61 protein-coding genes (1 of these 61 only partly in view) are annotated in these 54061 nt (G+C 61.1%); 18 read left to right on the top strand and 43 right to left on the bottom strand.

Annotated elements, in window-relative coordinates; all coding sequences use genetic code 11:
* From AGR2A_RS06350 to AGR2A_RS06325, 6 genes are all read right to left on the bottom strand, one after another.
* Nucleotides 1–501: the 5' portion of a DUF2163 domain-containing protein gene (locus AGR2A_RS06350; RefSeq protein ID WP_072494182.1), read on the bottom strand. It extends 384 nt beyond the left edge of the window; the window shows 501 of its 885 coding nt (coding positions 1–501); its start codon is at nt 499–501; the stop codon falls past the left edge of the window.
* The gene (locus tag AGR2A_RS06345) at nt 498–1136 is read right to left on the bottom strand and encodes a TIGR02217 family protein (protein ID WP_072494181.1); all 639 of its coding nucleotides are present in this window, start codon (nt 1134–1136) and stop codon (nt 498–500) included. The genes AGR2A_RS06350 and AGR2A_RS06345 overlap by 4 nt, the downstream gene beginning before the upstream one ends.
* A gap of 98 nt (nt 1137–1234) precedes the next feature.
* On the bottom strand, nt 1235–1816 hold the full coding sequence (locus AGR2A_RS06340) for a phage tail tape measure protein (protein ID WP_004440761.1): 582 nt from the start codon (nt 1814–1816) through the stop codon (nt 1235–1237).
* A gap of 44 nt (nt 1817–1860) precedes the next feature.
* A complete protein-coding gene (locus tag AGR2A_RS06335; RefSeq protein ID WP_072494180.1) occupies nt 1861–2106 on the bottom strand; it encodes a rcc01693 family protein in 246 nt (81 codons plus the stop codon).
* A complete protein-coding gene (locus tag AGR2A_RS06330; RefSeq protein WP_004440758.1) occupies nt 2103–2462 on the bottom strand; it encodes a gene transfer agent family protein in 360 nt (119 codons plus the stop codon). Before AGR2A_RS06330 ends, AGR2A_RS06335 begins: the two co-directional genes overlap by 4 nt.
* Entirely contained in the window at nt 2462–2869 is a 408-nt protein-coding gene (locus tag AGR2A_RS06325; protein WP_004440755.1) for a phage major tail protein, TP901-1 family, read from the bottom strand. Before AGR2A_RS06325 ends, AGR2A_RS06330 begins: the two co-directional genes overlap by 1 nt.
* 89 nt (nt 2870–2958) lie before the next feature.
* On the opposite strand from AGR2A_RS06325, the gene AGR2A_RS06320 reads away from it, so the two are divergent.
* Complete coding sequence (locus tag AGR2A_RS06320; RefSeq protein WP_037091718.1) at nt 2959–4158, top strand: MFS transporter; 1200 nt, start codon at nt 2959–2961, stop codon at nt 4156–4158.
* A gap of 6 nt (nt 4159–4164) precedes the next feature.
* On the opposite strand, the gene AGR2A_RS06315 is transcribed toward AGR2A_RS06320, so the two are convergent.
* The 11 genes from AGR2A_RS06315 to AGR2A_RS06265 form a co-directional block, all read right to left on the bottom strand.
* A complete protein-coding gene (locus AGR2A_RS06315) occupies nt 4165–4560 on the bottom strand; it encodes a DUF3168 domain-containing protein (RefSeq protein WP_004440751.1) in 396 nt (131 codons plus the stop codon).
* On the bottom strand, nt 4557–4898 hold the full coding sequence (locus AGR2A_RS06310; protein ID WP_072494179.1) for a phage head closure protein: 342 nt from the start codon (nt 4896–4898) through the stop codon (nt 4557–4559). Before AGR2A_RS06310 ends, AGR2A_RS06315 begins: the two co-directional genes overlap by 4 nt.
* Before the next feature lie 3 nt (nt 4899–4901).
* Nucleotides 4902–5471: a head-tail connector protein gene (locus AGR2A_RS06305; RefSeq protein WP_004440746.1), complete on the bottom strand. Its 570-nt coding sequence runs from the start codon at nt 5469–5471 to the stop codon at nt 4902–4904.
* 170 nt (nt 5472–5641) lie between these two features.
* The gene (locus tag AGR2A_RS06300) at nt 5642–6910 is read right to left on the bottom strand and encodes a phage major capsid protein (RefSeq protein WP_072494178.1); all 1269 of its coding nucleotides are present in this window, start codon (nt 6908–6910) and stop codon (nt 5642–5644) included.
* Nucleotides 6911–6941: 31 nt separating this feature from the next.
* Nucleotides 6942–7532 carry an HK97 family phage prohead protease gene (locus AGR2A_RS06295; RefSeq protein ID WP_072494177.1) on the bottom strand — a complete coding sequence of 197 codons (591 nt, stop codon included), beginning with the start codon at nt 7530–7532 and terminating at the stop codon, nt 6942–6944.
* Nucleotides 7533–7560: 28 nt separating this feature from the next.
* Complete coding sequence (locus AGR2A_RS06290; protein WP_003509186.1) at nt 7561–7881, bottom strand: DUF6107 family protein; 321 nt, start codon at nt 7879–7881, stop codon at nt 7561–7563.
* A 187-nt stretch (nt 7882–8068) separates the two neighbouring features.
* On the bottom strand, nt 8069–9235 hold the full coding sequence (locus AGR2A_RS06285) for a phage portal protein (protein ID WP_004440739.1): 1167 nt from the start codon (nt 9233–9235) through the stop codon (nt 8069–8071).
* Between the two features lie 239 nt (nt 9236–9474).
* Complete coding sequence (locus tag AGR2A_RS06280; RefSeq protein ID WP_006700091.1) at nt 9475–9783, bottom strand: Dabb family protein; 309 nt, start codon at nt 9781–9783, stop codon at nt 9475–9477.
* Between the two features lie 58 nt (nt 9784–9841).
* Nucleotides 9842–10480 carry a hypothetical protein gene (locus AGR2A_RS06275; RefSeq protein ID WP_072494176.1) on the bottom strand — a complete coding sequence of 213 codons (639 nt, stop codon included), beginning with the start codon at nt 10478–10480 and terminating at the stop codon, nt 9842–9844.
* 556 nt (nt 10481–11036) lie between these two features.
* Entirely contained in the window at nt 11037–12296 is a 1260-nt protein-coding gene (locus AGR2A_RS06270) for a DNA-packaging protein (protein ID WP_072494175.1), read from the bottom strand.
* Nucleotides 12293–12820: a hypothetical protein gene (locus AGR2A_RS06265; protein ID WP_006700089.1), complete on the bottom strand. Its 528-nt coding sequence runs from the start codon at nt 12818–12820 to the stop codon at nt 12293–12295. Before AGR2A_RS06265 ends, AGR2A_RS06270 begins: the two co-directional genes overlap by 4 nt.
* Nucleotides 12821–13160: 340 nt before the next feature.
* Here AGR2A_RS06265 and AGR2A_RS06260 point away from each other — a divergent pair, with 340 nt between their 5' ends.
* Nucleotides 13161–14801, top strand: coding sequence for an alpha/beta hydrolase (locus AGR2A_RS06260; RefSeq protein WP_072494174.1), 1641 nt, complete (start codon nt 13161–13163; stop codon nt 14799–14801).
* A gap of 23 nt (nt 14802–14824) precedes the next feature.
* On the opposite strand, the gene AGR2A_RS06255 is transcribed toward AGR2A_RS06260, so the two are convergent.
* Complete coding sequence (locus tag AGR2A_RS06255; protein ID WP_072494173.1) at nt 14825–15664, bottom strand: SDR family oxidoreductase; 840 nt, start codon at nt 15662–15664, stop codon at nt 14825–14827.
* A 143-nt stretch (nt 15665–15807) separates the two neighbouring features.
* Here AGR2A_RS06255 and AGR2A_RS06250 point away from each other — a divergent pair, with 143 nt between their 5' ends.
* The gene (locus AGR2A_RS06250; RefSeq protein WP_004440721.1) at nt 15808–16176 is read left to right on the top strand and encodes a winged helix-turn-helix transcriptional regulator; all 369 of its coding nucleotides are present in this window, start codon (nt 15808–15810) and stop codon (nt 16174–16176) included.
* 230 nt (nt 16177–16406) lie between these two features.
* Here AGR2A_RS06250 and AGR2A_RS06245 read toward each other — a convergent pair whose 3' ends face one another.
* On the bottom strand, nt 16407–16838 hold the full coding sequence (locus AGR2A_RS06245) for an Lrp/AsnC family transcriptional regulator (RefSeq protein ID WP_004440719.1): 432 nt from the start codon (nt 16836–16838) through the stop codon (nt 16407–16409).
* Nucleotides 16839–16961: 123 nt separating this feature from the next.
* On the opposite strand from AGR2A_RS06245, the gene AGR2A_RS06240 reads away from it, so the two are divergent.
* Nucleotides 16962–18062: a saccharopine dehydrogenase family protein gene (locus AGR2A_RS06240; protein ID WP_004440717.1), complete on the top strand. Its 1101-nt coding sequence runs from the start codon at nt 16962–16964 to the stop codon at nt 18060–18062.
* A 142-nt stretch (nt 18063–18204) separates the two neighbouring features.
* Here AGR2A_RS06240 and AGR2A_RS06235 read toward each other — a convergent pair whose 3' ends face one another.
* The gene (locus AGR2A_RS06235; protein ID WP_072494172.1) at nt 18205–19665 is read right to left on the bottom strand and encodes a protein adenylyltransferase SelO; all 1461 of its coding nucleotides are present in this window, start codon (nt 19663–19665) and stop codon (nt 18205–18207) included.
* A 171-nt stretch (nt 19666–19836) separates the two neighbouring features.
* Here AGR2A_RS06235 and AGR2A_RS06230 point away from each other — a divergent pair, with 171 nt between their 5' ends.
* Entirely contained in the window at nt 19837–21555 is a 1719-nt protein-coding gene (locus tag AGR2A_RS06230) for a glycoside hydrolase family 32 protein (protein WP_004440712.1), read from the top strand.
* A 72-nt stretch (nt 21556–21627) separates the two neighbouring features.
* The gene (locus tag AGR2A_RS06225) at nt 21628–21801 is read left to right on the top strand and encodes a hypothetical protein (RefSeq protein WP_004440709.1); all 174 of its coding nucleotides are present in this window, start codon (nt 21628–21630) and stop codon (nt 21799–21801) included.
* 19 nt (nt 21802–21820) lie between these two features.
* Here the strand turns inward: AGR2A_RS06225 and AGR2A_RS06220 are convergent, their stop codons facing one another.
* Nucleotides 21821–23209 (bottom strand): MFS transporter, encoded by a 1389-nt coding sequence (locus AGR2A_RS06220; RefSeq protein WP_185933322.1) that lies wholly within the window; start codon nt 23207–23209, stop codon nt 21821–21823.
* A 176-nt stretch (nt 23210–23385) separates the two neighbouring features.
* Here AGR2A_RS06220 and AGR2A_RS06215 point away from each other — a divergent pair, with 176 nt between their 5' ends.
* Both AGR2A_RS06215 and AGR2A_RS29485 read left to right on the top strand, forming a co-directional pair.
* Entirely contained in the window at nt 23386–23634 is a 249-nt protein-coding gene (locus tag AGR2A_RS06215) for a hypothetical protein (RefSeq protein ID WP_072494171.1), read from the top strand.
* A gap of 35 nt (nt 23635–23669) precedes the next feature.
* Entirely contained in the window at nt 23670–23972 is a 303-nt protein-coding gene (locus tag AGR2A_RS29485; protein ID WP_167378178.1) for a hypothetical protein, read from the top strand.
* 48 nt (nt 23973–24020) lie between these two features.
* Here AGR2A_RS29485 and AGR2A_RS06205 read toward each other — a convergent pair whose 3' ends face one another.
* The 7 genes from AGR2A_RS06205 to AGR2A_RS06175 all read right to left on the bottom strand — a co-directional run bounded on the left by AGR2A_RS06205 (nt 24021) and on the right by AGR2A_RS06175 (nt 29887).
* Nucleotides 24021–24221 (bottom strand): heavy-metal-associated domain-containing protein, encoded by a 201-nt coding sequence (locus tag AGR2A_RS06205; protein WP_006700082.1) that lies wholly within the window; start codon nt 24219–24221, stop codon nt 24021–24023.
* Nucleotides 24222–24267: 46 nt separating this feature from the next.
* A complete protein-coding gene (cueR, locus tag AGR2A_RS06200) occupies nt 24268–24690 on the bottom strand; it encodes a Cu(I)-responsive transcriptional regulator (RefSeq protein WP_004440702.1) in 423 nt (140 codons plus the stop codon).
* The gene (locus tag AGR2A_RS06195; protein ID WP_167378177.1) at nt 24687–27272 is read right to left on the bottom strand and encodes a heavy metal translocating P-type ATPase; all 2586 of its coding nucleotides are present in this window, start codon (nt 27270–27272) and stop codon (nt 24687–24689) included. Before AGR2A_RS06195 ends, cueR begins: the two co-directional genes overlap by 4 nt.
* A 49-nt stretch (nt 27273–27321) precedes the next feature.
* On the bottom strand, nt 27322–27702 hold the full coding sequence (locus tag AGR2A_RS06190) for a YkvA family protein (RefSeq protein WP_004440697.1): 381 nt from the start codon (nt 27700–27702) through the stop codon (nt 27322–27324).
* A 67-nt stretch (nt 27703–27769) separates the two neighbouring features.
* Nucleotides 27770–28378, bottom strand: coding sequence for a class I SAM-dependent DNA methyltransferase (locus tag AGR2A_RS06185; protein WP_006700079.1), 609 nt, complete (start codon nt 28376–28378; stop codon nt 27770–27772).
* Nucleotides 28379–28412: 34 nt separating this feature from the next.
* Nucleotides 28413–29237: a class D beta-lactamase gene (gene blaOXA, locus AGR2A_RS06180; RefSeq protein WP_037091572.1), complete on the bottom strand. Its 825-nt coding sequence runs from the start codon at nt 29235–29237 to the stop codon at nt 28413–28415.
* 170 nt (nt 29238–29407) lie between these two features.
* A complete protein-coding gene (locus AGR2A_RS06175) occupies nt 29408–29887 on the bottom strand; it encodes a YcgN family cysteine cluster protein (RefSeq protein WP_003497144.1) in 480 nt (159 codons plus the stop codon).
* Nucleotides 29888–30140: 253 nt separating this feature from the next.
* On the opposite strand from AGR2A_RS06175, the gene AGR2A_RS06170 reads away from it, so the two are divergent.
* The 3 genes from AGR2A_RS06170 to AGR2A_RS06160 all read left to right on the top strand — a co-directional run bounded on the left by AGR2A_RS06170 (nt 30141) and on the right by AGR2A_RS06160 (nt 35427).
* Nucleotides 30141–32333: a transglycosylase domain-containing protein gene (locus tag AGR2A_RS06170; RefSeq protein ID WP_035210867.1), complete on the top strand. Its 2193-nt coding sequence runs from the start codon at nt 30141–30143 to the stop codon at nt 32331–32333.
* A gap of 330 nt (nt 32334–32663) precedes the next feature.
* A complete protein-coding gene (locus AGR2A_RS06165) occupies nt 32664–34106 on the top strand; it encodes an alginate export family protein (protein ID WP_072494168.1) in 1443 nt (480 codons plus the stop codon).
* A 25-nt stretch (nt 34107–34131) separates the two neighbouring features.
* Nucleotides 34132–35427: a serine hydrolase domain-containing protein gene (locus tag AGR2A_RS06160; RefSeq protein ID WP_072494888.1), complete on the top strand. Its 1296-nt coding sequence runs from the start codon at nt 34132–34134 to the stop codon at nt 35425–35427.
* A 240-nt stretch (nt 35428–35667) separates the two neighbouring features.
* On the opposite strand, the gene AGR2A_RS06155 is transcribed toward AGR2A_RS06160, so the two are convergent.
* Nucleotides 35668–36567 carry a LysR family transcriptional regulator ArgP gene (locus tag AGR2A_RS06155; RefSeq protein ID WP_006700074.1) on the bottom strand — a complete coding sequence of 300 codons (900 nt, stop codon included), beginning with the start codon at nt 36565–36567 and terminating at the stop codon, nt 35668–35670.
* A 103-nt stretch (nt 36568–36670) separates the two neighbouring features.
* Here AGR2A_RS06155 and AGR2A_RS06150 point away from each other — a divergent pair, with 103 nt between their 5' ends.
* The 3 genes from AGR2A_RS06150 to AGR2A_RS06140 all read left to right on the top strand — a co-directional run bounded on the left by AGR2A_RS06150 (nt 36671) and on the right by AGR2A_RS06140 (nt 38518).
* Entirely contained in the window at nt 36671–37279 is a 609-nt protein-coding gene (locus AGR2A_RS06150; RefSeq protein WP_072494167.1) for a LysE/ArgO family amino acid transporter, read from the top strand.
* A gap of 110 nt (nt 37280–37389) precedes the next feature.
* Complete coding sequence (locus AGR2A_RS06145; protein ID WP_004440683.1) at nt 37390–37977, top strand: DUF1214 domain-containing protein; 588 nt, start codon at nt 37390–37392, stop codon at nt 37975–37977.
* Nucleotides 37970–38518, top strand: coding sequence for a DUF1254 domain-containing protein (locus AGR2A_RS06140; RefSeq protein ID WP_072494166.1), 549 nt, complete (start codon nt 37970–37972; stop codon nt 38516–38518). The genes AGR2A_RS06145 and AGR2A_RS06140 overlap by 8 nt, the downstream gene beginning before the upstream one ends.
* A 20-nt stretch (nt 38519–38538) precedes the next feature.
* Here AGR2A_RS06140 and AGR2A_RS06135 read toward each other — a convergent pair whose 3' ends face one another.
* Entirely contained in the window at nt 38539–38727 is a 189-nt protein-coding gene (locus AGR2A_RS06135) for a hypothetical protein (RefSeq protein WP_004440680.1), read from the bottom strand.
* Nucleotides 38728–39279: 552 nt separating this feature from the next.
* Here AGR2A_RS06135 and AGR2A_RS06130 point away from each other — a divergent pair.
* Entirely contained in the window at nt 39280–40215 is a 936-nt protein-coding gene (locus AGR2A_RS06130) for a DUF2336 domain-containing protein (RefSeq protein ID WP_234800385.1), read from the top strand.
* Between the two features lie 73 nt (nt 40216–40288).
* Here AGR2A_RS06130 and AGR2A_RS06125 read toward each other — a convergent pair whose 3' ends face one another.
* The 3 genes from AGR2A_RS06125 to AGR2A_RS06115 form a co-directional block, all read right to left on the bottom strand.
* A complete protein-coding gene (locus AGR2A_RS06125) occupies nt 40289–40645 on the bottom strand; it encodes a DUF1491 family protein (RefSeq protein WP_045532458.1) in 357 nt (118 codons plus the stop codon).
* 274 nt (nt 40646–40919) lie between these two features.
* Entirely contained in the window at nt 40920–41822 is a 903-nt protein-coding gene (locus AGR2A_RS06120) for a peptidoglycan-binding domain-containing protein (RefSeq protein ID WP_022555835.1), read from the bottom strand.
* Nucleotides 41794–43326 carry a sensor histidine kinase gene (locus AGR2A_RS06115; protein ID WP_006700070.1) on the bottom strand — a complete coding sequence of 511 codons (1533 nt, stop codon included), beginning with the start codon at nt 43324–43326 and terminating at the stop codon, nt 41794–41796. The genes AGR2A_RS06120 and AGR2A_RS06115 overlap by 29 nt, the downstream gene beginning before the upstream one ends.
* A gap of 487 nt (nt 43327–43813) precedes the next feature.
* On the opposite strand from AGR2A_RS06115, the gene AGR2A_RS06110 reads away from it, so the two are divergent.
* Nucleotides 43814–44239 (top strand): DUF5330 domain-containing protein, encoded by a 426-nt coding sequence (locus AGR2A_RS06110; RefSeq protein WP_004440675.1) that lies wholly within the window; start codon nt 43814–43816, stop codon nt 44237–44239.
* A gap of 179 nt (nt 44240–44418) precedes the next feature.
* A complete protein-coding gene (locus AGR2A_RS06105; protein WP_072494165.1) occupies nt 44419–44835 on the top strand; it encodes a SufE family protein in 417 nt (138 codons plus the stop codon).
* A 3-nt stretch (nt 44836–44838) separates the two neighbouring features.
* Here the strand turns inward: AGR2A_RS06105 and AGR2A_RS06100 are convergent, their stop codons facing one another.
* The 10 genes from AGR2A_RS06100 to AGR2A_RS06055 form a co-directional block, all read right to left on the bottom strand.
* Nucleotides 44839–45666 carry a DUF6456 domain-containing protein gene (locus AGR2A_RS06100; protein WP_072494164.1) on the bottom strand — a complete coding sequence of 276 codons (828 nt, stop codon included), beginning with the start codon at nt 45664–45666 and terminating at the stop codon, nt 44839–44841.
* Nucleotides 45659–46081 carry a helix-turn-helix domain-containing protein gene (locus AGR2A_RS06095; protein WP_006700068.1) on the bottom strand — a complete coding sequence of 141 codons (423 nt, stop codon included), beginning with the start codon at nt 46079–46081 and terminating at the stop codon, nt 45659–45661. Before AGR2A_RS06095 ends, AGR2A_RS06100 begins: the two co-directional genes overlap by 8 nt.
* 480 nt (nt 46082–46561) lie before the next feature.
* Complete coding sequence (gene ros, locus AGR2A_RS06090) at nt 46562–46990, bottom strand: MucR family transcriptional regulator Ros (RefSeq protein ID WP_004440665.1); 429 nt, start codon at nt 46988–46990, stop codon at nt 46562–46564.
* A gap of 432 nt (nt 46991–47422) precedes the next feature.
* Complete coding sequence (gene mnhG / locus AGR2A_RS06085) at nt 47423–47752, bottom strand: monovalent cation/H(+) antiporter subunit G (RefSeq protein WP_004440653.1); 330 nt, start codon at nt 47750–47752, stop codon at nt 47423–47425.
* Entirely contained in the window at nt 47752–48138 is a 387-nt protein-coding gene (locus AGR2A_RS06080) for a cation:proton antiporter (protein WP_006700067.1), read from the bottom strand. The genes mnhG and AGR2A_RS06080 overlap by 1 nt, the downstream gene beginning before the upstream one ends.
* Nucleotides 48135–48614, bottom strand: a complete 480-nt coding sequence (locus tag AGR2A_RS06075; RefSeq protein ID WP_035210819.1) for a Na+/H+ antiporter subunit E — start codon at nt 48612–48614, stop codon at nt 48135–48137. The genes AGR2A_RS06080 and AGR2A_RS06075 overlap by 4 nt, the downstream gene beginning before the upstream one ends.
* A complete protein-coding gene (locus AGR2A_RS06070; RefSeq protein WP_072494163.1) occupies nt 48611–50176 on the bottom strand; it encodes a Na+/H+ antiporter subunit D in 1566 nt (521 codons plus the stop codon). Before AGR2A_RS06070 ends, AGR2A_RS06075 begins: the two co-directional genes overlap by 4 nt.
* A gap of 19 nt (nt 50177–50195) precedes the next feature.
* On the bottom strand, nt 50196–50573 hold the full coding sequence (locus tag AGR2A_RS06065; RefSeq protein WP_022555831.1) for a Na+/H+ antiporter subunit C: 378 nt from the start codon (nt 50571–50573) through the stop codon (nt 50196–50198).
* The gene (locus AGR2A_RS06060) at nt 50573–50992 is read right to left on the bottom strand and encodes a Na(+)/H(+) antiporter subunit B (RefSeq protein ID WP_004440637.1); all 420 of its coding nucleotides are present in this window, start codon (nt 50990–50992) and stop codon (nt 50573–50575) included. The genes AGR2A_RS06065 and AGR2A_RS06060 overlap by 1 nt, the downstream gene beginning before the upstream one ends.
* A complete protein-coding gene (locus AGR2A_RS06055) occupies nt 50989–53355 on the bottom strand; it encodes a putative monovalent cation/H+ antiporter subunit A (RefSeq protein WP_004440634.1) in 2367 nt (788 codons plus the stop codon). Before AGR2A_RS06055 ends, AGR2A_RS06060 begins: the two co-directional genes overlap by 4 nt.
* A 207-nt stretch (nt 53356–53562) precedes the next feature.
* Between AGR2A_RS06055 and msrB the strand changes: the two genes are divergently transcribed.
* On the top strand, nt 53563–53970 hold the full coding sequence (msrB, locus tag AGR2A_RS06050; RefSeq protein ID WP_004440632.1) for a peptide-methionine (R)-S-oxide reductase MsrB: 408 nt from the start codon (nt 53563–53565) through the stop codon (nt 53968–53970).
* Nucleotides 53971–54061 lie beyond the last annotated feature (91 nt).

Below are 54061 nucleotides of genomic sequence, written 5' to 3'. Positions count from 1 at the left end.
GAACCGCGCCAGAGCCACGCCGCAGCGTGCGTCTCCCAGCGCGGCATCGCAGCGCCGTCCATAAACCCGCCCCTGCGGCTGGCTGAGGCGATGGGCGAAACTGCGCAGCTCGGCGCGAAAGGACCCGCCCGCCCGGGCTACGTCGCCGATCTCGCGCAGGGAGAGAAGCACATGCTCTTCCGGAGCCTGCCAGTTGACGAGGTAAAGCTCCACTCTCGCTCCGTCGAAACGGCCGGCGGCAAGATCCTCTTCCGAAATCGCCTCGCTGGAAAAACCGCCTGCCACTTCACCTGCGCCGGCGCCGAGCCCGGTTTCGCTGTCATTATCGCTGGCCGAAAAACCGCTGGCGGCCAGAAAGGCCGTGCCGGCGAAGAAAAGCGCCTCGTCATGATCGGTGAAGCCGATTTCGGCGCCATCCTTCAACGTCACTTTCCAGCAATGGCAAGTGGTCGTGGCATCGCTTTCAAGATGCCCGGCAAGGGCGGGAGCGATCGTTTTCATGGCAGGATTTCCATCAGCGGAATGGCGGGAATTCGCCCGGCTTCGAAGGCGGTGAGGTTGATGTCGATGCGGTCGGTCGCGAACCGTACCGGTACATCGAATTCATAGCCCGCACGGACCACCGCACCGGCGGGCGGAACCTTTCCGGAACCGAATGTCACCATACCGGTCGCGTAATCGCAGGACACATCCGAAGCGGATACGGGGACACCCTCGACCGATACGCGGACGGAGCCCTCGGCAGGCTTTTCCACCCGGCGGGTGAAGAAGCCACCCGCATCGGCATAGGTCTTGACCAGTTGAAACCGCACCGTGACGCCATCACCCACGCCGATCCTCTGATCGGTCGATGCCGGCGTGTCTCCCGGCGGGCAGGATTTGAAGTCCACGGGATCGCGAAAACGAAAGCCGTAAAGCTCGCCGCGCCGCGCTTCGAAAAAGGCCAGCACCTCATAGAGATCGGTGAGCGAGCGGATGCCCGAGCCGGCGTCATAGGCACGCCTGGCATTTCGCCAGCGCTGATTGCGGCTTTCCCGCCCATTGGAAAGATTGACGATGTCGGTCCGTCTCACCGGGCCGCCGCTCACACCGAGCGCCAGCCGCAGCGGAAACCGCACTTCATGAAATGCCACCATGTCGTTGTTCCTAGATTCATTTCGCTGTTCGGGGTGTGCCGGCCGCAGGCCCTCATCCTTCGCGGTTGTCCATGCGGGACAGGGACAAGGTCTGCATATTACAACCCACGCTGGCCGCGCCCGACGCTGCGCGCCAGCATTGCGGCAATCTGGCCTTCGCTTTTGCGGAAGCTTGCCGCATCCGTCGCCGTGACGTTGAAAATGATCTGGGACCCGCCGCCGGCGGAAGGCGCCGCGACACCGAGTGCACCATCCGGGCCGCGCTTCAGAGGCAATATGGCTTCCGCCCCTGCTTCTCCCATCAGGCCAAGCCCGCCGCCCATGGGAAAAAACGCCGGGCTGGAGACGACACCACCCTCGGCGAAAGGCGTAACGCTGCGCCCCGGCATCCCGCCATCGGCGAAAGCGAAGAGCGAGCCGCCGCCGTTCAACAACCCGCCGACGGCATTGCCAATCATGGCCTCAAAGGGTTTGAGCCCGGCGGAGAGCGCGATGCCCGACAGCCGCTGCCCAAGGCCGCGCAGCACATCGTCCAGCCCTTTGCCGCCTGTCGTTGCCGCCTGCAGTGCAGACGTCAGCGCCGCTCCGAACCGTTCGGAGCGGCGTTCGAGATCGCCCATCACTTCGGACAGGGCTTCCGCCTCCTCCCGATTTTCCGCGATCGATCCTTCACCCGCCATCGTACCTGCCTTTCCGATTCAAACTGGAGCTTCAAGTGTTTGAATTAAAAGATTTTCACGAAGCGATGATCGGATGCGTCCCTGTCGGGAAAACGCCGCATCATCGCCTCCATCTCCTGTCGATCCGGGCCGTGTGAACCGGAGCGCACGCCGCCCGTCATGGCGAAAAACTCTCTGGGCGTCAGCCGCCAGAAAACTTCGGAAGAAAGCCGCAGCAGGCAGAAACCCGCATGGAGAACCGCATCCCAGGGAAAGGGGCGCGGCGTCGCATCGCCTGCTGCGGCATTCAGGGGTCCCGCGGCGTCTCCCCTTTCAAACCGCCGAAGGTGGCGGTCAGAAGTTCGGCGACGATGGCGGCATGGCCGGCAATGCCACCCTCCACCGTGGCGCTGGCAACATCCTCATCCGAAAAAACATTGCCGGCGCCGCGCAACCCCGCGCCGATCACCCGGATCATGTCGGTGGCCTTCATGCGTCCGCTCGCAAAACGTTCGGCGAGCGCTGTCAGGTCGTCGACTTCGAAGGCGGTTTCGAGCTCGGCAAGCGCGCCGAGCGTCAGGCACAATATGCGCCTCTCGCCGTCGAACAGCGCTTCGATCTCGCCGCGATGACGGTTTGCCCGCCCGTAACGCAACCCTTGCGGCATCACAGCGCTCCAAAGGTCAAAAGACCGGCCGATTCCAGCGCGATCTCAAATTGCACTTCGCCATCGTGACGGCCGGAATACTCCAGCGCCACGATCTGGAACGGCCCGATAATCGTGCCGAAATCGGGTATGACGATCTGCCAGCCGGGAATGGTGCCCGCGAAAAACGCGCCCCGCACGAGCGCATCGCTCGCCGCATCCTTGAATATGCCTGACGCCGTCAGCGCGGCCCTTTGCACGCCGGCACCCGCCAGCAACTCGCGCCAGCGCCCGACGCTTTCCCCATCGGTAACGTCCACCGCCTGGGCGTTAAAGGCCAGCCGCCGCGTTCTGAGCCCGGCAACAGTGACATATGTTCCGGCATTGTTGAATTTCAGCAGAAAATCCTTGCCCTTCTGCGCCACCATCCTGTTTCCTTCCGTTTCGATTGCGGTTGCAGGGTGTTGCGGGCCTGCGACCAAAAATGTTCCTTGCCCTCGCATTGTGCGATCTTGCCATGTCCGATGCTGCTTCCCCGACGTTCCGTACACGCCTTATCGGCGTGCTGGCGCTTGGGCAGGTCGTCAGCTGGGGTTCCGGTTTCGACATGCTGGCCATTCTCGGTCCACGAATGGGCAGCGAACTCGCCATCGCCAACGAAGTCGTTTTTGCGGGCCTGACCGTGATGATGACCATCAGTGCGCTTTGCGGGCCGTTGCTCGGGCGGATGCTTGTGCGCCACGGCGCAGCGCCGGTGCTGGTCAGCGGCACCCTGCTTTTTGCCTGCGGCTTTGCGCTGCTTGCTTTTGCAGGCGGCGTGACAAGCTATCTGCTGGGCTGGGCGGTGATGGGCTTTGCCGGCGCCTGCGGGCTGACAACGGCGGCACACACCGCCGTGGTGGAGCGCGTCGGGGCGGAAAGCGGTCGATCCCTGACGCTGCTGATGGTCTTTACCGGCCTTTCGGCGGCCGTGTTCCTGCCCGTTACAGCCTTTGCGGAGCAGCATCTCGGCTGGCGCGGCACCCTCATCCTCTACGGCTGTCTGCAGCTGTTCCTGCTTCTGCCGCTTTACCTCTTCGTTCTTCCGAAGAGAAAGGGCGGCAATCCAGGCCAGCGCCCGCATCCTGGCGAAATCCCGGCCTCGCCGTTGGATACGCGGCGCGCCTTCCTGCTTCTGGCGGCAATGACCACGCTCAGCGCCTTCACCGCCTTTGGCTTCTCGCCGCTTCTGCCTTTGCTTCTCGTGCATTCAGGCGCATCGCAAGCGCTCGCAATCCAGCTGGCATCGGTGCGCAGCGTGCTGGCGATTACCGCGCGCGGGCTAGATTTCCTGCTGGGAAAACGCGGCAATCCCTTCATCACCTGCCTGATCGGCCTCTGTCTTCTGCTGACATCCTTTCTGGTGCTGCTCGTCTTTTCTCCGGCCATACCAGCCTTTGCCGGCTTCATCGCCCTGTTCGGCTTTGGCGCGGGCGTGCTGACGGTCAGCCGCGCCGTTCTGCCGCTTGCAGTGTTTTCTCCGCAGCAATACGGCCTTCAGGCCGCACGGATTTCGCTTCCGCAAAATCTCGCCATCGCCTTTGCACCTGTCATTTTCAGCATGGCGCTCGATCGCGGCGGTGTGGCGGCGATGCTTGGCATCGCTTCCATCCTGATCACCCTTTCGCTGCTGCTGCTGATCCTGCTGTGGAAAACCGTGGCCGGCCAGAAAGCGTAAGGCCCTTCATTCCGTTACCGCCCTGAACCGCATTTCAAGGACGAAGTTCCGTGACTTCGCCTCACGGCGGGAGCGGCTGGACAGCATGTGCATGTTGACGAGCGAAAAGCCGACGAGCGGCAGCGCGGCGTCATCAAGCAGCGCTTTTACCCTTGCGGCGATCTCACCCGTGGATCTGCGGCGATTGGCATCACCCCAGATTTGCAGCGTCAGAAAATGCTCCTCCGCGCTTTCCGTCGCCGTCGAATAATCGCGGGTCTCGACCTCGTCGAAGACAATACATGGCAAAAGGCCACGCGTCAGAAGCCGGTCGACGATGCCGCCGGGGTTGAGGTCTGCCAATTCGGCATCGCCAGCGAGCTTTGCGACGATCGCCTGAAGAAGCGGGTTCGCGGCGCTCATCGGTCTGCCTCTTCGCAACGGCAGACGATGAAGCGGCGGGTTTCGTCGGGATCCATCGCCGTTCGGATGTTGAGGATGCGCGACCCCTTGCGAAAGCGCATCCCGGTGCCGATGTCGATGTCGTTGCGCCAGGCGAGCCAGACACGATGGGTAAACGTCGCCCCCTCGGCCGAAGCCCGCTCGTGCGAGGCTTCGGAAACCGGTTCGATGGCGCCCCACAACGCGCGCACGGCCTTCCAGCTTTCGGCGGCGCCGCCCTGTCCATCAGGCGTTTCCGACCGCACTTCCAGTTCCAGTCGCGCCGTCAGCCTGCCAGGATCAAGAAAGACGAGGTTCATGGCCTAAAGCCCCAGACGGCAGAAAGGAGACACCAGCCGCTCATAACCAGCCGGAACGGCGGCCGGCTGGTTTTCCGGCGCGACGGCCCCGCGAAAAGCGAACATCTGCGCCACATGCATCAGCATGGCGCGTTTCAGCGTATCGGGCACATCCGTCGCGGCCTCGCCATGACCGGCGGTGAAATCGATCTCGATGCCATTCAGCTCCCGTTCCGGGGCCGGCGGTTCGCGCAGCCACAGCCGTGCCGGCCGCGCCGCGCCGTCGAGCAGCTTTTCGGTGGCGGTGATGTCTGCCACGCGCCCCTGCCCGTCGAAAACCAGAATCGTTTCGATGGCTTGCACCGGCGTCTTGCCAATCAGAATCACGCCCGTTTCGGGCCACCGATCAAGATAAAGCCGCCAGGTCTGGCGCAGGAGGCACAGCCCGGTGGTGCGTTCCAGATGCTCGCGGGCCGCGCGTATCAACGCGGCAAGCAAGGTGTCCTCGTCACCGCTGTCGAGACGCAGATGCGCCTTGACGTCGGCAAGGGTCAACGGCTCCGCCTGCGGCGGATGGATGAGGGCATAGGTCATGGGGTCTCCGGAGATTAGGGCGAGCGGCTGCGTCTTTCGCCTTCTTCCCGCCGGGAGAAGGTCGCGGCAGCGGGTTGAGGGGGCAAGGGTCGGGGTAAACCGAGAGCTTGCCCCCTCATCTGCCCTGTCGGGCATCGGCGGGGAGAAGAAACGCGCGGCACCGTCGAGGTTCAATTCACCCCGAACTTCACCAGCTTGATCGCCTCGAAATTCTGCACGCCGCCGCCCACGCGTTTGGTGGTGTAGAAAAGCACATAGGGTTTGGCCGAATAGGGATCGCGCAGGATGCGGACGCCGGTTCGGTCAACGATGAGGTAACCGGCGCGGAAATCCCCGAAGGCGATGGCGAAGCTGTTGGCCGCCACATTGGGCATGTCTTCGGCTTCCGTCACCGGAAAGCCCATCAGCGAGGCGGGCTGACCGACGGCAGCCGGCGGATGCCAAAGATAGGCGCCGGTCGTGTCCTTGAAGCGTCGAAGCGCACCCTGCGTCTTGCGGTTCATCAGGAAGGTGCCGTTCTGGCGATGGCCGGCTTTCAACGCATAGATGGCGTCGAGCAGCACGTCCATGGGACCGGCGGAGGAAAAGCCCGCCGATACGCCGGTCGCGACATAACCGATATTGCCCCAGCTCCAGTCGTTATTGGCAACGGTCGTATAGGCGAGGAACCCCCTGGGCTTGTTGATGCCGTCACCGCCAACGAAAGCCGCCGCCTCCTGTTCGGCGAATGCGATGTCCACCTCGGATGCGATCCACGCCTCGATATCGACCGCCGCGTCGTCCAGCAGGCCCTGGGTGGCGGCAGGCATGGCATAAAGCTCCATGGTCGGGAAAGAAAGCTCCGACAGTTTCGGCGTCGCCGTTTCCGGCCGCGCCGCCGTTTCCGAAACCCAGCCGGTGGCGAGCCCGCCGGCGGCGAAGGGTTTTTTCAGCACGGCAGCGGAAACCTGTCGCACCGTGGCGAGCGCCCGGACAGGCGAAATCGCCGTCATACGCCGGCCGATCTCGCCATCCGTCTCGGTCGGAAGAAGAAAGCCGCCGTCCGCCCCGGCCGAGCCGGCAAAGGCCTTTGCCTCGAGATCGCGCAGCGCGGCTTCCTCGCCCCGGCGGATATAGGCCTCGAAAGCGGTCTTGTGCTCTTCGGCATCCTGCGACAGCGCGTCCTTCCGGCCGAGCGCGGGCCGCGCCTTCTTCAAAGCCAGATCGTCCATGAGCCTGCGGTTGTCGTCGAGCGCCCTGTCGATGCGGTCGAGCTTGTCGCGGGTTACGACATCAGCCCCCATCTTGCGCTCGATATCGGCAAGCCGCTGATCGTTGGTCTCGCGGAAGGCTTCGAAGGCCTCCATGAACTCGTCGAAGGCGGCCGTCATCGTATCGGGGACGGCCTTCAACTGCGGCGCAACCGTCATCGGGGCCGGTGTCGTTGTCTGCTCTGTCATGTGGTTTTCCTTGTTGCGGTTTGTCCGGAAATCAGCGTTTGAAGGCGGTATCGAAAAGCGAACGGGCGGCGCGGCGCATGCTGCGCACCAGTTCGGTGTCGCGGTCGCGGAAGAAGCGGGCATGCTTGACATCGGAGACGCGAGCCGAGGGAAGCATCGGAAAAGTCACGATGGAGATTTCCCAGAGATCGGCCTCCAGAATGCGCCGGACGCCGGCGCGGGCAGCCTTGCCGGAACGCCCGTCCCTACTCGAACGAACCGTGCGGAAACCGATGGACAGCCCGTCCAGAGCGCCGGTCTTCATCAGCGAATGGACCTCCCTCGACCGGGCGACGCCGGGCGTGAGGATACCTTCGACATAAAGACCACGCTCATCCTCGCGGATGGTGCGCCAGGCGCCGATAGGCTGGGCCGGATCGTGCTGGTAGAGCATGCGGATACCGGCCGCGCCGCGCTCCTCGATGGAGCGGCGGAAGGCGCCGCGCTCGATCACATCGCGGCCAAGATCGATCTCGCCAAAGACGCTGGCGTAACCGGAAAAAGTGCCGTCGCCGGCAATGCCGCGCAGTTCCAGATTGGCGAATTTACGCGTGGCGGGACGCGGCCCGCGATAGGCGTGCATGGGTAACTCCTGCGATGTGAGGGGAATATCAGGCGCGCGGGCGGGCGCTGTAACGGTCGGCGATGCGCACCAGCACGCCCAACCCCCACCAGGCCCCCATGCTGGCGGCGGCAGAACCCGCTACCATGATTTCGCGACCCGAAAGCGCGCCGGCAATATCAAGCTGCTGCACGATCCACAGGCCGATAGGCCCGCCGAAGATCATGCCGCAGGAGACCCCGGTGATAAAACGGCTCGCGGCCTCGCGTTTGCTTTTCGGCAGGAGATAAACGAGCGATACACCCGCGCCCGCCACGGCGCCGGTGATGCGGGCGGCCCAGATGCCGGCCTCATTGGCGAATTCAGACATGGGTAATCATTCCGTTCTAGGATGTTGTCATCGGGCGGACGCGCCGCGTCGCACGCAGCCGCTTCCTGCGCGCCTGCACCGGGTGATTTTACGAATCTTCGGAATCGCTTGGACGGATGAGCTCACAAAGAGAATCCGCTTCTTCAGACAATGCTTGAACCGTCAAAGCGAAAGAAACGCCGTCCTTTCAATAACCGACGGCCTCGCGTTTTTCCTCGTCGCTCAGGAACGAGGCTGCGCCGATGCGTGTCCAGAGCGCGTCCCGCTCGCCCGCGAGCCCGGCAATCCGGTCGAGATCGGCTTCCAGTCGCAGGCCCACACCGAAGATCGGCGCAAGCCAGCCGCAAAGCCTCGCCGCCGTGCGGTTGACGAGCGGAAGCACGGTGAGGCGATAGAAGGCGCGGTTTGCTTCCTGGTAATTCGCATAGGTATTGTCGCCGGGAATGCCGATCAGCATTGGCGGTACTCCGAGTGAGAGCGCGATATCGCGGGCCGCGCCGTTGCGGGCTTCCAGAAAGTCCATGTCGCGCGGCGATAGTCCCATCGCCTTCCAGTCCAGCCCGCCCTCCAGAAGCAGCGGCCGGCCGGCATTCATGGCGCCCTGATAGCCCTCCTCCAGCTCGCGCTTCAGCCGTTCATATTGTTCGGCGGAAAGATTGCCGCCTTCCCGCGGCTGATAGACCAGCGCGCCGGAAGGCCGGGCGGAATTATCGAGCAGGCGCTTGTTCCACTGGCTGGCCGCGTTGTGAAGATCAAGCGCCGCGCCGGCGGAGGCGAGCGGCGCGAACCCCACCCGGTCATCCAGCGGATGGAACAGTTTGAGATGCAGCAGCCCCAGCCCGTCCCGCTCGGCGGCGATGCGCCGCGTGGCCCGGCCTTCGGCGCGGTAATCATAAGCCGCCGGCCAGCCATCCGGCCCTTCGACAATGCTGAGCCGGTCAGGCCGGAGAAGATGCAGTTCACGCAGCCGCCCGCCGATCACAAGCGGCTCGACATAGGCGTTTCCGGCCAGCATGAGGTGGCCATAAAGCGCCTCGAAGAAATCCGGCCCGCCCATGTGCGCGCCCGGCCTCGCCAGAAGCGCCAGCAGCGGATGATCGCCTATCTCGTCATCGCCGTCGTAAAGCAGCCAGTTCACCGACGCGGCCGCTTCCGCCACCATGCGGGCAGCCCGGTGGGCTACGGGATTCTTCATGAAACCCTCACGGGCAAGCGCGGCATAGGACCGGCCGGACCAGAAGGCCTGCCCGCCCTGCATGGCCACGGCCATGAAGCCGCCAGCCATTTTCCGGTTTTCGGGCATGGCGTTGCCATCCGCCGGGCGCTTGCGCGGCAGGGAAAAGGGAAATCGCATGACGGTGTCCTTGTTTGTGATGTTCCTCATCCCTGGCTTGTCACAGGGAACCAGCCAGCCCAGCTCTTTGGGCCGAAGAGAGTCTTGTCGTCGCGCAGACACGCGTCAGCTGGTTTCCTGCGACAGGCACAGAAATAAGGGATACCGGGACTCAAAGCCCAAACGGAAAAAGATTTTTTTCGCCGGCTCTCGGCAGACGACGGGCAGATGCCCGTCACTTGCGCAGCTGAACCGAACCGTTACCGGATCGGTGCTTTTACTGCCGTATCGCTGTCGAAATCGGCGGCGACGCGGGTTTCCCGCAGCGGCTTCACCGTGCGGGTGGAAAGATCATAGGCGGGATCGGCCTTGTAGGCCGCCAGCGCCGCTTCGTTTTCGAACTCGCCATAAACGATGAAATCGACGGAATTGCCCCATTGGTCCTTCTTCACATTCTCGCCGATTTCCAGCTTCAGCGCATGCGGAATCGCGGTAAGGCCGGAAAGGCCCTTGCGGACGGCGTCGCGGTTTTCCTCGGGAACGGTGAAAAAGACGATATGGCGGATCACGGTGTCACCTGTCATGCGAAATTCGAAGGCGGCCTTCTCGGCGCTGCGTAACGGGTTATCACCTGGGCCGCGCCGGTTCAATCCGCGCCGCAAGAAGGGCCCGATGAAATGCGCGCCCATAATTGCCCACCAGGCTGGCCCGGTCGCTGCCATTGATGATGGCGCGCGCCGCATCCCAGTCTTCGCGCTCTGCATCGAAGAAATCCGCAAGACGTCTGCCGGTGAAGCTGCCGGCCACCATGCCCTGGATCAGGATAGCCGTCGCCACGTCCGCTTCCATGGCGCGCGCGGGGCGGCCGGTTAGATCCACCCCCGTCAGCACCGACATGGTCTCATAATTGCGGCGATGGGTCAGCTGAACGAAGCCGCGTCCCAGCCAGCTTTTCCCTTCCGCATCACGCCGCCAGTAGGGCCTGCGGACCATCGGCAGACGGCCGGCGGCAAAGGCGCGGTCGAGCCGTGCGATCGCTTCGGCATCGGTTGTCGCCAAAGTCTCGCGCACCGGCTGCATGGTTGCCGCGGTCTCGTGGAAAGCAGTCGCCAGCATATAAGCCAGCCACCGGGGATCGCCGCCTTGCAGCGCCGTCGCAAAGCCCGACAGGATCGTCTTCATCCCGGCAAGCTGCGCCGTCTGCAGCCGCCCGCCGAACAGGGATTTCCGCACCGACGCGACGAATCGCGCCTCGTCAAAGACCATGGCCTGCTCCTGATATGACACTTGATATGACTTGGGGTTCATGACCCCTGACGTCCGTCAGGACTAAATCGATTTGAAAAAACCTTAATCGATTTTAATCCTCGGACCGGGGTTTTGGAGTAAAAAATTCCTTGAATTCCGGAACCTTAGCGCGCTAACTCCATTTACCGCGCAATCCTGCAGCGTTAACCATTCAAGGAGGAATGCCACCATGACAGCGACAATCCCCCAGACCATTTATGACCGTCTCGAAAACGAGTGGCGCCAGATGCGTGAAACCGGCTCCCAGCCGAAGCCGGCGCAATCTCCGAAGAAATAATATTTGCCCGACGCCCGAAATCGGGCGGGTACTTCACTTTTTCTTCTCCCCGCTGGGGAGAAGATGGCCCCAAGGGTCAGATGACGGGGCAAGGTGCTGACATCCATGCTCTCGCGGCACATTTTGACCATTGCCTCTTGATCCCGCGCTGCAATCCTTCTGCCCAACGGAAGAAGAAACAGGCGGCACGCTTGAGGCGTTATTGGCTCTAGGTCTCTGAGCCACTAAATCACCATCTCACATCCCCCGCACCTTCGGTTCGCTGGTCACCATCGTCGTCAGCGCAGTGATCGCCCAGACGAGTGCGTCCAGCCTGTCCGGCGAGCGCCCGGTCGACAGGCCTTCCGGTCCGAAATCCGTCATCTGGTCCTCAAGCTTTTCAAATCGCGCGGCGTGGCGCACCCTTCCCTGCTCATAGAGCGCGGCGACCGGTTCGGCGCGGGCGAACTTTCCGCGGCTTGCCCGCACCAGCGTCAGCGGCAGGTTGGCCTCTACGCTCTGCAGCATGGCGCGCACCATCTCGCCGCCTTGATTGACCTCTGCCACGACGCGGTCAGCCTCGTGGCGGCGGAAGGCGGCGACGACGGCGCGAGCCCAGCCGGCCGGCGTCTCGCCTTCCACCGAACAATCCGCAAGCACCGTGAGACGCCCGGCCATGCCCAGTCCCGCCACGACGATGCCGCAGCAGGAATTTTCACCACTGCCGGCCGGCGGATCGACCGACACCACGATCCGCGAAAGCGGCGCAGCCGCAACCTCAACGATCGCTTCCAGATCGGCGCGTTTCCATAACGCGCCCTCGCGCTCATCGATCAGTTCGCCGCCAATTTCCTGACGGCCGAGCCGCGTGCCCCCGTAGCGGTCCTGCATGGCTTTCAGAAAACCGGGAGAAAGGTTCCGCGCGTTCATGGCCGTCGGCATCCGGGCCACCCGGCTCGAAGGATCGGCCAGAAGCGCCTTCAGCAATGGAATGGGCCGTGGCGTGGTCGTCACCAGCTGTCGTGGCAATTCACCCAGACGCAGGCCGAACTGCAGCATGTCCCAGGTTTCCTGTGGATATTTCCATTTGCCCAGCTCGTCCGCCCAAGCCATGTGGAACTGCGGCCCGCGCAGGCTTTCCGGGTCTTCCGATGAGAACACCTGCGCCATCGCCCCGTTGGGCCAAAGCAGCCGCCGACGCGACACCTCGAAGGCGGGACGATGGCGGCGGGCAATACGGCAAATGCCGGAAATGCCGTCGATCATCACCTCCCGGGCATCACCCAGCGTTTCGGCAACCAGCGCGATGCGCAAATCCGATTGCCTGCCGGCGGAAGCGACGGCGTGAACCCACTCCGACCCAGCGCGGGTCTTGCCGGATCCGCGTCCGCCGATCAGAAGCCATGTCCGCCAGTCGCCCTCCGGCGGTTGCTGCGGCAGGTTGCCGATGAAACGCCAGTCGCGCAGAAGATTGAAAACCTGCGCCGGCAGATGGGGTCCGGTCGACATATCCGTCATGTATCGGTTTCTGCGAAGGGGCTGCAAGCGGGATCGGTTGCCATCTTTGCGCGGCATTTCTGTTCAGCCAGTTCATCGATGCGATTGAGGAAATGCGCCACCGCCGCTTCGTAATCCCCGACCTCTGTTTCGTCTTCGCTGAAAAGAGCTTCCCTTTCTTCCGCCAGCACCCGTTGCAACGCGTCGATCCGCTCCAGCGTGCGAACGATCAGCGACAGCTGGTCCGTCGCAGCCTTCACATCGGCGCGGGCGAGCTTGCCCGAAGCATCCTCCGCCGTCGCCAGAAATGCCGCTTCGCTCACTTGGCGGAGATTGCGGTACAGGCAGAACTGCTCGCGCATCTCCTCCGTCAGCTCATTCAGCAATTGCCGCAGGCTGCCGTTGCGCGCCGCATCTTCGGCGGCCAGCCTGTCGGCCCGCGACTTCGTCTCGGGCGCGGCTTCCGGCATGTCGTCAGCCGCATAGGCGGGCGTTTCCGGCCAGACGCTGTAGAGCGCCGGATCGCAATTGCTGGACGTTGTCATGGGATTGGCCTGCGAGAGAAAGAACAAATAAAGAGGGGCCGCGAACAAGGCAAGTTTGCTTGCACCTCACTCACCCTCATTCCTGTGACAAGCACAGGAACACGGTGGTGAGGAAAGCGCTACGGGCAGTCCCAAAGACAACCATTGCCGTTCAGCCGCAAATCTCCGACTATAGCCAAACACTATCAAACCACCGTCACGGTGTAAAGGATTATTTTCCTATTTCTGTGATTTTTATCCTGATCACGGGATTTGCACCCTCGTCCGTCACATATTACACTTAGCACCAGGCGGTGAGTAGAAGGGACAAGTCAAGTTGGTAAAACAATGGGTTGAGCGGTTGTTTGCGGGTCTTTCAGCAACCGGCATCGTCTTTGGCACGGTTCTCTTCTGCGCTTCTCTCACACCATCGCTCCTGCCGCGAACATGGCTGATGCAAGGTGTGCTGTGCGGGTTTTCTTTCGCGATCGGTTACATGATCGGCGTCGCCCTTCATGCGATCTGGGCTTATCTGGAGCTGCCTGAACCCTCGCGTCATAATGTCCGCGGCGTTCGGTTTCTCATTGCGCTTGCCGCCGCGATTACGGCGATTGCGTTTCTGTGGCAGGCGAAAGACTGGCAGAACTCCATTCTCGTGCTGATGGAGCTCGATCCGCTCCCCAGCGCGCACCCCACCAAGACAGGCGCCATCGCCATACTGGTGGCTGCCATTCTCATCGGCGCCGGCCGGCTGTTCCAGCTGATCCGCCGTTTCTTTGCGACGCGCAGCCGGCATTTCCTGCCGCGCCGGCTGGCCAATGTGCTCGGCATCGCCGCGGCCATCATTCTGTCCTGGATGCTGCTCAACGGGCTGATCTTCGACATCGGCTTAAGATTTGCCGATTCCTCGCTGAAACAGGTGGATGCGCTGATCGAACCCGATGTGCCGCGCCCGTCCGATTCGCTCAAGACCGGCAGCAGCGCCTCGCTGATGACATGGGAATCGCTCGGCCGTCGCGGCCGCGAATTTGTCGCTGAAGGCCCTCGTAGCGCAGACATCTCCGCCTTCACCCACCGCCCGGCCAAGGAGCCGCTCCGGGTCTATGCAGGCCTGAACTCCGCCTCGACCCCGGATGAAAGGGCATCCCTGGCGCTTGAGGAACTGAAACGTGTCGGCGGCTTCGAACGCAAGGTGCTCCTGGTGGTCATCCCCACCGGCACCGGCTGGATCGATCCGGAAGCGCTCGATACCGTCGAGTATCTGCATGACGGCGATATCGCCAGCGTTGCCGTGCAATATTCCTATCTCTCAAGCTGGATAGCCTTGCTGACGGAGCCGGATTACGGCGTCGAGACGGCGCGCGCTCTGTTTGAAGCCGTTTATGGCTACTGGACCACCTTGCCGAAGGAAAAGCGGCCGAGGCTTTACCTGCACGGCTTGAGCCTCGGTTCGCTCAACTCGCAGAAGTCCTCCGATCTTTACGATGTGCTCTCAGACCCCTTCCAGGGCGCGCTGTGGAGCGGCCCTCCTTTTTCCAGCCCGACATGGCGCATGGCCACCAATGGCCGGGTGAAGGGCACGCCGGAATGGCTGCCGCGTTTCCGCGATTCCTCCGTCATCCGCTTCGCCAACCAATATACCACCGCGCATATGCCTGATGCGACCTGGGGGCCGATGCGGATCGTTTATCTGCAATATGCCAGCGACCCCATCACCTTCTTCGAAGCCGCCTCGCTTTACCGGCGGCCGCAATGGATGGTGCATCACGGGCCAGACGTTTCCACATCCTTTCGCTGGTTCCCGGTCGTCACCCTGCTGCAGCTCGGCCTCGATGTTGCTGCCGCCACCACGGCGCCGATCGGATATGGCCATGTCTATGCGCCGGAACATTACATCGATGCCTGGACGGAGGTGACGGCGCCGCAGGGCTGGAATGCCGAGGATATCCAGCGGCTGAAGATGTTCTTCAAGGCCCGCCGCGGCTCCACCGATCCGGCTTAAGCGCGGCGGGCTCTCGTTGAGTCTCAGCCTTTAAGCCGGTCCAGATTGTCGGCGATATAGGTCTCCAGCGAACGCGGCGCATGGCCGGTCAGCGTTTCCACGTCGCCGGTCACCACCGCCGTCCAGCCCTCACGAACGGGATAGAAGATCGAGGCGAGGAAGGACGCGTAGTCCTGCGGCACACCCGCACCCGTGAGGATGCCGATAAAGGCCTCGTCCGAAACGGCGGCATAAGACACTGGCTTGCCGATAGCCTGCGAAATCAGTGCTGCCGCTTCGCCGTAGCCAACTGCCCTTGGTCCGGTCAGATTGAAGGCCTTGCCGTCAAAGGCCGTGGATGTCAGAGCGGCGGCGGCGCTATCGGCGATATCGCGCACATCGATGAAGCTCGACTTGCCCTCGCCCGCCGGAACGGCGATCTGGCCGTGGTCGATGCCGGCTTTCCAGTAGCTGTGGAAATTATCGGCAAACCAGTTGGGACGCAGGATGACGTAAGGCGTGCCTGACGCGATGATCTTCAGCTCGATCTGGCGATAGGGAATGGAATCGTCGGCATCGACGCCGAGAACGCTGAGGAACACGATCTTCACCTTCCGGCGTGCGGCCTCCTCGACAACGGGCGTCAGCGCGTCGATGGCATCCAGACGCCCGCCGGAAAGAAGCAGGAACAGGCGGTCAACACCGTCGAAGGCATCCGCATAAGTCGATGCGTCGGTATAATCAAAACACACCCCTTCCGCGCCGTCCGACGCCCTGCCGCTGCGCGACGCCGCCTTCACGCTTTCGCCCTTGGCCACCAGTGCCCTGACCAGCGGCGTGCCGATGGTGCCGGTTGAACCGATTACGAGTATCTTGCCTGCCATCTCAAATCTCCTTAGTATCTAATGGAAACCATGTTTCGACAACACAGATACTGCGTTAGAGAAATCATGAAAAGAGAGCACTTTTCGGTTAGCTGGTTTCCTCGCGGAAACCGGTATGGCCTTGAAACAACAGGGTGAAATCGATGGCAAATATCTATGACGTTTATGAGGACCGCTGCCCGACACGCATGGTGCTGGACAGGATCGCCGACAAATGGGCGCTGCTGATCCTCGACAAGCTGCGGCGTGATGCCGTTCGCTTCAACCTGTTACGGCGCGAGATCAAGGGCATATCGCAGAAGGTGCTGTCGCAGACGCTGAAGAAGCTGGAGCGTGACGGGCTGATTTCACGGCAGGCCTTTCCAACGGTTCCTGTCACCGTCGAATATTCACTGACGCCGCTGGGGCGCACGCTGACGGACACCGTGGCGGCGCTTGCCCATTGGGCGGAGGGCAATATGGACGCGGTGATGGCGGCACAGAAGGCCTATGATGAGCGGACGGTGGTTTAGACGGCTTCGCTTTCGCGTAGCGAGAGAAAAATAGGAGTGGCAATCCTTTGTTGTTTCGTTTTGCAGACCATCGCTTCCGTCATACCGGACTTGATCCGGTGTCCAGCCAGCCCAAGTCCATGGGCTGAAAAGACTCTGTTCCCCGCGCAGAAGCGCAGCGACTGGATGCCGGATCAAGTCCGGCATGACGGAAGTGGGTTTCGCTTATCTTCCACTCTTTCAAACGCTTCTTACCGCGAAATCCGCGTCGACAGAATGATCGATGACAGCGTGCGCTCTACTCCGTCGAGCGCGCCGATACGGTCGATCAGCCGGTCGAGATCGAGAATCGAAGGGGCGGCCAGAATGGCGATGAGGTCAAATGTGCCGCTCACCGAATGCAGCGTCGTCACTTCCTTGATGGCGGCAAGCGCCGCAGTCACCGCTGGCAGAGCCTTCGGCCCGATGGTGATGAGCACATGCGCGCGCACCAACCCGGAAAGATAACTTTCCGAAAGCCTGAGGCCGTAACCCGCGATCACGCCGTCTGCCTCCAGGCGCTCGATGCGGGCCTGCACCGTGGTGCGCGAAAGGCCGAGCCTGCGCGCCAGTTCCGCCACCGGCATGCGGGCATTTTCGGAAAGCAGCGCCAGCAGCGCCCGGTCCTTGTCAGTGATCGTCATAGTGATCAATCCTGTCGTCTTATCGTTCAATAATAACGAGCGATCTGCACATAGTGAAGCTCCGAATCGCAGCGAAACCGCAATATGATTGTGCCCTACGGATTTTTCTGCGGGGAACAAAACATGAAAAACATCGTCGTCATAGGTGCGGGCAACATCGGCTCGGCCATCGCCTGGATGCTGGCCGCCACAGGCGATTATCGCATCACGGTTGCCGATCGCTCGGCCGACCAGCTGGCCAATGTGCCTGCTCACGAACGCGTCGACACCGAGATCGTCGACATCACCGATCGTCCGGCGCTGGAAGCACTGCTAAAAGGCAAATTCGCCGTGCTGTCCGCCGCCCCCTTCCACCTGACGGCGGGCATTGCCGAAGCGGCCGTTGCCGTCGGCACGCATTATCTCGATCTGACCGAGGACGTGGAATCCACCCGCAAGGTCAAGGCATTGGCGGAAACGGCGGAGACGGCGCTCATCCCGCAATGCGGCCTCGCGCCCGGCTTCATTTCCATCGTCGCCGCCGATCTTGCCGGCAAGTTCGACAAGCTGGACAGCGTGCGTATGCGCGTCGGCGCGCTGCCGCAATATCCGTCCAATGCGCTCAACTACAACCTCACCTGGAGCACGGACGGGCTGATCAACGAATATATCGAGCCCTGCGAAGCGATCGTCGAAGGCCGCCTCACCGCCGTTCCGGCGCTTGAGGAGCGTGAAGAATTCTCGCTCGATGGCGTCACCTATGAGGCTTTCAACACGTCAGGCGGTCTCGGCACGCTTTGCGCCACGCTGGAAGGCAAGGTGCGGACGATGAATTACCGCACCATCCGTTATCCCGGCCATGTGGCGATCATGAAGGCGCTGCTGAACGATCTCAACCTGCGCAATCGCCGTGATGTTCTAAAGGACCTGTTCGAGAACGCCCTTCCCGGCACCATGCAGGATGTGGTCATCGTCTTCGTCACCGTCTGCGGCACCCGCAACGGCCGCTTCCTGCAGGAAACCTACGCCAACAAGGTCTATGCCGGCCCCGTTTCCGGCCGGATGATGAGCGCCATCCAGATCACAACCGCCTCAGGCATCTGCACGGTTCTCGATCTGCTTGCCGAAGGCACGCTGCCGCAGAAGGGCTTCGTGCGGCAGGAGGAAGTGGACCTGCCCAAGTTCCTCGATAACCGGTTCGGCCGGTATTATGGCGCACACGAGCCACTGGCTCGGGTGGGGTGAGTTACCGGCCTCAGTTTATTCCGTAATACCGGCCTTGAGCCGGTATCCAGCCAGCCCAAGCCCTTGGGCTGGAAATACTCTATTCGCCGCGCAGACGCGCGTCGGCTGGATGCCGGATCAAGTCGGCATGACGGTGAGGTCGTCACGTCCCGCAAAACGTCCTGAACACCCGCTCATGGCTCATCGGCGGCTGCATATAGACGAAATTGTCCGGTCGCTCCTCGAAGGGCGTCGCAATCGCCTTCAGCATGGCGTGAAAGGGCTCGAAATCATCCTCCTCCACTGCCGCCTCGATCAGTTCCTCGATGCGGTGGTTGCGTGGGATGATCGCCGGATTAACTGACAGCATCACCGTCGATCTTTCGGAATCGGAAATCCCCTCCCGACCGGCTCTTTCCCGCCAACGGGCGAGAAATTCGTCCGCGCCCGCAATATCGATGAACATGCCGCGGAATGGCTCGGCGTCGCCATTGACGGCATGCGAAAGACGACGGAAGGTCAGCGTATAGTCCGCTTCCGATGCCTGCATCAGCGCCAGCAGCCCCTGCACCAGATCCATATCGCCCTCTTCCTCCGCCGTCAGACCAAGTTTTGCGCGCATGCCGGCAAGCCAGCGTTTGGGAAAGGCGGCAGCGAAATCGGCGAGAACCCCATTGGCGAGTTCAGCGGCCTTTTCCACCTGCGGATCGAGCAGCGGCAGCAGGCATTCCGCCAGCCTTGCGATGTTCCACTGGGCGATGCCGGGCTGGTTGTTATAGGCGTAACGGCCCTGCGCATCGATGGAGGAAAAAACCTTGTTGGGATGATATTCGTCAAGGAAGGCGCAGGGGCCGAAATCGATGGTCTCCCCGGAGACCGCCATATTGTCGGTATTCATCACGCCATGGATGAAGCCCACCATCATCCAGCGGGCGATGAGGTCGCATTGCCGTTGCGCTATGCCCTGCAGCAGGGCGAGATAAGGATTGTCTGCCTCTTTCGCCTCGGGATAATGACGGTCGATCACATAGTCCGCGAGGTTCCTGATTGCCTCGTCATCCTCGCGCGCGGCGAAGAACTGGAACGTGCCGACCCGGATGTGGCTTGCCGCGACACGGGTGAAGACGCCGCCCGGCAGGCCGACTTCACGCTGCACCCTTTCGCCGGAGAGGACAGCCGCCAGCGCCCGGGTTGCGGGAACGCCCAGCGCAAACATCGCTTCCGATACGATATATTCGCGCAGCACAGGGCCAAGCGCGGCGCGCCCGTCACCCCTGCGCGAGAACGGCGTCGGGCCGGAGCCTTTCAGCTGGATATCACGCCGTTTGCCGTTCCTGTCGATCACCTCGCCCAGAAGAATCGCGCGGCCATCGCCCAGCTGCGGTACGAAACCGCCAAACTGGTGGCCGGCATAGGCCATGGCCAGCGGTTCGGCTCCCTGAGGCACAACATTGCCCGAAAAGATCGCCGCCAGTCTTTCATCGTCAAGGCCGGTGACGTCGAGACGAAGCTCGTCGGCAAGCCCACGGTTGAAGGCGATGAGGCGCGGTGCCTTTACCGGCGTCGGCAGCACCGCGGCGCTGAAACGCTCCGGCAGGCGGGCATAGGAATTGTCAAATTTCATCACGGATAAACTCCCTGCTTTGCCTCTATATGGGGCCGGAGGGTGGCGGATGCGAGCGATAAATGCCGAAGCTCCGCTCCTTCGCCTCATTCAATTTTGCGCAATGAACTTTCCATCGCCATCATCGTTCCTATGCTTGACCCGCAGAATGCCGAAAGGAAAGGAAAAGCAATGACCGTCGTTGAAGCCGTAACCGCCGAACCGGAAAGCGCCATCCGTACCATTCACACCGATCTGCCCGTCAATGCCACCTTCCATGTCTGGCTGAAGGCAAAAAAAGCCGGCGAGCCGGGTGCGGTTTCCTTCTCCAATCAAAACGGAAAATTCGCTGAAGTTTCAAGCGTCAACACCGAAGAGTACGGGTTTCGGATCTATCAGGTTTTTGGCGGCGGCCATGTGGAGCTGAGTTACGACACGGTCACCACCGCCGTTTCGGTGATTTATTGGTTCACGGCATCGGATGTACTCGAAACCGGCATCACGGTTGTCCATACCAAGCCTGACAATGCCGCGCCGGAACTTCCCGGCAGCTACCACTTCCGCCCGCCCTTCGGCTGGATGAATGACCCGAACGGCTTTGGCCGCTTCGAGGGCCGTCCGCATCTGTTTTATCAGCATTATTCGCACGGGCTACGGTGGAACACCATGCATTGGGGACATGCTGTCTCCTCCGATTATCTTCGCTGGCGGCATCTGCCGATCTTCCTTTTTCCGTCAGAAGACCTGACCACCCGGCCGGACAAGCGCGGCGGCGCCTATTCCGGCTCCACCATTCCGCTGGTGGAAGGCACCGGCATCCGCGTGTTTTTCACCGAGCAGGTGCAGGACCGCATTCCCGAACAGCAGATACAGCTCACCGCCACCTCGTCCGATCTCATCATGGCAGGGCAGGCAGACGTCATTCTGGGCCATCGTCCGGACGGACAGGGGCTGACGCCGGATTTCCGCGATCCTTACGTCTTTCGCGGTCCCGATGGCTTATGGAAAATGGTGCTCGGCAGCCAGAGCGAGGGCGGCGGTGTCATCCTGCTTTACGAAACGCTCGACCCCACGGCTGCTTCCGGCTGGACCTATGTGGGCAAGCTTTGGGTGGAAACGCGTTATAAAACCACAGCCATCGAATGCCCCTGCCTGCTGCCGCTCGATGGCCCCGCCAATGCCCGTTCCACGCGCTGGGTGCTGATCTACGGACTGATGCACTCGGAAGACCCCGAGACAGGCCGCAAGAACCTGACAATGGCCGATGTGGGCTGGTTCGACGGCAAGGTCTTCACCAAGGAATCCGGTCAGGAGCTCGATTTCGGCACCGATAATTATGCCTTTCAGGCCTTTCTGGACGGGGATAGCATCATCGGCATCGGCTGGCTGGCCAATTGGGCCGACGCCAATCCCGAGATCGATTTCCCCACCTCCATGACGTTACCGCGCCGGATCACTTATGTGAATGGCGAGCTTCTGACCCCACCCATCGGCGCGGCCGAAAGCCTGCGCAGCCACATTCTCGACCGCACCCGGCTTGCGGCCGGCGAGCGCGTCACCTTCATCAACGGCGCAGTGGAGATATTGATCGAGCTTGCGTCGCCGGGGGTGCCCTTCGAACTCGCGCTTGATCACCCGACGGTCACGCTCGGTCTCGTCAGCGACGAAACGGGCCTCTGGATCCGCCACGAGGATGGGCGGGAGGGCCCCTCCCCACATTACATTGCCAAAGGCGCAAGGGCCTCGCGCGTCCGTATCTTTCTGGATTACGGTTCCATGGAGGTTTTTGCCAATCGCGGACGGTATGTCGGCACGAAACGCATCGAGGGCTTCGAGCCCGTGCGCGCCGCTCTTTTGAAGGCCGAGCCCGGGGCGGTGGTCCACGCCACGACCTGGGCGCTGCGTCCCTAAGGAACCTTTTGGCGGATTGGGTGGTTGATAGACCAGAAACGCCCGAAAAATTCCGCCGAAAGGAGAAACGGCATGACCAAAATCCGCGACACCAGCGATCCCATCCTGTTTCCGACGGAAGCCAACGAGAACAAGACCGAGAAGAAGCGCGCCGGAAAGGGTATCGTCATCGTCATCGGCGCGATCGCCGTCATGGCCTTTGTAGTCTATCTGACGGCGATCACCATCGCCACTACCCAGTCCTGACCAGGCCGCGGCGCGGGCGCTAGCGCTCCCCGCCGCGCAGCCCCCTTGCCGTGAAGATCGCCAGCAGCGACACCACGACACCAAGCCCGTAAAGATACATCATCGGCATCGTCACGTCTGCCCGATCGATTTGCGTCACGAGATCGGTTGCAGCGGCCACGGTGCCGCTTGCACCCGCACCGGCGGCGGCTCCCAGTGTCGCGACCGTGGGGAGCAGAGCGCCCGTCATCTTGCGTTCCTCCTCCGGTGCGGCTTCCATGGCCGCCTGGCTGATACCTGCCCATGACATGCCGAAAGCCGATCCTATCAGGATTTGCCCAAGCAGCATTTCGACCGAACTGCCGGTCGAAAGCCCGAGCCCGAGCAAAATGCAGCCCGGCACCATCTGATACGGGCCGTAATGCAGGCAAACCTCGCGCAGGCGATCGGAGCGCAGGCTACCAATCAGCATTGCCACCAGGCTCCAGGCGAGCGGCATCGTTACCACGATAAAACCGGCGAAGGTGGGTTCATGACGCCAGAGATTAATGGCGACATAGGCCAGATAGACGCTGCCGAGAGCGTGGGCGTAGGACATCAGGAACAGCACCCAGAAGCCGCTGCCGAGCACCGTCTTCAACTGAAAGGAATCCTTCGGAAACAATCCAACGGAAGGCCGTGTACCGGCGCGGAGCGAGGCCCACAGGAGTGCTGCACCCGCCAGCAGGGACAGGGCGCGCAGGCTCGCATCCTCGAAGGCAGAGGGAGCGGAAAACGCCAATGCGCCGACGAGGCAGAGCGCCAGCGGCACCAGCGGCCTGCGCGTCGTCACCACCGGTCGCTCGGTGGAGACGGCAATGGCAGTATAGGCCACGAGCAACAGAATCAGGGGGGCCGACAACAGGAAGGTGGCGCGCCAGGAGATATGTTCGGTTGCGAAACCGCCTGTGAGCGGGCCGATGAACGAGGCGACCGCCCAGATCGCCGCCTCGATGGCGAAGACCTTCGGCAACAGGCCGGAGCGGAAACCGGCGGGAATGAGGCTGTAGCACACGGCAACGATCAACCCGTCCGCCAGACCCTGCAAGGCGCGACCGACGACGACCCACAAGAAGTCGTCGGCGATTGCCGAAAGGATGGAACCCAGAGAAAAGATCAGGCAGCACAGCAGCAGGACCATGCGCGCGCCGAAACGTTCGCGAAACAGCACGGCGGTGACGCCGCCAGCGACGGAACCGACGAAATAAAGACTGTAGGCCCAGCTATAAAAGGCCGCTCCGCCGATTTCATTCACGGCCACCGGCAAAGCCGTGACGACCGCGAACTGGTTGAAAGCGTGCAGGCCGATACCGGAGGAGATGACGGTTAAAAGCGAGAGATTGGTCCCGCTCAACAATTCACCCCAGCCGTTTTTCTCCGTCATTTCCATACTCGTCAAAGCCGCATCCTTTCGATTTTCGCGATACGGCGGGCAAACTAGAACCTCAAGCGCCATTGAGGTCAAGACAGCTTTTTCGCGCCACTCGATCCGAAGGAATTCGCAGGCGACAGGAACCCTGCGCGTTTCCGCTCGTTTGCCGAATAACCGATAGAAAGGATACCGTCATGGACCGCAAAAAAATCCTGTCCTCGAACGAAGACGCCATGGATGAAGACCTGCTCGACCTCGACATCGACGCCCTCCCCGCCAAGGGGGAAATTCCTCAATTCATCGAGCAGGAAATCGAGGAAGAAGAGGCCGAGAGCGAGGACGACCCCTATCAGGAAAGCGACGAGGCCCTGCCCGACGATGCGGAGGAACGGGTGATCAACCGCAATCCCTCGCGCGAGGGCGGGGCGTTCGACGAGGTTTAACCGCTTGTCAGGCCGGATACGAGGCGTTTCAACATGTGGCGCTGATGATCCTGCCCACCGAAGAAGATGGCGAGAACACGCAATGTCTTCTCGCCGTCATCAACATCGAAATGAAAGATCGCCTGATTTTTTGCGACCCGACGAAGGCCGGGCAAAAGTTCCGGCATGAATGTCCCGTGAAACGGTGCCTTGCCGAGGGTTTGCATATCCGCCTCAATAGCGCCGATGCGCAGGACCGCCCGCTCGAATGCCTCCGGCAGCGTGTCGCCAAGGCCGCGATAGGATTGAATGAGATGGTCGAGACGGACATTGGAGTTCTGCCTTCAAAGGAAAAATGATGCTGCTCAGCAGCATATCTTTCCTTTTCATTCCAGGAACGACGTGCGTCAGCCCGCCCGTTCAGGCGAGTAACCGGCCTCGCGGATTGCTTCCTCCGCGGTTGCGGCGTCACCCGTTACCGTGAGCCTATGCGTGGAAAGATCGATATTGACGGCGGCGTCGGGAAGAACGTCCGAAAGTGCGCCGCGCAGGGTTTTTTCGCAATGGCCGCAGGTCATGTCCGGGATGAGGAAGGTGGTTGGGGTCATGATTTCTCCTATTGGTCGGCGCCGATATTTTCGCACCGGCATTCTTTCAGTGGGTTCTGGCGGGCTTGCTGTCTGTCTTGTCGGCACCCGCGAGATCGTCGAGGATTGGGCAATCGGGCCGGTGGTCGCCGCCGCAGCAATGGGCGAGATGGGAGAGCGTTTTCACCATGCTCTTCATCTCGGCGATCTTCTGTTCGAGATCGGCGATGTGGACGAGCGCGATTTCCTTTACCGCCGAACTCTCACGGCTCTTGTCCTGCCAGAGTTTCAGCAGCGTCTCGGTTTCTTCCAATGAAAAACCGAGCGTGCGCGCCCGTTTGATGAAGCGCAGGTTATGGACATCCTGCTCTCCATAGACGCGGTAATTATTACCGGTGCGCGCGGCGGGCGTGATAAGCCCGATCTGCTCATAATAGCGGATCATCTTGGCGGAAACGCCCGATGCTTCCGACGCCTGGCCGATATTCACGATTTCACCTCCCGATGAGCGACCTTCGCCCGTTTCAACCGCAGTGCATTGGCGAGAACAAAGACGCTGGACAGCGCCATCGCCCCCGCACCGATCATCGGCGACAGCGTGATGCCGAAAGACGGATAAAGCACGCCCGCCGCAACCGGTATCAGCGCCACGTTGTAACCAAAGGCCCAGAACAGGTTTTCCTTGATGTTGCGCATGGTCGCGCGGCTCATCTCGATGGCGTTGACCGCGCCAAGAAGATCGCCGCCAACCAGCACCACATCGGCGCTTTCGATGGCGACATCCGTGCCGGTGCCGACGGCAATGCCGATATCGGCCTCTGCCAGTGCCGGCGCATCATTGATGCCATCGCCGACGAAAGCCAGCACCTTGCCGCCTGCCCGCATCTCATGGATCGCCTTTACCTTGCCATCAGGCAGCACTTCCGCAACCACACGGGAAATACCGACCTGCCGGGCTATGGCGTTTGCCGTACGCTCATTGTCGCCCGTCACCATAGCCACTTCGATGCCCATCGCCTGCAACGCCTTGATGGCGGTGACACTTGACGGTTTCAGCGGATCGGCGACGGCGATCGCAGCCGCCAGCCTGCCGTCGATGGCGGCATAAAGCGGCGTCTTGCCCTCGTCACCCAGCCTTGCGGCAGCTTCGGCGAAAATATCGACGGAATGGCCGAGTTTGGCCATGTAACGATCCGCACCGACCTCGACCTTGCGGCCATTGACGGTGGCCGCGATGCCGTAGCCTGTCACGCTTTCGAAGTTTTCGACGGTTGGGGGTTCAAGTCCTCCAGGGGTAGCAACCTTCCTTTCCTCCGCAGCCCTGACGATGGCTTCGGCGATCGGATGTTCCGAGCGGCCCTCGACGGCGGCAACCAGCGCCAGCACGTCGTTATCGGCAAACCCTTCCGCAACCACGAGATCGGTCAGTTCCGGGCGGCCCTTGGTGACGGTGCCGGTCTTGTCGACCACGACGATCTCAGCCGAGCGCAGTTCCTGCAGGGCCTGTCCCTTGCGGAACAGCACGCCCAGTTCCGCTGCCCGGCCGGTGCCGACCATGATGGAAGTCGGCGTGGCAAGACCCATGGCACATGGGCAGGCAATGATGAGTACGGCCACCGCATTGACCAGCGCGAATGTATAGGCAGGTTCGGGACCAAAAATCGCCCAGACGATAAAGGTCAGCACCGCAATCGCAATGACGACGGGCACGAACAGCGCGGTAACCCGGTCGACCAGCAGCTGGATCGGCAGCTTGGAGCCCTGCGCCTCCTCCACCATGCGGATGATCTGCGACAGCATGGTATCGGCGCCCACCTTGGTCGCCTTGAACTTGAAGGCCCCGGTCTTGTTGATGGTGCCGCCAACAACCGCCGCGCCAACCGTCTTTTCCACCGGCACCGGTTCGCCTGAAATCATGGATTCATCGACATAGGACGAGCCTTCGACAACTTCGCCATCCACCGCCAGCCTCTCGCCGGGACGGATGACGACGATATCGCCCATCACCAGATCGTCAGGGGAAATATCGATGGTGGCACCATCGCGCTCTACGCGGGCGGTCTTCGCCTGCAGGCTCATCAGCTTGCGGATGGCGTCTCCGGTGCGGCCGCTGGCGCGGGCTTCGAGAAGCCGTCCGGTCAGGATCAGCGTCACGATGACCGTTGCCGCTTCATAATAGATGAACTGCGCCTCTGCCGGCAGCAGGCCGGGCGCGAAGGTCGCCACGACGGAATAGAGATAGGCGGCAGTAACGCCCAACGCCACCAGCGAGTTCATTTCCGGCGCGCCGCGCAGCAGGGCCGGAAAACCGGTCTTGAGGAAGCGCAGACCCGGTCCGAAAATCACTGCCGTCGCCAGCACGAAATAGACGTAATAGAGGTTCTGCGTATCGATGATGCCCATCAGCCAGTGGTGCATCGGCTCATAAAGATGGCCGCCCATTTCCAGCACGAAAAGCGGTGCCGTCAGGATGGCGGCGATCGTCAGGTCGCGTTTCAGCGTGCCCTCTTCGCCCGCATGGTGCATATGGTCATGGCCGCCGCTTTCACCGGCCGTCGCCATCTGGCTGTGGCCGTGGTGATGCCCCTCGTGCCTGTTGTGGGATTGATGGGCGGAATGGTCGTGCGGCTTTGGCGTCGCCAATGCAAAGCCGGCAAGTTTTGCCGTTTCCACCAGCGCGTCCCGTTCACGCCGGCCGCCGATCGTCTCCACAGCGGCCTTGCCGGCTGCGGTATCGACAGTGGCGTTAATGGTGGTTGCGACGGCTTCCAGAACGGCCTTCAACCGCGCCGCATCCGCGTCGCTGTGCAGACCTTCGACGGTAAATTCATGCCGATCCGGTGCAATATCGTAACCCACCTTCTTGATCGCAGCGCCAAGCGTTTTGGCCGAGAAACCTTCAGCCGGCTCGACCGTAAGCTTCTTCGTGGCGAAGTTCACGGAACTCGACATGACGCCGGGCACCTTGGCCGCGGCCGTTTCCACCCGCCGCACGCAGGAAGCGCAGGTCATGCCTTCCACGGGAATGGAAACCGGTTGATTTGGATGGGCGTGTCTGACTGTCTCGTTCATGGGAAATCCCCTTTCGAGACCCTATGTAGGGCTTCCCATGATGGGAAGGTCAAGGGAAGAAGAAATTTTTTGCCGCAAACAAAATCGTGAACGACGCCGCCAGCCACAGGGCGATGAATATGGCAGCAGCCACGCGGCTGACGGGACGGGATTGCGCGGCCGCGGCCGTCAATCGATGCTCCGCCAGCAGTGGCGGCGGCACAAGACGCACCGCAAGGAGGATGCCGAGCGGGACGATGACCAGATCGTCGAGATAACCGATGACAGGAATGAAATCCGGGATGAGATCGATCGGTGAAAGCGCATAGGCGGCAACCAGCATCGCCACCACTTTAGCCAAAAGCGGCGTGCGTGGATCGCGTGCGGCAAGATAAAGGGCGTGAACGTCACGCTTGATGGATTTCGCCCATCGCTTGAGCTTTTCGAGCATGGGAAAGTCCCTGAAACATCCGGCCTGTCGATCCTATGCGTGATCCCCGGGGACTATGCAATGGTCTCTATGATACGATCCGCCTGGCGAGATAAATCGTTGCCCCGCCGCATTGCGGATCGTTGACGACGTGATCCAGGAGCCGGAATCCATGCGTGGCCAAAAGGCCTTCGTAATCTTCACGCGCGAGGCTGGCGTGATAAAGTGGCTTGCCCTGAAGGGTACCGATTGCTTCGCCTTGCACTGGCCCGGCAGTGAACATCAGGGCCGCACCTTCATTGGCATGCTGGCGGAAGATACCGAACATCCGGCGCTGATCCTCGGGACACAGGTGAAAAAAGCTGTGCCAGGCAATCAGCCCATCGAAACGGCGGCCGAGGGCCAGTTCGCGCATATCGGCAACCACCCAGAGCTTTTCCGGAAAGCGGCTGCGGCAAAGTTCGATCAGCGGCAGCGACGCATCGATGCCCGTGAGATCATAACCGTTGGAGATGAAATAGCCGGCAATCGGCTCACCCGAACCGCAGCCGATATCGAGAATGGAGCCGCCATCGGGCAATAGCGAGGTGAACCTGTCCAGCCAGGGTTTTTCAACAAGGGAACGACCGCGCTGATTGTCAAAATCAGCACCGTGCTTGGTATAGAGCTTGATGACATCGCGAGAGGCATCCGACATATGCTGATGTCCTTTCCCGTGTGAGGGCCGTCGCCTACCTGTGCACGGCGAGCCGCGGGATATCGCGCAGGAAGGCATCGCGCACGGCGGGGCCGAGCGGCTCGTTTGACGGCTTGTCGGAAACACGCAGCCTCGCGAAGACGATGTGCTGGCCTTCACGCTCCGCCCAGCCGACGAACCAGCCGAAGGGGCGGTTGCGGTCGGGATTGCCCTTTTCGTCACGCATGTAGCCGGTTCCGGTCTTGCCGTGCACGGCCCAGCTTTCCGGCGCATCGAAGACCGGTACGATGGCGCGCGTCTTGGCCTGCGCATCGCGGGAGAAAGGCAGATTGCCGGCAAGCAACCGGCGAAGGAAACCGACCTGCTCCACCGGTGAGATGGTAAGCGACGCCCCCAGCCAGGAATGGGTAAGTCCATTGTTTTTGCCGGGCTCGCCCGATACATCGGCATTACCGTAACCGAGACGCTTCACATAGGCGGCGAACTTTTCCGGGCCGAGGCGGCGGGTGATTTCGCGCGAATACCACAGCACCGAATCCTGCTCCCAGATGGTCGGGTCGACCGTCTTGCGGTCGGCGGCGCGCGCCTCCGTGCCAGGTTTCCAGTCCCAGGCGGGCGATTTTTCATCCTGGAGAATACCGGCATCGTAACCGATCAGCGCCAGCGGCACCTTGAAGGTGGAGGCTGGCGCCACCCGCTGGTCGCAGGCGCCCTGCTGGTTGATGATGGCGCCGGTCTCGATTGATGTGACCAGCGTGCATTCGAAGGCCTGGGGCTGTTGCTGGGCGTCAGCGGAAAACGGCAGGAGCCCCGGAAGGGCAAGGCATGAAAGAAAGATGGCGGGCAGCCGGTAGCGCATGCGTTTTGATGTCCCTCGTCCGCTTTTGCGGATCAATTGCCGGAATGGCCGGAAGCTGTCTTTGATTTCAGACAAGTCATAGCCCGAAACCGTGACACGTTTTCGGATGACATGCCTTTAGGAGGCTGATGGGGCAGGAATAGGACCAAAACGAAAATTGCCGTTTTTCATCACGTCCGCTCCTTTTCTCCCGCCCTTTCGCCGACCGTCAGCGGCCAGTCGACCACATAATCCTCGAAGTCGTCAACATCCACATCGGCCTCGCTGACGGTGCGGCCGCGCGCGGAAATGCCGGCCTGATGCACTGTTTCGGTATCGCCGGAGACGAGATAATGCCACCAGTAGAGATCCTTGCCATCGCGCACCAGCGCATAGGCGCAGGTGGGCGGCAGCCAGCCGATCTCGTGAACCTTCTTCAGGTCAAGCTGGATACAATCAGGCACGGTGGCACGGCGGTTCTCGTAATCCGAGCATCGACAGCTCTCGCCGTCGAGCAGCACGCAGCGGACGGAGGTGAACACCACTTCGCCGGTGTCCCAGTCCTCCAGCTTGTTGAGACAGCACAATCCGCAGCCGTCGCACAGGCTTTCCCATTCCTCGCCGGTCATCTCGGTCAGCGATTTGGTTTTCCAGAACGGCGCGTCATTCATCGTTAACATTTCCGTTTCATTTTGATCTCTTGGACGGGAGTGTTTAACCGGTCCCTAATCCTTTATATCGTATCGCCAAGGGCTGGTTTGTACGATATTTTAGCATATTGGCAGGCGGCGAAGGGGTCATTGGCCCGCGAAAGGCCGCCACGTCAAGCACTTCCGACATAACCATGCCACGGTTTTGCGTCGGGAATGGGTTGAAGCGCAGAATATCGACGGTCGCATTGCCTTAAACAGGAAATATCGCCAGGTGCAGGAAGAAAAAGACGATAAAAAAGGCCGCAAAAAACGGCATATCCTGCTCCGGATCGATAGCTTCATCGACTCCGGCCTGTGGACGGCTGCGGCAAGGCTGGTGGATTTCTGGGAAGATGTCACCATCGCCTCGCGCAAGCTGCATGTCCGCGGCTGGAAGAAGCTCCTCGTCAATCTCACCTGCGACGCGCTGACCTTTGGAACGGCGGGATCGGTCGTGCTTCTGGCGCTTGCCATGCCCGCTTTCGAAGAAACCAAGAAGGACTGGCGTTATCGCGGTGACTTCGCAGTCACCTTCCTCGACCGATACGGCAACACCATCGGTCATCGCGGCATCATCCATGAAGACAGCGTGCCGATCGACCAGATGCCTGATCATTTCATCAAGGCGGTGCTGGCGACCGAGGACCGGCGCTTTTTCGACCATTTCGGTATCGATTTCATCGGCCTTGCCCGCGCCATGAGCGAAAACGCCCGCGCCGGCGGCGTGGTGCAGGGCGGCTCGACGCTGACGCAGCAGCTCGCCAAGAACCTCTTCCTCACCAATGAACGCTCGCTGGAGCGCAAGATCAAGGAAGCCTTCCTCGCGCTGTGGCTCGAGACCAACATGTCGAAGAAGGAAATTTTGAGCCTTTATCTCGACCGCGCCTATATGGGCGGCGGCACCTTTGGTGCTGCTGCGGCCGCGCAGTTTTATTTCGGCAAGAACCTCACCGACGTGACGCTTTCGGAATCCGCCATTCTGGCCGGGCTTTTCAAGGCGCCAGCGAAATATGCACCGCATGTCAACCTTCCGGCGGCGCGTGCCCGCGCGAACACCGTGCTTTCCAACCTCGTGCAGAGCGGGCTGATGACCGAGGGGCAGGTGGTCGGCGCGCGCCGCAACCCCGCCACCGTCATCGACCGCGAAGACGTGAAGGCGCCGGATTATTTCCTCGACTGGGCTTTTGACGAAGTGCAGCGGCTGGCCGCCGCGGGCAAGTTCAAGGATCACACCGTCGTCGTCCGCACCACCATCGACACCGGCCTGCAGCAGGCGGCCGAACAGGCGATGGAAATGGGCCTGCGCGAACTCGGCGAAGGGTATCGCGTCAAGCAGGGCGCGATGGTGATGATCGAAAATGGCGGTGGCGTGCGCGCCATGGTGGGCGGCCGCGACTATGGCGAAAGCCAGTTCAACCGCGCCACGGCGGCGCTGCGCCAGCCGGGTTCCTCCTTCAAGGTCTATACCTATTCGGCCGCCATGGAAAAAGGCATGAAGCCGGAAACGCTGATTTCCGACGCGCCGGTAACCTGGCGCGGCTGGTCGCCGCAGAATTACGGCCGCTCCTATGCGGGTAAGGTGACGCTGCAGATGGCGCTCGCCAAGTCCTACAACACTGTGCCGGTCCGCCTCGCCAAGGACGTGCTCGGCACGCAGGTCATCGTCGATACCGCCAAGGCGATGGGTGTCGCCACGCCGCTGCGCAGCGACAAGACCATCCCGCTCGGCACATCGGAAGTGACGGTACTGGATCAGGCCACCGCCTATGCCGTTTTCCCGGCTGACGGCATGCAGTCGCGCCGCCACGGCATCGAGCAGGTGCTGGATTACGAGGGCAATGTTCTCTACGATTTCAGCCATGACGAGCCGCCCGCCAAACGCGTGCTGTCCGTAGACGCCAATTCGAAGATGAACCAGATGCTGGTGACCATTCCCGTGATGGGTACGGCGCGGCGCGGTGCGCTTGACAATGGCATCGTTTCCGGCGGCAAGACCGGCACTTCACAGGCCTATCGCGATGCCTGGTATGTGGGCTTTACCGGCAACTACACCACCGCCGTCTGGTTCGGTAACGACGATTTCACGCCGATGAACAACATGACCGGCGGTGCGCTGCCCGCCATGACCTTCAAGCGGCTGATGGACTATGCCCATCAGGGCATGGAGCTGCGCCCCATCCCCGGCATCCAGAACCCGCTGCCGACCGGCGCCCGACCGCAGCCTTCTGCGGAAGTGGCAGCCGCAGCCAGCAGCACACCCGCCCTGCCGGCCCTCACCCGTCCCCGCTCGCTCTCGGCCGAGGCGACACGTGTAATCCGCTCCATCGGGCGGAAGATGAAGGAAGCCACGGCGCTGAATGTGACGACGCAGAAGGTGGCGGATGCCGCCATCCGCGATAGCAAAGACGAAGCCGCGCGGCGTTAGGGTGTTTCGGGATACTTATAAGGTATCGTGAGACTTTAGAAGGAATAACAGGCGGAATCCTGCACGTTTAAACAATCTCTGGTTGCCTCCATGACCGGGATGGTCGATCTGCCATCGACGAAAATGAGGTGCGAAACCAATCCAGGCTTCTCCTGCCTGCGAATAATATAATAGTATTTTACGCAAGCTGCCTTTATCCGAGCCTTTAAAGACGTAATATTCCTCAATATTGTTTCTACACTCCAAGATTGAATGGACCTAGCCAGTCAATTCATGTCTAAGTGGGTGCGGTTATCTCTTGTGCGATAACAGCGCGCCCCGGAGGACGGCATGAATGATGCGGCGGAAACGCGCGCGGCGGCGGTTGCTCTCCTCGCCGGACTGTGGTTTGCAGCGGATGCGGCACATGCGCGGGACCCCATGCTGCTGATCGACGAGCCGGGTTTTGAATTGCGCCTGTATTTTCAGGCCGGCATCAATGCCGTTGCCGAACAGAACCTGTTCTGGAACTTTGCCGATCGATTTGCGCCGGACGCCGGCTTCGACAGCGACACGCGCTGGCTTGAGGGCTATTTGATGCCCGGCATCGGTTTTACCGCCGACGCCGGCGACCGGCTTCAGGTCTATGGAAAAATCTCGGCCGTTGCCTCCGGCACGCTCGGCACCGACGCCTTCGATGCCGGTGGCACGGGCGCCGTGACACTCGAAGACGGCTATCTCGGCCTGCGCTCGAAGGCGGAGAGCGGCCCGTTCTTCGATATTTCCCTGGGGCCGCGTCCGTTCAAGACGGGAACGGGCATGCTGATTGCCAATGGCGGATCAAGCGGTTTTGAGCGTGGCGCGTTGAAACTAGGGCCGAGAAAGGCTTGGGAGCAGGCGGCGATCCTCCGGCTCGGCAAGGATGACCTGACGGCCACGGCCTTTTTCATCGACGCGAATGAATTATCCGACAAGGACAGCGGAACGAAGATCGTGGGAGCGGATCTGCGTTATGAACCGCAAGAGGGTCGATATTTCGGCACTACCTTCGGCCATGTGCCGGAATCCGGCTCGCCTTACCCTCGGGCCGCGGCTGGCGGCATCGGCGCACCGGTGATCGTGCCGGGTGCGCGCGAGGGCTTGAGCTTCATCAACGCCCATACCCGTACCAATCCGTTCGATGTGCCATTGCCGGGATTTTTCATCGGCGGCGATATCGCCTATCAATGGAATCCCGACATCGACCTTGCAGCCTGGGGCGGCCGCGCCCAGATCGGCTATGCTTTCGAAGATATTTCATGGATGCCGACCATCGCCTATAGCTACCAGAGCTTCTCCGGCGACGATCCTTCAACCTCGCGTCTCGAACGCTTCGATCCGCTGTATTACGAGGGCAATCCGAGCGCATGGTCGACGGGCACGAAGTCCTCGATGATGTTTCTCAATTCCAACGTCAATGCCCATCAGATCAGCCTGCAGGTGAAGCCAACGCAGGCCGATACATGGACGCTGCGTTACGCGCATATCCGCGCCAACGAGTTGGATAGCCCTATCCAGTTTGGACAGGGCACGCGGCTCGACGACATCTACGGCACGCCCACCCCCGTTGCGGGCGTCGGCAACCGCCATCTCGCCGATGATCTCTATCTGGAATATTCGCGCATCATCAATGCCAATACCTATCTCACCGCCGGCGTCAGCATTTCATTCCCTGGCAAGGGCATGGATTCCCTGACGGCAGAGCATTCGCCGAACTGGCTTGGAGGTTTCGTCAATGTCATCGTCGATTTCTAGAACCCTGCCCGTCCTTCTTGCAGCCATGGTGCCTGTTCTGGCTTACCCCTATGCCGCTGCCAGTCAGCAAGCCGTGCCGCTTTCAGCCGAGCAGTCGGACCCGCTGAAGCTCGGCTGGATGCAGGGCTTTCCGCCGCCGGAAGACAAGATCATCCGCTTTTCGGACAGCGACTATTTCAACTTTCCGAAATTGCGCTGGACAGTGTGCCACTTCCGCCAGCTGATGCCGACGGTCAATGTCAGCCGTGGGCTCGGCGCGCCAGCGGCCCTTGAGCGCAAGCCCGACCCCGCCATCGACGCCGTGACCTTCCGCCCGACAGGCGGTGAGCAGGACATGACGTGGCTACAGTCGCTGTCGGCCAATTATACCGATGGCATCGTCGTGCTGCACAAGGGCGTGCTTGTCTATGAGCGCTATTCCGGTTGCCTCAACGACGCTGGGCAGCATGGGGCAATGTCTGTTACGAAGTCGCTGACAGGCCTTCTCAGTGAAATGCTGGTTGCCGAAGGTGCGCTGGACGAAAATGCCAAGGTCGCGACCGTCGTTCCCGAACTGGAAAAAAGCGCCTTCGGCGACGCCACGATCCGGCAGGTGCTGGATATGACGACGGGCCTGCGTTACAGCGAGGACTATGCCGATCCCAATGCCGATGTGTGGATCTATTCCGCCGCCGGCAATCCGCTTCCGAAGCCCGAGGGTTACGAGGGCCCGCGCAGCTATTTCGACTATCTGAAGACGGTGGTGAAGCAGGGTGAACACGGTTCCACCTTCGGCTACAAGACGATCAACAGCGATGCGCTCGGCTGGATCATTGCCCGCGTATCCGGCAAATCGGTGGCGCAGCTGCTTTCCGAGCGCATCTGGAGCCGGATGGGCGCCGAACAGGACGCCTATTACACCGTCGATTCCACCGGCACGCCCTTTGCCGGCGGCGGGCTGAACGCCGGCCTGCGCGACATGGCGCGCATCGGCCAGCTGCTACTGGACGGCGGTACGATGGGCGGCGAGCGGCTCATTCCCCAAAAGGCGATCGACGCCATCCGTCAAGGCGGCGACAAGGCGGTTTTCGCAAAAGGCGGATATCCGGCGCTGCAGGGTTGGAGCTATCGCGCCATGTGGTGGATCACCCACAATGCCAACGGCGCTTTCATGGCGCGTGGGGTGCACGGCCAGGCGATCTATGTCGATCCCACCGCCGAAATGGTTATTGCCCGCTTTTCCTCGCACCCCGTGGCGAGCAACGCCGCCAACGACGCGACATCGTTACCGGCTTATGAGGCTGTGGCGCGTTACTTGATGGAAAGGGCGGGGAAGCAGTGAGGGCGAGGCGGTGAAGCCGGTGCGAAACAACTGAAGTTTTCTGTCGGAGTGTGTGGCTCACCCCCTCTGTCCTGCCGGACATCTCCCCCACAGGTGGGGAGATCGGTATGGGGCAAGGTTTTGCCTATCTCAACGGTAGAGAATGAAGTGGCGATGTCGCGTCTTGCCGATCTCCCCCCTTGAGGGGGAGATCGGCAAGACAGAGGGGGGTAAGCCGCAAGCTCCACGCTCCGCGATGCCTCACACCAACAACGTCGCCCTAGCCGTCCCCACCACCATATCTGTCAACCCCGCCAGCCTTTCCGCCGCAAGCCGGTTAACCTGCCAATAGAGCGGGATATCGAGCGGCGTGCCGGGAACGACCTCCATCAGCCGCCCTGCCTGCAAATGCTCCCCCACCAATTGAACCGGATTGAGCCCCCAGCCCATGCCGGCAAGGCTCGCCTTCACAAATCCATCGGTCGAAGGCAACCAGTGCGTCGGGTAGGCAATGTCTTCACCCAGCACCTCCCTTACCCAGCTCGCCTGCAGCCGGTCCTTCTGGTTGAAGGTCAAGCCCGGCGCGCAGGCGAGCGTCGCTGATGTTACTCCTTCGGCAAAATGGCGGGTCATGAAATCCGGGCTGGCGGTCGCGTGATATCTGAGTACACCGAGCGGCGTTACCCGGCACCCCTGCACCGGCTTGTCATGGGCGGTCACGGCGGCGAGCACCCTGCCCGCGCGCAGCCATTCCACCGTGTGATCCTGATCGTCGACGGCGATATTAACGAGATAATCGCTGCTACCGGTGAATTTCGACACCGCATCCAGAAACCATGTGCCCAGGCTGTCGGCATTGGTGGCGATGTTGAGCGTCACCCGCTCCTGCGCCGCTCCCGCTTCCGCCAAGGCCGGTAGCTGGCGGAACAATTCGCTTTCCAGCATGCCGACGTGATCCATGTGACGGCAGAGCCACTCACCCTTTTCCGTTGCAACGCAGGGGTTACCGCGCACGATCAACACCACGCCCAGCCGCTCCTCCAGTTGCTTGATACGCTGGGAAACGGCCGATGGCGTGACATGCAGTGCCTGCGCCGCCTTTTCAAAGCTGCCGGTCTGAACAACCAGCGCCGCAGCGCGCATCGCGGGATAGTCCAACATTAGTAACTCTTATTCTGACTGAGATTGTTTAATTTGATTAATCCGTCATGGAGAAATATCCAAGCCCTGCTTCATATTATTTCGACAAAGAGCGGTAGCGGGCGTGGACATCCAGATCTTCTTTACCGGCCTCACCATGGGCCTCAGTCTCATCGTCGCAATTGGCGCGCAGAATGCCTTTGTGCTGAAACAGGGGCTGGCGCGCTCGCATGTGTTTGCCGTCTGCGCCACCTGTGCGATATCGGATGCGCTGCTCATTACCGTCGGCGTGTTCGGTTTCCAGCGGATCAGCGCCATCATGCCGGCGCTTGATCCCATCATGCGTTATGCCGGCGCCGCCTTCCTCATCTGGTATGGTGCCAAAAGCCTGCACTCGGCGTTGCGTTCGTCGGAAGCGCTGTCAGTGGCCGAGCGACGGGAAGCGAGCCTGTGGCAGACGCTGGCCATTTGCCTGGCCCTCACCTTCCTCAATCCGCATGTCTATCTCGACACGGTCGTGCTGCTCGGCACGATTTCCACGCAGTTTCCCGGCTTTGAAAAGACCTTTGCCGCAGGGGCGGCCACCGGCTCGCTGCTGTTCTTCTTTTCGCTGGGCTACGGAGCGCGCTGGCTGCGACCGATCTTCGAAAAACCTTCCGCCTGGCGCATCCTCGAAGGCTTCATCGCCATCACCATGTGGGCCATCGCCTTCAAGCTCGTCATGGGCGCATAGGCCAGGAATTTCGCGCTCCAGTCACTTTCACGAGGACTAAACAAGCCGCGCCATTTTCCAAACAGGGAATCAGTGATAGTCCTCGACCTGTTCATAAACGGGAAAACAGCGTGTTCCGAGTTCCATTCCTTGTCGGCATCGCCCTTCTGATCGCCTTTGGCGGCGGTATTGCCGCAACGCTCGCGGCGCTTGAAGCGACCTCCGGTTTCGGTTCGATCCGTATCGGTTCCTGGGACGCGTTTCCGGAAGCGCAGACGATCGAGGCCGATCCTTATGCCAAGTCGCACCGCGCTGACGCCGGCAAGCTGCTTTACGGAACGGCGGAGGGGCTGGCCTTCACCGCGTCCGTCGACAGCGAGGGCCAGCGCCTGAGCGGCGAATGCCGCTACCGGCTGGCCGGGGCTGTGCCACCAGCACGTTTCTGGACGCTTTACACCGCCGATCAACAGGGCAATGTGCTGGCTGAGGATGCCGGACGGCCATTTGCGCTCAATTCCCGCACGCTTCTGCGCAGCGCCGATGGCGGCATAGACATCACCATTGCTCCGGATGCCCAGACCTATAACTGGCTCGCGGTGCCTCAGGGACAGACCTTCAAGCTCGTCCTGACCCTGCTCGACACGCCTGTGGCCGGCAGTTCCGGCCTGATCGACATTTCCATGCCGCAGATCCGCAAGCTGGGGTGTGGCAATGCTTAGGGTCCTGCTCGCCATCGTCACCGGTCTCGTCGGCGCGGCCGTGCTGCACGTCATCATTCTCCTGGCGATACCGCACTTCAGCAATCGCGACGCCTATACGCGGGCAGTGGCGGAAGGAAAACCGCACCTGTTCCATCTGCTTGAAGAAACGACGGAAAAAAAGACGCTGGGCAGCGGCGATCCCTTCATGCGGGTGGCCGTATGCACCTTCAATATTGAGGAACAGCCGATCCGGCTGACCGCCGTCGGGGCCGTGCCCTTCTGGTCCGTGGCGGTTTACGACAAGGCCTCGAACGAGGTGTTCAGCATGAATGACCGCACATCCGCCGCCGGCGTCATGGATATTCTGGTGGCAGATGCGGTGCAGATCGCCGCCATTCGCAAGGCGCAACCGCCCGCGCTTTCACAGGCAATTCTGGCGGAATCGGATCAGACGGAAGGATATGTGGTTTTGAGGACCCTCGTACCGCAGCCGAGTTTCGGCGAAGAGGCGGAACGGTTCCTGAACGAGGCAAAGTGCCAGCCGACGCCGTGGAAATAACGGCGGCTTATTTTTATTAATCAGGATTTCAAGGCGGTTTCCGGTGCGGATTTGCCCTTGCGCGCAACCTTGCCTGCCGGCTCGCTGTCGCGTTTCTCATAACGAACGCCAGTGAACAGAACCACTTTCGCGGGGCCGATCATCGTGCTGACCACGCCTGCGGGACGCAGGCTTCGTCGGGCGTCAACAAGTGGAATAATGTCTGCCATGCTCTTCTCCTCTTCGGGAGTCAATGTTGCCCATGGGAACCGCGCAAGCCTCGTCTTGCGTCGGGAATTTCATCACCATCACATTGCGCATAATCCAGCCCACAGGCTGGTTTTCGCATATCCCTGAAAACCATCGCGGGTTTTAACGCTGGGCTATGCGGACTTCAGGCATCAGACGCCGGTTCGGCTCTTATTCCGGATTTCAGAATAACATGGAATCCTAATACTGCCCATGAAATTACAAACAGACAGAGGTTAATGATCCGTTAACCCTAATGACCGGGTGGCGTTTTCTCCTTTGCCGAGCCACACCCGTTGAAAACAAAGGCGAGGCCGCAAAGTTCCGCGGCATTTTCCCCGCCACACGATTTTAAAATTTGCCTGTTGATATTGGCGGTTTCTTTCTTGGCGGCACCCATAGTTAACAGGACGTCAACGGATTTGCTCTAAATTGAACCGATATTGTGTTTGCGTTTGTTGGGTAGTGCGTTGACCGACCGGTTTCGAGAACTTGAGAGGCCAAGAGCCGTGAGGAAGAAAGATGTGGTGCTGATGGCCACCGTGACGAATTTCGAGAATGTTCCCCTTCCGTCAAAAACGGATCTCCGGCAATTCGCCGAACTTTTCATGCCGCTTTTTAATGCCTCCACCGATGAAGCCAAGCGGGAGGCAATTGCCGCCCTTTCGCAGCACCCGAACGTGCCTTCCGCGGTTGCCTTCTTCATTGCCTGCCAGCCGATTTCGCTTGCGGCTCCTTTCCTCATTGCCTCGAAGTGCCTCGACGACGACACGCTCATCACCATTGCCCGCACGCAAGGGGCCGCCCACGCACGCGCCATCGTCCGGCGGGAGGATCTCTCCCCCACCGTCATCGACGCGCTCGTGGGCCTGCGGCACATCGAGGACCTCAAGCGACCGCAAGAGGAAACCCCTGCCACTGAACCGCCGGCAGCGGCGAGCATCGAAGCGCCGAAGGCGGAAGTGAAGACGGACAACATCGCCGCGGCTTCCGCGCTCGAAGAGGAAATGCGCCAGCGGATCAAGCAGATGGCGCGCCATCTCAACCGCCCGGAAAGCGATGTCCTCGGCCTTCGCCGCCTCAGCGAGGTGCAGGACGCGCTGCTGGTACGTTTTGCCCGCGAACGCAATGCGCGGCAGTTCGCGGTGGCGCTGGCAGATTCCCTCTCCTCCAGCTACTGGCTGTCGGAGCGCATCATGCTCGATATATCGGGCACGCAGCTTGCCACCACGCTGACCGGCCTCGGCATGGAATTTTCCGAGGCCGCCTTCGTCTTGCAGTGCTTCTATCCGCATCTTTCCGCCGCGGAAGGCGATATGAGCCGGGCGGAAGCCCTGCTTGACCGTCTCAACACCGTGGAATGCGAAGAGCGGCTGGAAAGCTGGCGGCGCGCCGACAGCTACACCCATGGCCGCGAGCGGCCGGGCCGTAGCGCACCGGCTGCGCAGAGAACCGGGACGCAGGGTTAAGCGCGCTGGCCTTGCATCTTCAGTAGTGCGAGGTCATTCGCGGATGGAGAACCGGATTCCACTTTCCCTGGTTCTAGGCTTTGGGCTGATCCACCAGCGTCAGCAACGTTCCGATGTCATCGGTTTCGATCTCCACGACCCACAGGTCGCTGTCGAACCGCCGCTCCCTTTCCAGCAGGGCAGCACTTTCCTCGCCCTCGACACCGGCCAGACGCGTTTCGAAACGGCGCTCGGCGCGGATGATGTCCTCGTCCTCAGCGAAACTTTGCGGGGCGGGTCCATAGAGGTTCTCGCGGCCGTCACGCAGCCGCTGGCGAACGAAGATAGCGCCCGCCTCCTCCGCACCCTTCTTTTCGACAGCGGCAAATCCACCGGCAGCGAAGACGCGGCGGATGAGGGCTGAGACGAACATTTCGGATTTGAGGCGCATGGGTTTGCTTTCGATTTTTGCGCTGCCTAGGTGGGTGGGGTTTCGATGTTGATTTTTAAGCTGACGAAGGTGTGCGTGGCTTTACCCCCCCTCTGCCCTGCCGGGCATCTCCCCCTCAAGGGGGGAGATCGGCAAGCGGATAAGTCTCCCCCATCTCAACACTTGCGAATGAAGTGGTGGTAGCGCCTCCTGCCGATCTCCCCCCTTGAGGGGGAGATGCCCGGCAGGGCAGAGGGGGGTAGAGCCACACACGCCCCACGCTGCTGTCAAAGCCTCAAAGCGCCCCGATAGACTTCAGCTTCTTCAGCACGGCCTCACTCGGCTCGCCGGTTTCCGGCAGACGGTAGTGTTTTTCGAACGCCCTGATGGCATTGCGGGTCTGCTGGCCGGCCACGCCGTCCACCTTCACATCGGCATAGGCGATATTGATCAGCCCCTGCTGGATCTTGGCGATGAGATCGCGGCTTGCGGGTTTCGCGGCGCTGTTGAGGGAGACCGGTTCGGCCTTGGGATGCGGCGCTTCCGCCTTGCGAATGGCGGCGGCAACGGGGTCGATTTCGACACCGCCGCTGCTATCGGCAGGCCGGTCCTTCGGGATCGCGGCAACCGTTGCGCCATCAATCCTGAGCGCCGCCAGCACCCGGCTTGTCGGCTCGCCGGTCTGTTCCATGCCGAGCGTTTCTTCGAAGAACATAATGGCGGCGGCCGTCTTCGGTCCCATGCGACCGTCCGCCTCGCCCTCATAAAGCCCGCGCTTCTTCAGTTCGCCCTGAATGTCGGCGACGATCTGTTGCGGTTTCTGGCTTTCGGCGACGGGTTGCGCCGGCGTTTCGGCCGCAGGCTGCTGCTGTGCCGTTTCCGTTTCTGCCGGGCGCTCTATGCGGAATGTGGTGACGTTGCCATGAGTGCCGAGTGGTTCGGCCGGGCGGTAACCGGCGATGCCGTTCGGGTTTTCCGCATCGCGCGTGCGCAGGAAGGGCGACGGGTGCACACCAGGCTGGTACCAGAGCGCGTTGGCGGCGACAAAACCGAAGACGACCGCGAAGGCACCGCAGCCGCCCACCAGTTTCGGATGGCGCAGGATTTCGCGCCCGATGGCCGAAACCACCAAGGAAACAATCCCGGCGCCAATCTGGGCCGTTGTTTTCTTAGGCGATTTTCGCTTTCGCGGGGCCATCGTCACCGTCCTTTCTCATTTTCGCGGCCATGTCGCCAAGCTGCCGAATGCGCGGTGGGAACTCCACCATGCTTTCGGCGTCAGCGCTTTCGCCGCCACCCGCCATGCCGGAACCATCGGCAGGCAAAGTGATCGTTACGACCGTCCCCTCGCCGGGCTTGCTGGCGATGGCGAATGTGCCGCCATGCAGAGCCACGAGCCCCTTGACCAGGGACAATCCCAGACCCGTGCCTTCATAGCGACGGGTATATTCATTCTGTACCTGCATGAAGGGCTGGCCCAGCAGTTCAATCTTGTCAGACGCGATGCCGATGCCGGTGTCGCTCACCGTCAATTTCAGCATTGCGCCTTCGCGCGCAGCGTCGATCGATACCACACCACCGGCATCGGTGAATTTTATGGCATTGCCGGCGAGGTTAATGAGAACCTGACGGATGGCGCGCTGATCGGCCGAGATTTCACCGATGCCACGCTGGATGCGGCTGGTCAGGGTCAGGCCCTTTTCTTTCGCCTGGAGGCCGAGCATCGCTTCGCAGGACGAGATGGTTTCCGCAATCGGGAAGCTTTCCATCATCAGCTCGTAACGGCCGGCTTCCAGCTTGCTCATATCGAGCATTGTGTTGACGACGGACAGAAGATGGGCGCCAGACTGGCGGATGAGGCCGACATATTCCCGCTGACGGTCGTTCTCCAGCCGTCCGAAATATTCGCCGGCGAGAATATCGGAGAAACCGAGGACGGCATTGAGCGGCGTGCGCAGTTCATGGCTGACGGCAGCGAGGAAGCGCGACTTGGCGTCATTGGCGGATTCCGCCTCGGCTGCCTTGCGGGCGACATCGCGGCGCAGACGCTCCATCTCGGTAATATCGGTGAGCTGGGCGACGATGCGGCGCAGGCGACCTGTCGCGCCGCGAATGGCGGTCATCTCGATACGGGCGTGCATGAATTGCGCCTGACGCGATTTCGCACCGGTCTCGAAGCGGAGTTCGGCGGTTGCCCTGTCCTCACCCTGCCGGAGGACGTCGAAAGCCTGCATCAGTTCGATACGATCGGAGACATAGACATATTCAACGAGGATATGTCCTTTGCTGGCTTGAAGGTCGGCCGGGAATGCCGCGCAATCGCGACCGGACACGTGTTCGACGAAGCCGGTTTCACCGATCACAAGCACCAGACCCGGCACCTGCGATGCCGCGATCAGATCGTCGTTCACCGAGGAAACCGAATGAGCGGATGCGCCGTGCGCAGAATGGGAGAAGGCGATCAGCAGGGCGGCGGCGGCCAGAAACAGCGCCAGCACCAGGGCCGCACCGATGGGCAGCGCGATGGCGGGGCTGACGACGAGGCTGAAAATGGCTGGTACAACCACAAGGCCGACGGCGCTGAAGGCAATCAGCCAGCGCAGGCGCGCAACGGTCCCGGCGCGCCTTTCGGCGTCCTCTTCCATGCGCGCAAGCCATCTGCCCGCTGCATGGTCGACCAGTGCGACCGCTTTTTCTCTCATATTACGCAATACCAAACCCGAATCCTGAAGGCGGTTCCAACGGCTCCGACAATAGAAGGCGGCGGCTTAAGGAATGGATAAAAAGAATGGGCTGAAAAGCCCGTCAAATGCGTGACAGTCCCATTACGGGGCATTTCCAGGAAGCTTTGCCAATCATGGTTAATGACGGGTAAGCGACGGATTTCGCTTCATTTTTGCCATCGCGTTAACTTTTGCGGCAGAGCTTTTCGCCGCTTTCGCCCGGAACGCGCGGCCTCTGTCGCAATTATGCTTAACATGGACCGTTAAAATGCGAGTGAATTGATGGCCGCCGTCCCGATCCGAGGAAAATAGATACAATTTGAATTAAATTGCGCCGCTTTTTGCAATCGGCTGTTCGCCGGTCGTCTGTAGGTTGTTCACAAGCCCGAAAAACGGGACAAAGGCCGATGACCCGAAACCGGGCGGGGCTTTCGAAAACAAAGATCATCTGGCAGGGTGTCTGACAATGTGGTTTCTGATCAAAGGAACATTCTGGTTTTCGCTGGTACTGGTGGCGCTGTCCTATTTCGGCAGCAGCAACGATCCGGCCAAGGAACCTTCGGCCTTCGATATTCCCAGCGCCGTTTCGGCTGCCGGCGAGGCCTATCGTTATGTCAGCGCCATCTGCATCGAAAAGCCCGATGTCTGCATCAAGGGCGCCGAAACCTTCCATGCGCTGGGCGAAAGGGCAAAGGAAGGGGCAAAGGTTGCCTATGAACTGCTGGACAAGCAGCTTGCCTCCGGGGACAAGCCCGCCGATGTTGCCGACGTTGCGGCAGAAGCCGAAAAGCTTGCAGCGGCACCCGTTGTCAGCGTCGAGTTTCCCGCAGATGCCGACATGCTGAAGACCGGCACCGTCATTCCCCTGCCGCAGAAGCGCCCTGCTCCCTGATCCTGCCGGCCACCGCGCCCGCCTTTATTGCGGATGGAGATTTCCTTCCGCCACTGCCTGCCAAACTTGCCCACGGAACCTGTTTTCCGTGGGCTTTTTCGTGGGCTATGGTTCAAAACCGACCGCACTTCACCTATATCGTGACGAAGACCTGCAATAACGGATGATACGGCGCACAAATGGCCTCTCTCGAAACGATCCTTGACGACTTCGCTTTCCTCGATGACTGGGAGGATCGCTATCGTTATGTCATCGAACTCGGCAAGGCGCTGCCCGATCTGCCGGAAGACAAGCGCACGGCTGAAAACAAGGTTCAGGGGTGCGCCAGCCAGGTCTGGCTCGTCAGCTATAGCGACGGCGCCGAAGACCCTCTCCTGACCTTCGAGGGTGATTCGGATGCGCATATCGTGCGCGGCCTCGTCGCCATCGTGCTTGCGGTCTATTCCGGCAAAAGGGCCTCCGAAATCGCCGGTCTCGACGCGATCGAGGTATTCGACAAAATAGGGCTCGTGGAACATCTGTCGTCGCAGCGCGCCAACGGCCTGCGCTCGATGATCAAGCGTATCCGCGAGGAAGCCCGGCTGCTTACCGCCTGAGATTTATCGCGTCATCGATGGGCGATAATCAGCATCGCCCCAATGGTGTTCTTTCCCGCCTGCACGGGTTGCAGTCGGCGCGTAGTGGCGGGCCAGCGCCAGCAATGCGGCACGCAGCAGCAATTTTGCCGAACGCGCTGGCCATTGCCTCTCGCGTTCCACCGTCTCCAGTCCCTTTTCGAAACAGCAGATATCGATAGCCACGCCGGATAATTCAGGCCCCATCGCCTCGGCTGCGCGGGAAAACCGTGTTCTTGCGGCCATTGCTGCCTCGGTGAGTTCGAGCGCGCCTCCCGCCTCACCCTTTGTGCGGCTCGCCGTTCTGGGTTCCCATGTCGCCGTCACCCTGGGATTGAGGTGGCCGCGATGAAAATCGGCGGCCAGCCGCTCCCCCGCCTCCAGCGCATCCGGTGGAAAGAATGCCGCGCCGTCGCGCTCCTTCAGCCTTGAAAGGCTGATCAGCTGCGAGGTGTTGAGGTTACGTCTGGCCGACTGCTTCGCATCGCCGATATCCACGACAACCGTCTGCATATCCCGATGCTGCTCCTGAAAAATCTCGTCGCGGTCTTTTGTCATTGCGCGTTTCAGGTAGGAGGCGAGCGGCGGCGCCGCATGAAGGGTGTTTTCCCGCAGCTCGACCAGCCCGGACGAAACGGCAAGCCGCACCGTCGCGGCCGGAAGCCGTAGCGCGGGATGCCCTGCCCGCCCCCGGCGCAGCACAATATCGCCCCCCTCCGGGGACATCTCGGCTGCGCCGGCGGCGATGCACCGCAGCAGCCGCAATAGATGAGGATCGGAGGAGGCAGCCGGCATAGGTTTCGTCTCAGTCATCCCGGCCCCCTGTCATCACGTTGACGATACTGCCGGTAAGCCGCTCGAGCGTGGCGACAAACTCGTCAAATGCCGGTTCGTCCCGTCGGTCCTCGACCACCTGGCAGGCATGGCCGACCGTCGTCCTGTCCCGGCCGAAGCAGGGTCCGATATCCGACATGGGAATGCCGAGCTGCACATGGCACACATACATGGCGATCTGGCGGACGTGGCACTCCATGCGCCTGATGTCGCGGCGCACCGGCGTTCGCTCACCCGTCAATCGCACCATCTCCCCGGTGAGTTGCCGCACCAGACGGCAAAGACGGGAAATGTCATCCCGCCCGCCCGCAGACGGCCACGAACGAATGGGACGATCACGCACCCGCAGGCAAGGCCGCGCGGCAGCAGACAGAAACACGGTATCCGACGGCATATGCAACTCCTCTACAAATAGGAATTAATTCATACACCTGAGGAGAAGCCAGGGGAAGCGCAAATTTTGCGATGGAGTTCAGGCCATTGACATGCCTTGATTTTCTCGAAAGTGATGGACGTAATTGAGGATTTTTTTCCTCATCCGATATTGCGCGAGACGATAAAAAGCCGATCTCCACGCTGGCTGGCCGGTGATGATTTTCCCTGGAGACTGGATGATGGCTAGCAGCGGCGCCCGCAGGCTTTCGCCGCGTAGCATCCGGCGTGCAGCGCAATAAGGTTCCCTATCGCGAAAGGGTTGTTTCTCACGGCGCGGATACGACGTTGATGGCGGCCTTATGATGCTCGGCTTCGTTCCCGGGGAACGGCACGCCAAGGCGTGGTCTTCAATCCCGAAAACAAAATCGGCCGGTCTAAGGACCGGCCGTATTAACTTGCGACTTCCGGCTTTCACTGCAAGCCGGACTGTCTTCGAAAATCAGCGGTTGGCCTTGCGGCGCTGACCGAGACCCATTTCCTTGGCGAGCCGCGAGCGGGCTTCGGCATAGGCGGGCGCGACCATTGGATAATCGACCTGCAGGTCCCATTTTTCGCGGTATTCTTCCGGCGTCATGCTGTGATGCGTCGTGAGATGGCGCTTGAGCGACTTGAAGGAGCCGCCGCATTCCAAACAGACGATATGATCGTCCTGAACCGACTTGCGGACAGAGACGGCCGGCTTCTGCTTTTCAACATTGACCGCTACCGATGCCGGCGCGGACGTTCCGCTGAGCGCCGTGTGAACATCCGAAATAAGGCCGGGAAGCTCCGTTACCGGGACGACGTGGTTGCTAACATAGGCAGCCACAATATCCGCCGTCAGTTCGACCAGCAGATCCTGGGCGTTACCGTATGCAGTTTCCGTCATTTAAGTATCTCCTGTTAGTGATCCCCTGACGCGGGCGAACGCCGCATCGAGCGATGTGAAGTTACCGGTGCCCCCACCTTCGCCCTGTTGAAACCAACGTGAAATCTACCCCTAGATTTCAAGCGAAAACCGGAAACGTATTGGTCCGAGATTCAACTTATGACCCGCGACATGGGCAGCAATGGTCCTGAGACCCGTAGATTAGACATTAATAAAATGCCTATGCCGACTATGAAGAGGCTAGATGCAAATCGCGATTAGCAACTTTACACTTAATTTGGATAACAGCAAAACAGCAAAAGTCAAATTCCTGCTGTGAATTTTTTAGTTCAAAACAGTCTAATCGGAATACAAAAAATTACGGGTAATAAAATACTATGCCTAGTAGTAATTGAAAACGCGCACCCCCTATTATTAGGGGGTAATTCAACTTCAAATTTTCTTGAGGTCATCAACTACCGATTTAACGGAAAGCGGATAACCTGCCTTGTGCGCAGCCATTGCAAGAAGATGCGCGGAAACCGGCGCCGTCAGAACGAAAAAGAAGAAACCGGCGAGCGCCCGAGCCAGCGTCGATATATCCATAGAGTGGATGCCCACCGCCAGAAGCAGCAGGCCGGAGCCGACCGTCCCCGCCTTGGATGCGGCATGCATGCGGGTGTAAACATCAGGCAGGCGATTGAGCCCGATTGCGGCGATCAGTGAAAAGGCGGCACCCGAGATCATCAGCGCCGCAACCAGGATAGCAACGATCCAACCCATTACCGCCTTCCCTTTTCTTTTCCGCTATTCACCTGAATTTTCGAGGGGTTCTCAGCGAATTCAGACCGGCGTGCGCCATCCAGAACCCCTTTCGGGCCGCGCCCGCCATCCGGTCCGCGCGACAGCACGAACCGCGCGAACGCCACCGTGGCCAGAAAACCGACGAGCCCGAGGGCAATGGCAATGTCGACATAGAGATTGAAGCCGGTGCGGATGGCAATGACCGCAATGAAGCCGATGGCGATGCCCACCAGCATGTCCAGCGCGACGATACGGTCCGGCAAGGTGGGACCAACGACAACGCGGTAGACTGTCAGCAAAAAGGCCACCGAGAGAACAACCAGCGCAAGTATATTTGCAAATGAAACTATCTGTTCCGGCGTCATTGCTGAAACGCCTCCATGATCTTCTTTTCGAAGCCGTTCTTAATGTCGTTTTTTGCGGTTTCGATATCGCTGCAATCGATTGCGTGCACGTAGAGCATCTTTCTGTCAGGGGAAACATCGACGGAAAGCGTGCCGGGCGTGAGCGTGATGAGATTGGCGAGCAGCGTGATTTCGAAATCCGTGGTTACGGTCAGCGGATAGGCAAAAATGCCGGGTTGAACGTCCAGTTTCGGGCGTGTCACCATCACGGCAACCTTCCAGGCGGAAAGCGCAAGCTCCTTGAAGAACAACAGCACCAGCGACAACACGCGGCCAAGACGCAGCCAGTGATTGCGCCCGCCGGGAAGCTGGTGGCGGATAAGCCAGAGCGCCAGCGTGGAGACGATGAGGGCGAAGATGATGTTTGCCAGCGTCAGGCTGCCCGTTACCGCAAGCCATACCGCCACGAACAGCAGTTGCACGACATAGAGGCTCATGGCTTGCCTCCTTCTGGAAAGACCGAATGAATATAGGCTTGCGGGTTCCCGAGCCCGGCTGCGGCATCCTGGCTGAGATCAAGCAGGCTTTCGGGAAACAGGCCGAAGAACACGACCAGCAGCGTCAGCGCGACCAGCGGCGCGACGGAGGGCGCCGCGGCGGGCAAGGAGGGTTGCGGCAATGGCTTTGCCGCCGGACGCCAGAAACACAGAAGGAAGACGCGTCCGAAGGCGATGGTGGCGATGAAACCGGAGAGGAGAATGGCGGCGGCCAGCCACCATGCGCCGATATCGATCGCCGATTTGACCAGGACCGCCTTCGGCCAGAAGCCGGAAAAGGGCGGCAGGCCGGAACCGGCGAAAAACAGCGCGAGCGCAAGCGCCGAAAACCACGGAGCCTGCCGGTAAAGGCCGCCAAGCACCGTGAGGCTGAAACCGCCGCCGAGACGGGCGGCGTGGCCTGCGGCAACGTAGAGCGCCGTCATCAGCACCATGGAATGCAGCGCGTAGAAGATCGCGCCTGAGACGCCTGACGGCGTGCCGATGGCGATGCCCGCCATCATGTAGCCGATGCCGGATATGACGATATAACCGAGCATCCGGCGAATATCGTTCTGGGCGAGCGCACCCATGGCGCCGAGCAACATTGTCAGCGCGGCGGAAGCGGCGATGACGATGCTGAGTTCCTCCCGCTCGACCGGGAACAGCATGACCATGACGCGCAGCAGCGAATAGATGCCGACCTTGGTGAGCAGTCCACCGAACAGGGCGGAGACGACGATGCGCGGCGTGTGATAGGAAGCGGGAAGCCAGAAATTCACCGGAAAAGCCGCCGCCTTCATGGCGAAGGCAAGCGTGAAGAGGCTGGCAAGCGTCATCAGCGGCGCGGTTTCGCGCAGTCCGTTTGCCTTCAACGCGATATCGGCCATGTTGAGCGTGCCGAAGATGGCGTAGAGATAACCCACCGTGATCAGGAAAAGCGTCGTGCCGATGAGGTTCAGGACGGCATATTTCAACGCGCCGTCGATCTGCTCCCGCGTCGAGCCGAGCACGATGAGGCCGAAGGACGAGATCAGCAGCACTTCGAACCAGACATAGAGGTTGAAGATGTCTCCGGTCAGGAACGCGCCGGTAACGCCGGCCATCAGCAGCATCAGGAAGGGATAGAAGCCGTAACGTCTGCCGCTGGCGTCAATATCGCTGCCGGCGTGAATGGCGCCGGCCAGCGCGACGATGGCGGCCGCGAGTGACAGCAACGCGCCGGTGAGATCGGCCGTGAAGGCGATGCCGAAGGGCGGCAGCCAGCGGCCCATGACCATGGTGAACGGCCCCTGCGTGGCAACCTTCCATAAGAGCGCGGCATCGAGAACCACGAGGAGGGCCAGCGCGGCGATGGCGACCGGCGCATGGTAGCGAATGGCGTGGCGCATCATCATCAGCACCGCGCCCGCGCCGATGCACAGCGCGATCGGAAGAATGATCAGCCAGTCCGGCAGCGGCACGGGCGCCATGACGAGCGCGGCGGAAAGATCGGTAACAGCGGAGGTGGGGGATGAAGCCATGTCGTTTCAGCCTCGCCGCTCAATAACCGAGCGGCGGCAGGGGCTCGCCTGCCGGTTCTGCGGTGCGCATTTCATCGGTATCGTCGGTCTGCAACTCCTGAAACGCGCGCCATGTCAGGACCAGCAGGAAACAGAAGAATGAAAAGGAAATCACGATCGCCGTCAGGATGAGCGCCTGCGGCAGCGGATTGGCAGCCCCTGCGGGCAGCGTGTCCATGCCCGCCGGAATGATCGGCGGCACCTCCCGGGTGAGCCGCCCCGCCGTGAAGAGCAGCAGGTTGACCGCATTGCCGAGAATGGCGATGCCCAGCAGCACGCGGATGCTGTGACGTGACAGCATGAGGTAGATCGCGACCGAGAAGAAGACGCCGACGAGAATGGAGAAGATCGCTTCCATCAGTCGCTTTCCCTTTCTTCCAGCGCCAGCGCAATGGATGTGATGGCACCGACCACGACCAGATAGACACCGATATCGAAGGACATGACGGTGGAGAGCGCCAGTTCGACGCCGAAGAGGTTCGGATAGACCCAAAGCCCGGTCATGAAGGGCACGCCGGCGACAATGGAAACGAGGCCGGAGAGCATCGAAAGCAGGAGCCCTGCCCCGGCAATCGCCAGCGGGTGAAAGAAGATTGCGCGCCGCACCGCCGCCACGCCATAGGCGATGCCGTAGATCGCCAGCGCCGAGACCGCGATCAGGCCGCCGATGAAGCCGCCGCCCGGCTCGTTATGGCCGCGCAGCAGGACGAAGATGGAAAACAGCACCATCAGGCTGGTGACGACGGGCGCCACGGTGCGCAGAATAAGCGTGTTCATGCCCGCGCTCCCTTCTTTTTGAACCTTTTCGCCGGCTCCTTGACCGCGGCAGGGCGGATACGGATCAGCGCCAGGATGGCAAGGCCCGTTATCATCACGACAGCGATTTCTCCCAGCGTATCCGTGCCGCGGAAATCGACGATGATGACGTTGACGACGTTCGCTCCATGGGCGATGACCTTGGAATAGCTGTTGTAGAAATCGGTCAGGCGATTGTCGAAGCTCACCTGCGTCGCGCGCATCAGGTAAAGCGCAAAGCCAGTCCCGCAGGCGATTGCAATGCTGCTGTCCAAGAGCTTCTGGCCAAGGCCGCGATGGTCGGATGGCGACAGGCGCAACCGGGTCATCACCAGCGTCAATATGACGACGGACAGCGTTTCCACCATGAACTGCGTGAAGGACAGGTCCGGGGCGCCGAACAGCAGGAAGATGACTGCCACCGCGAAGCCCTGGATGCCGAGCGCGATGATCGCCGTCAGGCGGCTCGACGCCGTCAGCACAGCGATGAGCCCTGCCACGGCAATGGCGATGAAGGTCAGTTCATGGATCGGCGCATCCCGCGGCCATGACGGCATGGACGGCAATTCGCCATAAAGAAACAGCGGCACGAGCAGCACGGCGGCGATGACAGCGAAAGTGGCGGTAACGTAAAATTCGAGACGGCCCGGCTGGATCAGCCGGGTGATGTGGAACGACATTTTCACCAGCATTTCGATGAAGACGTCAAAGCCTCGGTCCGGCCCTGCCCCCAGCGCCCTGAAGGTGCGGTCGATCAGGCCACGGACAGCGGAAAGCTGCGTATAAAGGACGATGCCGAGTGCGATGGTGAGCAGCGACAGGCCGAGCGGCACGCCGATATGCGGAATGAGCGAGATTTCCACCGGTCGCGCCTCACCGGCAATGGCGCTTGCCATGGGTGTCGAGATGTAGAAATGCGCGATGCCGGAGAACAGAGCGATGGTGAGCCCCTTCAGCGCCAGAAGCGCCGGGCCAAGCCAGAGCAGCAGCGGGCCTTCATGTGCATGTTTCGGGGTCTTTACCGGCTTGCCGAGAAAGGGTTTCAACGCCACTGCAAAGGCGACGGCAAACATCAGCCCGTTGCCGAGAATGGCAATGCCGGTGAACAGCACGGCACGCGGATTGCCATGCGCGAGCGCATAATAAATCTCTTCCTTGGCAAGAAAACCAAAGAAGGGCGGCAGGCCGGCCATGGAAATCGCGGCCGCCAGCGCCGCCGCAAAGGTGACGGGCATGGCTCTTCGCAGGCCGCCAAGCTTCGTCACGTCGCGTGTGCCGGTCTCATGGTCGATGATACCGGCGACCATGAACAGTGCGCCCTTGAACAGGGAATGCGCCACCAGATAGAGCACCGCCGCCTCGATGGCATGGTCGGAGCCGAAACCCGTCAGCATGACCAGCAGGCCGAGCGACGACACCGTGGTATAGGCGAGCATCAGCTTGAGATCGGTCTGGCGTATGGCAAGCAGCGCGCCGGTGAGCATGGTCAGCCCGCCGAAGAAGGGCAGCAGTATCTGCCAGGCGGCGGTATCGCCCAGAACCGGATTAAGCCGCATCAGCAGATAGACGCCGGCCTTCACCATGGTCGCGGAATGCAGATAGGCCGAAACGGGGGTAGGCGCCTCCATGGCGTTGGGCAGCCAGAAATGAAAGGGAAACTGCGCCGATTTGGTGAAGGCACCGCCGAGCACCAGCAGCAGCGCGGCCAGATAAAACGGGCTGTCACGCAGGATATCGCCGCTGCGCACCAGCATCGACAGCTGCGTCATCCCGCTCATGTCCCAGATGAAGATCAGCCCGGCAAGCAGCAGCAGTCCGCCGCCGCCGGTCACCACCAGTGCCTGCAATGCGGCGCGGCGCGAGGCGGCACGTTCATGGTCGAAACCGATCAGCAGGAAGGAGGTGATGGAGGTCAGCTCCCAGTAGACGAACAGCATCAGCAGACTGTCCGAGACGACGACGCCCAGCATCGCGCCCATGAACAGCAGCAGGAAAGACAGGAATCGGCCCTGCTGCGGATGCCCCTTCATGTAGCCGCCGGCATAAAGCACGATCAGCAGGCCGATGCCGGTGATCAGCAGCGCAAAGGTGAGCGACAGGCCGTCGATGAACCAGGAAAAGCTGAGATTGAAACTTGGGACCCAGGCATAACCGCCCGTCACCACGCCGCCAGCCGCCACCTGCGGCAACATCAGTGCGAAATGGACAAAGGAAAGCGCCGGCGCAATCGCCAGTATCCAGGCGGCATTGTGCCCGAATCTCTTCACCAGCGCCGGTGCGGCGAGCGCCGCGAGAAACGGCAGAAATAGCGACAGAAATGTCATCGGCGTGACATCGGACGTCATTCATATCTCCCGGGGTGTCCCCCACCCCTGCGCGCCATGGCCGGCGTTCTTGTTTCAAATCGGATTTTTCAGTTAAGGCATACGCAATGCCTTCTCAACCCAAATCGACTCCCGGTCCCGTTTCATAACGGAGTCGTTATGGGATATGTCCTCTTTCAATCCGCCATGGCGATGATTATCTGAGGCATGAACAGAAAGGATCATTCCATGAGCGATCTGACATCCCCAAAAGTGAAGAAGACCGACGCCGAATGGCGTGAGCAGCTGACGCCGGAGCAATATCGCATCCTGCGCGAGCACGGCACCGAGCGCGCCTTTACCGGGCCCTATTGGGACACATTCCAAAAAGGCCTCTACCGCTGTGCGGCGTGCGACGAGCCGCTGTTCCTCTCCGACACGAAATTCGACGCCGGCTGCGGCTGGCCAAGCTATTTCGAACCGGTGAAGCCCGGCGCAGTGACGGAACATCGCGACGCCAGCCATGGCATGGTGCGCACTGAAATCCGCTGCGCCAATTGCGGCGGTCATCTCGGCCACGTCTTCCCCGATGGCCCGCCGCCCACCGGTCTGCGTTATTGCATCAACGGCCATTCGATGGTGTTCGAGCCGGTCTGAGCCATGCCGCGTATTTCTTCTCCCCGGCGGGGAGAAGGTGGCCCGAAGGGTCGGATGAGGGGGCTACGTTAGCGATATTCGGAGAGCTTGC

Origin of the sequence: Agrobacterium genomosp. 2 str. CFBP 5494 (assembly GCF_900013495.1) — a bacterium.
In the GTDB taxonomy this organism is placed as follows: Bacteria; Pseudomonadota; Alphaproteobacteria; order Rhizobiales; family Rhizobiaceae; genus Agrobacterium; species Agrobacterium pusense.
The sequence above is the reverse complement of the archived record's forward strand: the minus strand, read 5'-3'. Positions and strand labels throughout refer to the sequence as shown.

Excerpts from the sequence above, each read along its gene's own strand:
- AGR2A_RS06345 (WP_072494181.1), bottom strand. The coding sequence starts at position 1,136 with ATGGTGGCATTTCATGAAGTGCGGTTTCCGCTGCGGCTGGCGCTCGGT.
- AGR2A_RS06340 (WP_004440761.1), bottom strand. The coding sequence starts at position 1,816 with ATGGCGGGTGAAGGATCGATCGCGGAAAATCGGGAGGAGGCGGAAGCC.
- AGR2A_RS06330 (WP_004440758.1), bottom strand. The coding sequence starts at position 2,462 with ATGCCGCAAGGGTTGCGTTACGGGCGGGCAAACCGTCATCGCGGCGAG.
- AGR2A_RS06325 (WP_004440755.1), bottom strand. The coding sequence starts at position 2,869 with ATGGTGGCGCAGAAGGGCAAGGATTTTCTGCTGAAATTCAACAATGCC.
- AGR2A_RS06320 (WP_037091718.1), top strand. The coding sequence starts at position 2,959 with ATGTCCGATGCTGCTTCCCCGACGTTCCGTACACGCCTTATCGGCGTG.
- AGR2A_RS06315 (WP_004440751.1), bottom strand. The coding sequence starts at position 4,560 with ATGAGCGCCGCGAACCCGCTTCTTCAGGCGATCGTCGCAAAGCTCGCT.
- AGR2A_RS06310 (WP_072494179.1), bottom strand. The coding sequence starts at position 4,898 with ATGAACCTCGTCTTTCTTGATCCTGGCAGGCTGACGGCGCGACTGGAA.
- AGR2A_RS06305 (WP_004440746.1), bottom strand. The coding sequence starts at position 5,471 with ATGACCTATGCCCTCATCCATCCGCCGCAGGCGGAGCCGTTGACCCTT.
- AGR2A_RS06300 (WP_072494178.1), bottom strand. The coding sequence starts at position 6,910 with ATGACAGAGCAGACAACGACACCGGCCCCGATGACGGTTGCGCCGCAG.
- AGR2A_RS06295 (WP_072494177.1), bottom strand. The coding sequence starts at position 7,532 with ATGCACGCCTATCGCGGGCCGCGTCCCGCCACGCGTAAATTCGCCAAT.
- AGR2A_RS06290 (WP_003509186.1), bottom strand. The coding sequence starts at position 7,881 with ATGTCTGAATTCGCCAATGAGGCCGGCATCTGGGCCGCCCGCATCACC.
- AGR2A_RS06285 (WP_004440739.1), bottom strand. The coding sequence starts at position 9,235 with ATGCGATTTCCCTTTTCCCTGCCGCGCAAGCGCCCGGCGGATGGCAAC.
- AGR2A_RS06275 (WP_072494176.1), bottom strand. The coding sequence starts at position 10,480 with ATGGTCTTTGACGAGGCGCGATTCGTCGCGTCGGTGCGGAAATCCCTG.
- AGR2A_RS06270 (WP_072494175.1), bottom strand. The coding sequence starts at position 12,296 with ATGACGGATATGTCGACCGGACCCCATCTGCCGGCGCAGGTTTTCAAT.
- AGR2A_RS06265 (WP_006700089.1), bottom strand. The coding sequence starts at position 12,820 with ATGACAACGTCCAGCAATTGCGATCCGGCGCTCTACAGCGTCTGGCCG.
- AGR2A_RS06255 (WP_072494173.1), bottom strand. The coding sequence starts at position 15,664 with ATGGCAGGCAAGATACTCGTAATCGGTTCAACCGGCACCATCGGCACG.
- AGR2A_RS06250 (WP_004440721.1), top strand. The coding sequence starts at position 15,808 with ATGGCAAATATCTATGACGTTTATGAGGACCGCTGCCCGACACGCATG.
- AGR2A_RS06245 (WP_004440719.1), bottom strand. The coding sequence starts at position 16,838 with ATGACGATCACTGACAAGGACCGGGCGCTGCTGGCGCTGCTTTCCGAA.
- AGR2A_RS06240 (WP_004440717.1), top strand. The coding sequence starts at position 16,962 with ATGAAAAACATCGTCGTCATAGGTGCGGGCAACATCGGCTCGGCCATC.
- AGR2A_RS06235 (WP_072494172.1), bottom strand. The coding sequence starts at position 19,665 with ATGAAATTTGACAATTCCTATGCCCGCCTGCCGGAGCGTTTCAGCGCC.
- AGR2A_RS06230 (WP_004440712.1), top strand. The coding sequence starts at position 19,837 with ATGACCGTCGTTGAAGCCGTAACCGCCGAACCGGAAAGCGCCATCCGT.
- AGR2A_RS06225 (WP_004440709.1), top strand. The coding sequence starts at position 21,628 with ATGACCAAAATCCGCGACACCAGCGATCCCATCCTGTTTCCGACGGAA.
- AGR2A_RS06220 (WP_185933322.1), bottom strand. The coding sequence starts at position 23,209 with ATGGAAATGACGGAGAAAAACGGCTGGGGTGAATTGTTGAGCGGGACC.
- AGR2A_RS06215 (WP_072494171.1), top strand. The coding sequence starts at position 23,386 with ATGGACCGCAAAAAAATCCTGTCCTCGAACGAAGACGCCATGGATGAA.
- AGR2A_RS06205 (WP_006700082.1), bottom strand. The coding sequence starts at position 24,221 with ATGACCCCAACCACCTTCCTCATCCCGGACATGACCTGCGGCCATTGC.
- AGR2A_RS06195 (WP_167378177.1), bottom strand. The coding sequence starts at position 27,272 with ATGAACGAGACAGTCAGACACGCCCATCCAAATCAACCGGTTTCCATT.
- AGR2A_RS06190 (WP_004440697.1), bottom strand. The coding sequence starts at position 27,702 with ATGCTCGAAAAGCTCAAGCGATGGGCGAAATCCATCAAGCGTGACGTT.
- AGR2A_RS06185 (WP_006700079.1), bottom strand. The coding sequence starts at position 28,378 with ATGTCGGATGCCTCTCGCGATGTCATCAAGCTCTATACCAAGCACGGT.
- blaOXA (WP_037091572.1), bottom strand. The coding sequence starts at position 29,237 with ATGCGCTACCGGCTGCCCGCCATCTTTCTTTCATGCCTTGCCCTTCCG.
- AGR2A_RS06175 (WP_003497144.1), bottom strand. The coding sequence starts at position 29,887 with ATGAATGACGCGCCGTTCTGGAAAACCAAATCGCTGACCGAGATGACC.
- AGR2A_RS06165 (WP_072494168.1), top strand. The coding sequence starts at position 32,664 with ATGAATGATGCGGCGGAAACGCGCGCGGCGGCGGTTGCTCTCCTCGCC.
- AGR2A_RS06160 (WP_072494888.1), top strand. The coding sequence starts at position 34,132 with ATGGTGCCTGTTCTGGCTTACCCCTATGCCGCTGCCAGTCAGCAAGCC.
- AGR2A_RS06155 (WP_006700074.1), bottom strand. The coding sequence starts at position 36,567 with ATGTTGGACTATCCCGCGATGCGCGCTGCGGCGCTGGTTGTTCAGACC.
- AGR2A_RS06140 (WP_072494166.1), top strand. The coding sequence starts at position 37,970 with ATGCTTAGGGTCCTGCTCGCCATCGTCACCGGTCTCGTCGGCGCGGCC.
- AGR2A_RS06135 (WP_004440680.1), bottom strand. The coding sequence starts at position 38,727 with ATGGCAGACATTATTCCACTTGTTGACGCCCGACGAAGCCTGCGTCCC.
- AGR2A_RS06130 (WP_234800385.1), top strand. The coding sequence starts at position 39,280 with ATGGCCACCGTGACGAATTTCGAGAATGTTCCCCTTCCGTCAAAAACG.
- AGR2A_RS06125 (WP_045532458.1), bottom strand. The coding sequence starts at position 40,645 with ATGCGCCTCAAATCCGAAATGTTCGTCTCAGCCCTCATCCGCCGCGTC.
- AGR2A_RS06120 (WP_022555835.1), bottom strand. The coding sequence starts at position 41,822 with ATGGCCCCGCGAAAGCGAAAATCGCCTAAGAAAACAACGGCCCAGATT.
- AGR2A_RS06115 (WP_006700070.1), bottom strand. The coding sequence starts at position 43,326 with ATGAGAGAAAAAGCGGTCGCACTGGTCGACCATGCAGCGGGCAGATGG.
- AGR2A_RS06110 (WP_004440675.1), top strand. The coding sequence starts at position 43,814 with ATGTGGTTTCTGATCAAAGGAACATTCTGGTTTTCGCTGGTACTGGTG.
- AGR2A_RS06105 (WP_072494165.1), top strand. The coding sequence starts at position 44,419 with ATGGCCTCTCTCGAAACGATCCTTGACGACTTCGCTTTCCTCGATGAC.
- AGR2A_RS06100 (WP_072494164.1), bottom strand. The coding sequence starts at position 45,666 with ATGACTGAGACGAAACCTATGCCGGCTGCCTCCTCCGATCCTCATCTA.
- AGR2A_RS06095 (WP_006700068.1), bottom strand. The coding sequence starts at position 46,081 with ATGCCGTCGGATACCGTGTTTCTGTCTGCTGCCGCGCGGCCTTGCCTG.
- ros (WP_004440665.1), bottom strand. The coding sequence starts at position 46,990 with ATGACGGAAACTGCATACGGTAACGCCCAGGATCTGCTGGTCGAACTG.
- mnhG (WP_004440653.1), bottom strand. The coding sequence starts at position 47,752 with ATGGGTTGGATCGTTGCTATCCTGGTTGCGGCGCTGATGATCTCGGGT.
- AGR2A_RS06080 (WP_006700067.1), bottom strand. The coding sequence starts at position 48,138 with ATGACGCCGGAACAGATAGTTTCATTTGCAAATATACTTGCGCTGGTT.
- AGR2A_RS06075 (WP_035210819.1), bottom strand. The coding sequence starts at position 48,614 with ATGAGCCTCTATGTCGTGCAACTGCTGTTCGTGGCGGTATGGCTTGCG.
- AGR2A_RS06070 (WP_072494163.1), bottom strand. The coding sequence starts at position 50,176 with ATGGCTTCATCCCCCACCTCCGCTGTTACCGATCTTTCCGCCGCGCTC.
- AGR2A_RS06065 (WP_022555831.1), bottom strand. The coding sequence starts at position 50,573 with ATGGAAGCGATCTTCTCCATTCTCGTCGGCGTCTTCTTCTCGGTCGCG.
- AGR2A_RS06060 (WP_004440637.1), bottom strand. The coding sequence starts at position 50,992 with ATGAACACGCTTATTCTGCGCACCGTGGCGCCCGTCGTCACCAGCCTG.
- AGR2A_RS06055 (WP_004440634.1), bottom strand. The coding sequence starts at position 53,355 with ATGACGTCCGATGTCACGCCGATGACATTTCTGTCGCTATTTCTGCCG.
- msrB (WP_004440632.1), top strand. The coding sequence starts at position 53,563 with ATGAGCGATCTGACATCCCCAAAAGTGAAGAAGACCGACGCCGAATGG.